Source organism: Chryseobacterium shigense (genome assembly GCF_900156575.1).
GTDB lineage: Bacteria > Bacteroidota > Bacteroidia > Flavobacteriales > Weeksellaceae > Chryseobacterium > Chryseobacterium shigense.
The window spans coordinates 115,344-173,014 of record NZ_FTNY01000002.1 but is presented as its reverse complement, the minus strand read 5'-3'; the positions used below and the strand labels follow the sequence as shown (position 1 = coordinate 173,014).

Here is a 57,671-nt window from a genome sequence, read left to right as displayed (position 1 = left end):
TAAATTAATGCTTCCGGATCAGGAAGCATTTTCTATTTTTGCGGTAATGGAAAAAGCAGCTTTTATCATTAATCCTTTTTCGGCCAAAAAAAATTATCAGCCGTTTCTTGACGAACTCAAAAAAAAGGTTGACAATCCTTTGTATTATATCTCTGAATCTATTCCGGGGACAGATGATTTTATTAAGGAACATTTTGACAAGGTAGATATCTTTGTAGCAATCGGTGGTGACGGAACGATCTCTACCGTAGCCAGAAAACTGATTAATACCGATAAAATTCTGGCCATATTTCCGGCCGGATCAGGTAATGGTTTTTCCAATGAGACTAAATTTAATAAGAATTTAGATGAGCTCCTGGAAAAAATTAAGGCCAGAGCATCCCGAAAGATTGATACTTTTACCGTTAATGGAAGACTGTCGATCAACGTTTCAGGAACCGGATTTGACGGAAAAGTAGTCAAAGAATTTGAAAAAACCAGCCGCGGATTCAAAAATTATATCAAAGTGTCCTTAAAGACATTCTTTAATTATAAACCCATCAAAGTTCAGTTCTCAGACGAAGCGTATCAGCAGTATAACGGAAGATATCTCATGCTGAATATTGCCAATACCCGCCAGTTTGGAAACAACGCGTACATTGCTCCCAACGCAAGTAAAAGCGACGGGTTGGTAGATATGGTTCTGGTGAAAAAATTTCCATTGACCTATTCCGCACTTTTTGCTTTCAGGATGTTTACTAAAAGATTGAAGGATGATGAATATGTGACCTATCTTCCGGTTTCAGAAATTTCTTTTAAAGTAACCACCAAAAACTGGCATCTTGATGGAGAGTTTAATACAATAGAGTCGCCTGTACATGTGAAAGTATTGCCTGCCAGTCTGAATATTTTAGTGTAGACTAAGGTCATTGCGAGGAGCAAAGCTCCGAAGCAATCTCAAAAAGGGAATCATTTTTATTAAAATAACAATTCCCATTCGTTTTTCTCTCGCCTTTCAAATAGACTCTTTATGTTTTCGGGAGAATTCCAAAAGTATCAAACCTCCAGTTTCTTCTCAATTTCAGCAGGATGATCAAGACAATACTGCAACTGCTTTTTATCCAGTTGCTTTTCCCAATTCGCTACAACTACTGTCGCTACAGAATTCCCGATCACATTGGTTAAAGCCCTGCATTCACTCATGAATTTATCGATTCCCAGAATCAGAGTCATTCCCGCAATCGGGATTTCAGGTACAACGGCTAATGTTGCCGCCAATGTCACGAATCCGGCTCCTGTGACTCCTGCAGCACCCTTTGAACTTAACATGGCCACCAAAAGCAGCATCAATTGTTTATCAAGAGACAAATGGATATTCAGAGCCTGAGCGATAAATAAAGAAGCTAAGGTCATATAAATATTGGTTCCATCCAGATTAAATGAATATCCGGTAGGAACTACAAGCCCTACAATCGCTCTTGAACAACCCGCTTTTTCAAGCTTTTCCATAACTCCCGGAAGCGCTGATTCTGACGAGCTTGTTCCTAAAACCAACAAAAGTTCCTCTTTCAGATAAAACATCAGCTTAAAAATACTGAATCCATTATACCACGCTACCGATCCTAAAACGATGACCACAAACAGGATAGAAGTAATATAGAATGTTCCTACCAAAAAGATAAGATTCAAAACAGAATGAAGACCATATTTTCCGATAGTAAACGCCATTGCACCAAATGCGCCGATCGGGGCCAGCTTCATCAGCATATGAACAATTTTAAAAACCGGTGTAGAAAGATCCTGTAGAAAATCCGTTACTTTCTGGCTTTTTTCTTTGGTCAAAACCAGAGCAACACCCATCAGAATCGCAACCAGAAGAACCTGAAGTATATTTTCACCCACTAACGGACTGAATAAGGTTTCAGGGATGATATTCATGATAAAACCTGTCAGCGTAGTGTCGTGAGCTTTTTGCTGGTATTGTGAAACATCGCCGGATAGAGTAGCAGGGTCTACATTTAAGCCATGTCCGGGTTGTAAAAGGTTTCCTACAATCAATCCGATAATCAGAGCAAGAGTAGAAAACGTAAAGAAATAAATCATTGCCTTTATTGCGATACGACCTACCTTTTTAAGATCAGTCATATGAGCAATTCCTAAGGTTAGGGTGATAAATATAACCGGAGCAATGATCATTTTCACCAGTTTAATGAATCCGTCGCCCAGCGGCTTCATTTTTTCACCCAGTTCAGGATAAAACCTTCCTAGTAGTATACCTGCTGTTATTGCAATAATCACCTGAAAATAAAGTTGCTGGTAGATTTTTTTCGTTTTCAATGTTTTTTAATTTTAAAGACCGGAAATTAAGAATTTTTATCTTAAAACATGACGAATGTCAGTTAAATTGATGACTTTAACAAAGAAAATGATAAAAGTAAAATAGGCCGTTAAAGTAGGCTTTATTAGCCTTTGAGGAATAAGATTAATCTTTATTGTTTGTGTGGGTAATATGTAGAAATTTTTCCTATAAAAATTAATTTTAGATTTATTAATAAATAATGCTTCAACTTTGCTGAACAAGACAATTTTGATAGGAAGGAATGTCATGCCGAGCAAAGTCGAAGCATAGAGGTTGGAATTTTATATTTCAATTACTCAACAGCAACGGAATCATCGCCACGGCCATCGGCCACCGCGTGGATATTTCCATTGTCGTCCATCAGAATCAGTTCTGTTTTTCCGATGTATTTTATTTTTTCAATCACATAGTTTTTGCTTTTAAGCACTGTGATCGTACTTTCAGGAAAATTATTTTCGACCGTAATCTTTTCCGGAAGCCACTGATGGTGAAATTTTGGTGCATTGACGGAGATATTCGCATTCAGTTTAAAATCTACCACATTGACGATAGACTGGTAAACAGAAGTTGGAATAGTAGTTCCGCCCGGCGTTCCTACGACCATATAGGGTTTGCCGTTTTTAAGGAGAATGGTTGGAGTCATCGAAGAAAGCATTCTTTTATTAGGCCTGATAGAATTGGCTTCTCCGCCTACAGCTCCAAACATATTGGGAACTCCCGGTTTAATGGAAAAGTCATCCATCTCATTATTGAGAAAGAATCCGGCTCCTGAAACCACGACTTTACTTCCGTAATATCCATTTAAGGTAGTGGTCACAGAAGCGGTATTTCCGTCTTTATCTATGACAGAAATATGAGTCGTCTGTGTGGATTCGTTCGGCTGCGAGATAATTTTTCCTACTTCAGAACTAGGTGTTGCTTTGCTGAAGCTGAAGCTTTTCCATCTGTTTTTTAAATAAGCGTCAGAAGTAAGGTAGGCCGTTTTATCTTCAATGAAATCGGGATCGCCCATGTATTCGGCTCTGTCTGCAAAAGCTCTTCTTTCAGCTTCCGTCATGATCTGTACAGCCTCCGTTGAGTTCTGCTGGTATTTTTCAAGGTTTTCATAACCCGCCATTGTCAGCATTTGGGCAAGTAATACCCCGCCGCTTGATGGAAGAGGCATGGTAACTACGCGGCTTCCTTTATAATCAAATTCCAGAGGTTTTCTTGCGGCAGTTTTATAATTTTTAAGGTCATCCAGCGTAATGATTCCGTTGCCTTTTTTCATCTCAGAAACCATCAGGTTGGCTGTTTTCCCTTCATAAAAACCCTTTTCTCCCTGTTTCTGAATTAATCTGAGTGTTTCAGCCAGCTCTTTCTGTACTAAAATATCACCAGCTTTCCATGGGGTATCTTTTACAAAAGCGATGGAAGAGGTATTGTTTTTAAGGAATTTCTCTTTATGGGTATTCAGCATTTCGGCTTCCATTTTTGTGATCGCAAATCCTTTTTCTGCCAAATCAATCGCTGGCTGAATGATTTTGTCCATCGGAAGTTTACAGTATTTCAGAGTCGCAAAAAAACCGGAAATACTTCCCGGAATACCTACAGCCAGTCTTCCGTATTGAGAAAGATCTGTGTTAGCCTTTCCGTTTTTATCTACATACATATCCCGTGAGGCCTTTTTCGGAGCTGTTTCCCTGTAGTCTAATGTGAATTTTTCACCATTATTTTTAACACCTACCAAAAAACCACCGCCCCCGATGTTTCCAGCCTGAGGATAAACTACGGCGAGAGCGTATTGGGTAGCAACCACAGCATCGTAGGCATTTCCTCCCATTTTCATAATCTGTGTTCCGGCTTCACTGGCAAGCGGATGAGCAGATACGACGACTCCTTTATTCTTTACTTTTACTTCTTTAACAATATTGAAACCTGTAAACTGAGCCCAGTAGACATTACCTGCCAACAGCACTGCCGCAATGAAAAACTTCTTCATAAGATTTTGTTTAACACAAAAATAACTATTTTTTTAATGTAAACAGGGGCAGATTAACCGGGTGGAATGTTCACGTCTGATCTTATGAGTGAAGAATTAAGAGGTAAGGCTACGTATGATTAAGAAGTTTTTATGGAAATGATCATTATCATTGATTTCTTGCAAATGGTGCTTCTTTTCCGGCTGATATAAAGACCTGTTTTTTTAAGCACACCTTTTTTATTATGATAAGCTTGATTTTTTTACTTTTGTACAACTCTAAAAAAAATATCTAAAAATGGAATCCTATACGGAAAGAATATTGATTACGGGTGCTCTGGGACAGATCGGCACCGAGTTAACGAACAGACTTGTTGAAATTCACGGAGCTGACAATGTAGTAGCATCAGGCCTGGACAGATGGCAGAAGGGAATTACGGCTGCCGGACACTATGAAAGAATGGATGTTACCAACACGCAGCTGGTAAGACAGGTTATTAAAGATTACGAGATCACCACCGTGTATCACCTGGCATCTCTTTTGTCAGGGACTTCAGAAAAGCAGCCTGTTTTTGCTTGGAAGCTTAACCTTGAACCTCTTCTTCATTTTTGTGAAATGGCAAAAGAAGGGCTTCTTAAAAAGATCTTCTGGCCGAGTTCAATCGCTGTATTTGGGAAAGGAATTCCGAAACAAAATGTAGCGCAGGATGTTGTTTTAAATCCTACCACGGTATATGGAATCTCTAAAATGGCTGGAGAAAAATGGTGTGAATACTATTTCGATAAATATGGAGTAGATGTAAGAAGTATCAGATATCCCGGACTTATCTCATGGAAGACCCCTGCAGGAGGTGGAACTACAGATTACGCCGTTGAGATTTTTTATGAAGCGATAGAGGAGGGGAAATATACAAGTTTCATTTCTGAAGACACAGGAATGCCGATGCTTTATATGGACGATGCCATTAATGCCACATTGAAATTAATGGAAGCTCCAAAGGAAAGTCTTACCGTACGTTCGTCTTATAATTTGGGAGGAATGTCATTTACTCCTAAAGAACTGGCAGAAGAAATCAAGAAACAAATACCGGAATTCACGATCGATTATAAACCTGATTTCAGACAGGCGATTGCAGATTCATGGCCGGCTTCAATTGACGATTCTGTAGCAAAAAAGGACTGGGGACTTACCTACGATTTCGGAATTTCTGAAATGTCAAAAGACATGATCAAGAATCTTAAAGTGAAACTGAATAAAAACTAATTAATTAAAGTTTAGGTTTAAATACATTTTATTTTAACATTTGATTTTTAATTAATTAAAACCATTATCTAAAATTTAATTTAAATGATTTTACTGACTTTTAACATCGTTAATATTGAAGCTGAAGCTAAAAACAGCCTGCAGATTTCTGATGAAGAGAGACTGAAAGTCACCGAGGGCAATACCAAAGCCATTCTTCGGATTTTAGATATTCACGACATAAAAGCAAGTTTTTTTGTAGAAATTTCTATCGCAGAAAAACTTCAGAATTTAATAAAAGCAATTTCATCCAAAGGGCATGAAATTGCTTTTTATAATTTGAATTCAGATCTTCAGACTATCGAAGAAGTAAAAAAGAATATTCAGGATATTCTTGAAAAGCAAGTGAGGGGAATCAGACAAAAAGATTTCAAACTCGCTCAGGAAAATTTGAAATTGCTTGAGTTCAATTATGTGTCCAATATCGATCATGCAGATATCCTTTTTCCATTCAAAAGATTGAAAAGAGATACGGAGATCAACGAACAGGATGGACTGAGTATTGTGCCTGAAAGTATCTCTCCCTATTTCCAATTACCGTATAATGATTTCATGTTTCAGATCTTACCTATGAAATATTATAAGAATATGGTATTTGAAACATTGAAGAATGATGACTTTGTATTGATCTATCTTAATTCCTGGCAGTTCACCGATTTCAAAAAGTATCCGTTTGATGTGCCTTACTACAGAAGCTTGTTTTCGGGCAAAAAAATGGAGGACAAATTAGAGGCCCTCCTTAGCTGGATCAACGAGAATGACATGGCCACTTCGCGTATGAAAGATTATATTTTTTAGGTTGCAGGTGGTGATATGTTGCCGATCATAGGATTGCGACGCAGTTTGAAACGCTGCCTTTTGATTTGGGATTTAGACGTTATTGATGGTGTCGATGGTGAATTTTGCTTCGCAAGTGAAAGGTGAATTTTTGAGCGTTATGAATAAAGAATAAATATGTCTATATGCCGCAATTTGTTTATTCAATTGCTGAAAGGTTTATCACTATTGAAGAGCAGGAAACATTATTTCCCACTAGCAACTCGCATTTACCTCTTTCATTATCAGACTCTAAAATGATCAAAATCATTCCTTGCCGTGCCACTCGAAATCCGTAATTAGCTCAACTCAAAAAGTGTGATTTCCGGCAATACACCCACTCTTCCCGGGTACCCTAACACTCCAAAACCTCTGTTGACATACAACATCTTTCCTTCGCTTTCATAAAGGTCAGCCCATTTTGGATAACGATACTGTACCGGAGACCATTTGATGTTTTTCAGATCTAGACCGAACTGCATGCCATGAGTGTGTCCTGAAAGAGTCAGGTGGATGTTTCCAGGGTGTTTTTTGACCACATAATCAAAATGGGTAGGGTCATGGCTCATCAGGATTTTCGGAGCAGATTCCGGAACTCCTTTTAAAGCATCATCTATTTTTCCGAATTGAGGGAATGGTTTCAGTCCCCAGTTTTCCACCCCAAGAATGTACAGTTTTTCTCCATTTCTTTCGATTACCCTGTGTTCGTTTCTCAGCATATCAAAGCCGGCCTGTCTCTCATATTCGATCAGTGTTTCGAGGTTTTTCTTTTTAGCATCAGGAGACGTCCATGTTACATAATCACCGTAATCGTGATTTCCCAGAACTGCCAGTTTACCGTCTTTCGCTTTGATTTTTGAAAATAAGGGAATGAAAGGTTTGAATTCGTCTGATACATTATTCACCATGTCCCCGGTGAAAAGTACAAGGTCGGGATTTTGTTCATTAATCAAGTCAATGGCGTGCTGAAGCTTGCTCGGATCTGAAAAACTACCGCTGTGAACATCGGAAATCTGGATCACTTTATACCCTTCAAAGTTTTTCGAAAGGTCTGGGATCTTTACTTTTATTCTTCTTACCGTGTGTCTGTACTTTCCAAACGTAATCCCGTCAATGAAAAGAGCAGAAAGAACACCTCCAAGCCCTAATCCTACAATACTCAGGAATTTTCTCCGCTCAGGAAAAAAGTTTTCTTTCGGTTGGGTAAATCCTATTAAATACCCTCCGGTTCTGAAAATATCATCAATTAATAAAAATAAAACGACGAAAATTTTAGGCAGAATAAAGATCAGGAATAACGAGATCATGATTTGAGCCCTCATGGTACTTCTGTCTGATCGCTGGAAATGAGTTACTTCATAGGCGAAAATTCCGTAAACAGTCAAAGATAGCACCCAGTATCCGAGTCTTACCCAGAAATTATCAGTTAATGTTTTGATAGCCTGGTAGATATATACCTCTAAAAAGAGGAAGATAGCGGCAATGATTAAAAAATTTCTCTGCATGATAGATCTAAAAAAAGCACAAAGAATATGTTTCCCTGTGCTTTATATTTTTTGTTTATTAAATATTTTAAGGAAATCTGTAAACGATAGCATTGATGTTCATTCCGGCACCTACCGAAGTCATCACAATGTTACCTTTATCTTTAAACGTTTGACCCTCCATTTTTCCTTTAATTATTAAATCATACATCGTAGGAATGGTTGCTACAGAGGTATTTCCCAGGTTCTGAATGGTCATAGGAGAGATGGCATGGTCATAATCTTTCACATCATAAAGCTTGTGAAGTCTTTCGATCATAGCATAATCCATTTTTGCATTGGCCTGGTGAATAAGGATCTTGTCAATATCTTCCAGAGAAAGTTGAGCGTCTTCAATAGTTTCCTTGATGGCTGAAGGAACATTTTTAAGCGCATACTCATAGATTTTTCGTCCCTGCATTCTCACATAAAGACGTCTCTGATCTACGTTGGCGTTAATAGAAGGTGCATTTTCAAGATAATTGAGCTCAGGACCGTTGTCACAGATGGTATTGCGGGCAATAATTCCTACATTTTCCTGGTCGGTAGCCTGTACAACGACTGCACCGGCTCCGTCAGCAAAGATCATTCTGTTTCTGTCATGCGGGTCGGTAACACGGCTTAACGTTTCTGCCCCTACCACAAGAATGGTTTTGGCAGCTTTTGCTTTGATCAGGTTGTCTGCAAGGATCATGGCTTCCACCCATCCCGGACATCCGAAGATCATATCATAAGTAATGCATTTTCTGTTTTTAATGCCCAGCTTATTTTTTACTCTCGCAGCCATATTGGGCATGAAATTCACATATCCGTCTACAGTAACTTCTCCAAAGTTGCTTGCGTAAATAATATAATCCAGTTCTTCGCCGTCTACTTTTGCATCCTCAAGGGCCGCTTTGGCAGCTTCAGAACCGATCTGTGAATTGGAAAGATCGTCTTCTATAAATCTTCTGTTTTCTATTTCTGTGATTTCTACAAACTTAGCGATGGTTTCTTCAGCAGGTTTTTCAATCTTAACTCCGTCTTCAGTGTAGAATTCAGAATCCATGAAATAATCTCTACCAATAACTCTGTTAGGAATATAGGATCCGGAACCTATAATGATCGTATTCGGCATTCGTTTAAATGATTTTTTAGAGATGCAAAGTTAATAATTAATATTAATAACGAAGAATTAAAAATATTATTAAATTTGCAAAAATTGTACTTTACAAGCGTATGAAAAACAACTCGTCCTTAAAAGGCTTACTTATTGCAGCTGTGGTGTTTATCGTTGCCTTTGGGGTCTACTTCTTTTTCTTAGCCAAGAAAAACTATTTTGTCGTAGACAATCCTACCCCCAATACCTATTATTTTAAGATCAATAACGGTTCCGAAGGAATTATATCAGCAGGACAATATATTCATGTAGATGTGAAAAAAGGCAAAAATTCTATCAAGGTTTTCGACCAGAATAAAAAAATGCTCTATGATTCTGCCTTTGAAGTGAATAAGATTCGTGGGCTGATTAACATCGCTCATCAGGATTATTATATTAATGATCAATATTATGGATACAATCTTAAAAAAGATTCATTACTTTTGGCCCTGGACAAAATCACTATTGACGGAAAAGATTATTTCGGAGGCGCAAAACGCTTCAACAAGCTTTATACTGAGGATTTTTATTACAATGTAGATGAAGATTACGACAAGGTAATCAAAAACATCCAGCAGGTAGAATCAAGATCAAAGATCTTCAGAAAGCAGGATTTCCTAAATTATTACAAAGAATATTACAAGTTTTAAGTTTTGACAAAAGATATTACCAAAGTTACTCCCTATAATTCCGAGGCTACCAAGAAGAGCCAGGTAGAGGATATGTTCGACAATATTGCACCGAAGTATGACCTTCTGAATCATGTTTTATCTATGAAAATTGATGTTTTATGGAGAAATACATTGGTGAAAATGATGAAAAAAGACAACCCGCAGGAAGTGCTGGATGTGGCTACAGGAACGGGAGATTTAGCCATCACCATTGAAAAAGGAACCGATGCGAAAGTAATTGGTTTAGATTTATCACAACAAATGCTGAATGTTGGCGTTATTAAAATAAAAAAACTTAAATTAGACGGCAAAATTTCCATGCAAAAAGGAGATGCAGAAAATTTACCTTTCGAGGACAATAGATTCGATGCTGTTTCCGTTGCATTTGGAGTGAGGAATTTTGAAAACCTTACCAAAGGTTTGGCAGAATTAAGAAGAGTAGTTAAAGATAACAAGAGTGTTTATATACTGGAGTTTTCAAAGGTTGAGGGGTTCTTAGGTCCATTTTATATGTTTTATTTCAGAAACATATTACCTGCCATCGGCAGACTGGTTTCCAAAGATAATAGGGCGTATACATACCTTCCGGATTCTGTAAATGCTTTTCCTTTTGGGGAAAAGATGAAGCAAATTCTTTTAGATACAGGATTTAAGAAAGTAGAATATAAAAAGCTAAGTTTAGGTATAGCCACAATTTATAAAGCAACAAAGTAACCTATGAATAAATTTCTATTAAGAGCACTGGTTTTAGCCTCAGTTAATATTGCAGTTTTTGCAGATGCACAGTTCAGAACCCGAAACAGAATGGATAAGTTGGAAGACTTTGACGAGCAGAAATTCAGCTGGGGTTTTTATTTGAACGGCAACAGGCTAGACTACCGTATCGTCCTTCATCCAAGATATGGTGCGGAAGGTAATCAGAATCTTGTTAAATCTAGAGAAAGCTACAGCTTCGGAGCGGGATTGATCGCTAAATGGAGACTGAATGACTATCTGGATTTAAGATTGGAGCCAGGCTTGCAATTTGCTCAAAGGCAGTTGACTTTTAATACCCAATCTAATGACCAGTACGCTGCTGGAACACTCACTAATCCACCTTTCCTTCCTATTCCTTTAACGGAAAAAGACAAAGTAAGAGAGATCAAATCTACCCTGGTAGACGTTCCTGTATTGCTGGAACTTCACGGCCAGAGATGGTACAATTCCAGACCTTACATTGCAGCAGGGGTGAATTATATCGTGAACCTTCAGTCCAATTCAGATTCGGAAGATGATAACTTACAGCAGGTTTTCAGATCTACGACCCATAACTTTGCATGGTCGGCTGAATTAGGAATCCAGTTTTACTTCAATAAATTCAAACTGACACCAGCGGTAAGAGGAACATTCTTCATGAACAACGAGAAAGTAGCAGATAATGCCAACACTCCTCCTTACTGGGCCACAGCAATGTCTACTCTTCAAACCAGAGCGGTCATGTTTGTTTTGAAATTTGAATAACAAAATCGCAGAAAAAATACAAAAGGAGATGCATTAGCATCTCCTTTTTTCATACATGATCAAAATATAGAGACTTTTATTTTTGTTACTGTTATTATTTTTTTACTTTTGCTATTAGTTAGAATATAGAAAACCTGAAATGCTTCAAGATTTAGAAAACAATTTTTCAGAATTAGAAAAAAAGATTTTGATTTTACAAAAGAATTATAAAAATCTTACTGAAAGATTATCAGAATTAAATAGTGAGCATGAAGAACTGAAAGCGAAATATGATGAGGAAAGAAGAAGAAATCAGGTATTAGCAGAAGAACAAAAAAATATAAAACTTTATTCAGCAATATCAGGGAATCCTGAACACAACAGATTAATGAAAAACCACATCAACCGATTGGTAAAAGAAATTGATTTCTGTATTGCACAGCTTCAAAACAGTGGATTATAATGGATGTAAGAAGAATAACCATCAACATTGCAGGAAGGGTATATCCGCTGAACGTACCGGCCGCAGAGGAAGAAACTCTGCGTAAAGTAGGAAAGCAGATTGAAAATATGATTAAAGATTTTGAACAGAACTTCGATGTAAGAGACAAGCAAGATGCTTTGGCTATGTGCGCCCTGAAACTGGGAACCAATGCTGAAGTAGTTTCTCTCAACTACGAAAAAAATATAAATTCTACCAACGAAAGATTAGTGAAAATTAATCAGTCGCTGAATGAAATTGGGAAATAGATTTTTTTCCCGAAAAACTGCCTACAATAATTCTAACACATTTAAGGTAAACTCAACGCTAAACAATTACCGAGCAAATGTCCGCTGAATGGCGTGCCGGGTCTCCCGGATTACAGACAGTGGAAATCAGTTCAAATCGTGTTGATTAGGAGTTTACTCTCAATCCCTGAATTGTTGTAGGTTTTTTTATTTAGATAAGTGTAAGACAATTAAAACTCAATATATATTATGACAACAGCCATTATAGTCGGCGTTATTTGCTTAGTTATAGGGGCAGTGATAGGGATACTTTTCTCTAAGAGCTCACTAAACACTAAGGCAAAATTTATTGTAGATGATGCAAAGAAAAATGCCGAAAACCTTATAGAAAAAGCGAATGTTCAAGCTGAATCCATAAAGAAAGAAAAGAACCTACAAGCCAAAGAAAAATTTTTGGAGCTGAAATCTCAGCATGATGCGGATATTCAATCCCGTGAGAGAAAAATGCAGGAGGTAGAGAAAAGAACCAAAGACAAGGAACACAAGCTGAATGATGAACTTAGCAAGACCGGAAAACTTGAAAAAGATCTTGACAAGCAGATTGCAGATTACGCTAAGAAAAATGAAATCTTAGACAGAAAGCAGCAGGAACTTGACGTGGCAACCGCTAAAAAAGTGGAGATTTTAGAAAAAATCGCTAATTACACCGCAGAAGAAGCTAAAGCAGAATTGGTAGAAACCATGAAGGCAGAAGCTAAAACAAGAGCTCAGGCACATGTTCAGAGCATTATGGAAGAAGCTCAGTTGAATGCTAAGAACGAAGCCAGAAAAATTGTTGTTCAGACGATCCAGAGAATCGGTACAGAACAGGCTATTGAAAATTCAGTATCTGTTTTCAACATTGAATCTGACGAAGTAAAAGGAAGAATCATCGGTAGAGAAGGTAGAAATATCCGTGCTTTAGAAGCAATGACAGGAGTGGAGATTATCGTTGATGATACTCCGGAAGCTATTCTTCTTTCATGTTTCGATCCGGTAAGAAGAGAAATTGCCAGACTATCCCTTCACAGATTGGTGACGGACGGAAGAATCCACCCGGCAAGAATCGAAGAAGTCGTAGAAAAAACAAAAAAACAAATCGAAGAAGAAATCATTGAAGTAGGTAAAAGAACGATCATTGATTTAGGAATCCACGGATTACATCCGGAGCTGATCAAGATTGTCGGAAGAATGAAATACCGTTCTTCTTACGGACAAAACCTTTTACAGCACTCAAGAGAAGTGGCCAATATTGCGGCAACCATGGCTGCTGAATTAGGATTAAACGTAAAATTAGCGAAAAGAGCAGGTCTGTTACACGATATCGGTAAAGTTCCTGAGCAGGAGTCTGAACTTCCTCACGCTTTACTGGGAATGCAGTGGGCTGAAAAATACGGTGAAAACGCAGAAGTTGTTAACGCAATCGGAGCTCACCACGACGAAATTGAAATGAAGTCATTATTATCACCGATCATCCAGGTTGCCGATGCCATCTCAGGAGCAAGACCGGGAGCAAGAAGACAGGTCCTTGAATCCTATATCCAGAGACTGAAAGATCTTGAATCTGCAGCATTAAGTTTCGATGGCGTATCCAGCGCTTATGCGATCCAGGCAGGTAGAGAGCTCAGAGTAATGGTAGAAAGCGGAAAAGTAAACGATGAAGTAGCCAATCAGTTGTCTTATGACATCTCTGAGAAAATTCAGAATGAACTTACGTATCCGGGACAGGTTAAAGTAACCGTAATCAGAGAAACGAGAGCGGTGAATATTGCAAGATAATAACCGAATAAAGATATTCTATAAAAACCTTTCAAGAAATTGAAAGGTTTTTTATTTTTATCAAAACTTAAAAATGCAAGAACTGTCTTTGTCTTCAAAACTGAAGTACATCTTTTCAATTCCCGTTATCATTTCAGCCCTGGGCTATTTTGTAGATATTTATGACCTGCTTTTGTTTGGTATCGTAAGAATTCCCAGTTTGAAAGCCTTGGGTCTGAATCCTGATGCCGACGGAACCTTTATTCTGAACTGTCAGATGGTAGGCCTTCTCATTGGAGGAATATTTTGGGGAATCTTTGGAGACAAAAAAGGGAGACTGTCCGTTCTTTTCGGTTCCATTCTGGTCTATTCGCTGGCCAATATAGCCTGTGGGTTTCTGCCATATTTCCCAAAAGAACACCTCGTCTATCAATATGCAGGTTTACGGTTTATTGCCGGAATAGGACTGGCCGGAGAACTGGGAGCAGGAATTACCCTTGTTTCTGAAAGCCTGCCTAAAAGTCTGCGGGCAATAGGAACTTCCGTAGTAGCCGGTTTTGGGCTTATGGGAGCTGTTGTAGCCCAATTAACTGTTGAATTGGCTGGTGGATGGAATATTTCCTACATCATCGGAGGAATTATGGGGGTGATGCTTCTCTTGCTCAGGATAAGCGTATCCGAATCAGGTATTTATAAAAATATAGTCCATAAAAATGTTTCCAAAGGAAATTTTCTCTCCTTTTTTACCAATAAAGAACGTCTGATCAGGTATCTCAAATGCATCGCAGTAGGATTGCCTACGTGGTATTGTATAGGGATTCTGGCTGTTTTAGCCAATCAATTTGCTCCTGAATTGGGAATAAAGGACATCAACCCGGGAAAAGCCATTATGTGGGCATATATAGGTATTTCTGTGGGTGACCTCATGAGTGGTTTTATTTCCCACGCATTGAAATCCCGTAAAATGGCTATTTTTTATATGCTGCTGTTTACCATAGTTGGAGTTGCTATCATGCTTTTCGGAAACACCAATACTGAAACAAAATACTATATGTTCTGTGTCTGGCTCGGGTTAGGAACAGGTTATTGGGCGATGTTTGTGACCCTTGCAGCCGAACAGTTCGGGACCAATATCCGGAATACGGCAACCACTACGGTTCCCAATATGGTACGAGGTCTTGTCCCCGTGATGATTCTGGCCTTTGATCTCTTGAAAAATAATTTTACGGTCATCATCAGTGCAGCCATTGTGGGTATTGTGGTCTTTGGACTTGCTTTTTATTCATCGCTCACCATTTCGGAAACACATGACAAAGATCTTGAATTTACTGAGTAATACAGCGGTTCGATAGGGATTGATATCTTTTTAAGTATAAGTAAATGAATAAATTAACATTTTGTTGTGATTTGAATAATTAGTAATTGTTTACTTTTGAAAGTAAAGGAATCTAATTCTATTGTTTAATTAAAATCAAAACATCATGTCACAGGAAATTTTAAAAAGAGCAAAAAAGTTAAAGAAAGATGACCTTAAAAACATTGTAGGGGGAATCTCGGGAGTAGCCACTCCGGACCTCTCACAATGTGGCTGTAGCTGTACAGGAGCAGTGACGGGCCCGTCATATTGTGTAAAATACAAAAAATGTCTGCAGGTTATAACCTGTTAACGAAAAACATTGAAGCAAAACCTTTCGAGTCATTGAAAGGTTTTTTTAATTAAAACTTAAAAGTTCCGGAAACACTTCACAGCCACTTTCAAAAAAATCTGTTGTCATTCTCCCGGACGTTTGGTTATCTGGCAGTTTAAAAAAGCCGGATAATAAAACTGTTTAAGAAACAGGATGATCTTATATTGCATTATGCTGTAATAAAAGCAATGAAATAGGGCTATTATTAAAATTTTAATTAATTATGTTGCAAATAATTAATATTTGTTTAACTTTGGAAGGTAACTAAACGCTATTGTTTAATCTCAAAACTATAACACATGAACATTATGAAAAATGCTAAAAAACTAAAAAAAGCTGATCTTAAAAACATCTCTGGAGGAGGTTTAAATACTTCCGGGACGATCGAAAATCCGAATTTGTCTCTTTGCGGATGTAGCTGCTCAGGTTCCGTTACAGGACCATGGTACTGTGCACAGTACATTGCTTGTCCACAAGTGTATACTTGCAATCAGTCAGCAGTTTAAGAAGTATTTCAGTCAGAAAAATAAACATTTCCACATTTAATACGCAAGAGCCTTTTGGACCTTCCAAAAGGTTTTTGCATTTAACCGATGATATAAATAAGGCTTCCTACACTAATGGTGATCCATAAAATAACAGCAACAGCCAGAGGTTTAATACCTATAGTTTTTAAAGTCTGAACCGAAAGAGTAGAGCCGATAAAAAATAAAGTAAGATTAAGTCCGGATTTTGCCAAAGCAGTCACAGAAGTGCTCAGATCATCAAAAACAGGAACATAAGTATTCACAAGAATAGCGAGAATAAACCATCCTATAAACCACGGAATCTTAATCTTCGATTCCTTACTTTTAAAAATAAACATTGTGATCACAGAAACCGGAATGATCCATAAAGCACGGGCCAGTTTTACTGTTGTCGCAATCTTGAGTGCTTCATTTCCGTATTTTCCGGCAGCACCTACCACAGAACTCGTATCATGAATACCTACCGCACACCAAAGCCCAAACTGCTCCTGGGACAAATGCAAAATATGCCCGATCGCGGGATAAATAAACAACGCAATGGAATTTAAGGTAAAAATAATAGCTAGTCCCAATGAAATTTCCTTTGTACTCGGTTTAATAATAGGAGAGATGGCGGCTATAGCACTTCCCCCACAAATGGCTGTTCCTGCAGAGATCAGATAAGATAGTTTATTTTCAAGTTTAAAAACTTTCCCTAAAATCGTACCCAGAACCATCACGGTCAGTATACTGGCAACCGTTAAAAAGAAGCCTGTTTTGCCTGCTGCAAGTGCTTCGTTCAGTTTAAGTCCGAAACCCAGTCCTACAATTGAAATCTGCAGCAGCAAGTGGATATATTGATGAAGGTGTTTTTCAAAAGGATTGCCTATCAAAACAGCCAGGCCAAAACCCAGGACCAGGGCAACCGGAGAAGAAATCAATGGAGTCAGACATACCAGCGCCAGGATTATAAAAATAGTTTTCCGGATCGTTTCATTTTGGAGCAAGCTTGTCATATAATTAATTTTAGACTCCAAAATTGCGAAATATAGTATTACAAAGTATATCGTATTTTATTATAATGAATAACTTTTGGTTATGATATTTCAAGTTCGAGATACGGGTTGCGGATCTTATCGTTGGATTGTTTGGGGTTCTAAAGTTGTAGAGAAGATAAGTTTGGAAGAGGATGTCCAGATGTCGATTATTTGTATGTAGTAATGAAGTTAATAGTCGTTGTCCTATTATTGATAAGAGTTATCCTGAATCTGATGTAGTCTCCTCAAATTCACTATTCACTTGCAAAGCAAAATTCACTATTCCCCTCAATCGCATCTAAATTCCTCTCAAAAGATACAATCTCAAATTGCGGCACAATCACCTGCAACTTAATCTCTAACTCCTCACAAACCTCAGAAAAAGCTTAATCATCTCTGATTGTTCTCCCTTTGGAAGAATAAAATGAAAATCTCTTTCAATACTGAAGTTTTTGATATCTACGATGGTAAGCGTATTATTTTTTAATTCATTCAAAATGGTACTGATCGACAAAAAAGCCATACAATCTGAATGTAGAAGATAATTCTTAATGCTTTCGCTGCTTCCCAGCTGCATCACCGTATTCAGTTCTGCAATATGGACCCCTTTTTCCTTTAAACGGTTTTGGATAAATTCCAGAGTACCCGATCCCTGCTCACGAAAGATCATGTTTAGGCTGTAAAGATCTTTTAAACTTAATGTTTTATGAGCTAATGGATGATCCGCCTTTGCTGTGAGAACGATTTCATCAGCTTTAAATATTTTATAATCAAAAAATGACGATTGTGATTCTCCTTCTATAATACCCAGATCGATCTTTCCTTCCTTCAGCAATTCTGAAATAATTTCTGTATTGTGGGTGATCAGTTCGATCTTAATATCTTTATAATAAGTATTGAATGTAGCAAGTATTTCAGGCAAAACATACTGGGCAACGCTTGTACTGGCTCCAATGATGAGTTTTCCTTTATGCTGTTCGTTGATCTGGCTGATCTCAAATTCCAGATCCCGGTAGAGATGACGGATCTTTTCTGCATATTCATATAAGACCCGTCCGCTTTGGGTAAGCTGAACAGAAGTGCCTTTTCGGTCAAAAAGCTTTGTACCCATCTGAATTTCAATTTCTTTGATATGTTTGGTTACTGCCGGCTGTGAAATATGCAGTTCCTCAGAAGCTTTGGTAAAGCTCAGTCTCGATGCGGCCGTATGGAAAACTTTTAATCTGTAGTCAAACATGGAAATCACTTATGATGAACAAACTTAGTGAAATTATCCGGGACTTGGATACCAGTGGCGTGGTGGAGTTTCAGTGTTTTAGAGTTTGAATGTAGTAGTGTTTTAGACTAGTCAGCAGATCAGTTTTCCAGGATTTGGGTAAAAATGGTCTGATATAGAATCTTTAATTTTGATCGTAAGAGAACACTCTGACAATTTTACACTTATATTCTAAAACTCGATAACCCTCAGATACTCAAAGATCCGAAATAGAACTGTCCCGGTCACTTTCAAATCTTCTGTTTTTCGCCTCACCTATCTTTTGTTTTGTGTAAATACTGGTATGGCCGGAAAGTAAATACGACACTACGCAGGCAATCGCGATATACACCCCGGATTCAGCACCGAATAATTCTATTCCCATCAGCATACAGGCCAGCGGAGTATTGGTGGCTCCCGCAAAAACAGCGACAAAACCCATTCCCGCGAGCAGTCCGAATGGCAATGGAATAAAGAAGGATAACGCACTCCCGAGAGTTGCTCCGATAAAAAATAAAGGAGTTACTTCACCCCCTTTGAATCCTGCGGAAAGGGTAATGATGGTAAAAATCATTTTTAAAGCAAAATCATACAAGGGAAGCGGTTTCTCAAAAGATTCTACAATCACCGGAATTCCCAATCCGATATACCTTGTAGTGCCCATCGCAAAAACAGCCAGAGCAACAATAATTCCACCCACTACAGGACGGAATGGAGGATATTTGATTTTAGATTTAAAAACAGAACCTGTCCAATGAATACTCCTACTGAAACCTGCCGCACAGATCCCGAAAGCAATTCCGGCCAGAATACTGTATAAAACCGGCAGAAATTCTATTTTAGGAACAAAATCGATAGAGTAATGGGTGTGTTTCACCTTCCAAAGGCTGGTGACCAAATCTGCAAAAATTGCCGAGGCAAATGCCGGAAAAATAGCATTATACCGTATTCTCCCGATCAGGAAAACCTCCAGTCCGAAAACAGCACCCGCCAGAGGCGTCCCGAAGATTGATCCAAAACCTGCTGCAATGGCGGCGATAAGCAGAATTTTCCTTTCATTCTTGTCAAGCTGAAAAGGTTTGCTGAACTGATCTGCAATAGCGCCAGCCATCTGAAGTGCCGTTCCTTCACGCCCGGCAGAGCCTCCAAAGAAATGCGTAATCATAGTGCCCAGATAAACAAAAGGCGCCATTTTCAGGGGAATAATCTCTTTCGGATCATCGATACTGTCGATCAGTAAATTGTTTCCCGCCTCTACATCTTTCCCGTAATAATGATACAAAAGACCAATAAGAAACCCGGCAACAGGAAGAAATGCAATCAGCCAGATATGACTTTCCCTGAACTGAGTGGCCCACTCCAGAGATTCCAGAAATCCGGCAGAAGCTGTTCCCGCCAAACCACCAATGATCATACTGATGCACAACCATTTTAAAATATAGGGCAGAGCGGGGTATTTTCTAAAGAATATCCTAGTATGAAAAAATGCTTTTCTGTGAAGTGTCCATTGTTTTTTTGACATAATAATCCTGATCAGTTATTGGTTAATAATCTCTTAATCAGGCGTCATCAGCTTCTGTAAAGCGGTTGGGTAAGGAAGAGCACCATTTCCTTTGTATTGCAAATATAATTATTCTTTGTGAATTCTAAAAACGAAAAAGCATTTCTGTTTTATAAAAACGGTTTCATTTCATCCTCAATCTGCGTTCTTAAGTCCATCAGACGTTTTGCGTACCGTTCCTGTTGTTTTTCCTCTTCAGTCTCAGGAACCCATACAGGGACCGGTAGTTTTTTGCCATTTTCATCTACGGCTACAAAAACAATGATACAGTGCGTCTTTTTGTCGAAAGTAGGCTGTTTCAGATTTCTTGAAAAGACATTGATCGAAATATGCATACTCGATTTTCCGGTATAGATCACCTGCGCATCTACTCTTACAACTTCCCCGATCTTGATCGGTTCATAGAAACGGATCCCGCCCACATACACCGTGACAGAATAATTTCCGCTCCACGTGGTGGCACATGCATAACCAGCCTGGTCGATCCATTTCATGACGCTTCCTCCATGTACATTTCCTCCATAATTCACATCTGAAGGCTCTGAAATAAATTGAAAAGTAATAGGCTTATTCTGCATCTTTATAAAATTTTAATAAAGTTATTTAATAATTTCCAGAATTTTGGATTAAATCCTACTTTTGAAAGACCAAACTTCAATGAAGAAGGAAATTTAACCAATAACAGATTTAAAAAATAACAATGAAGAAAGTATTCTATCTTAATACATGTGATACCTGCAGAAAAATTTTAGCTCAATTTGATCTGAAAGATTGGGAACTTCGTGAGATTAAAAAAGAACCCGTTACCAGGGAGGAGCTGGAAGCGATGTATACAAAAACAAAGTCATACGAAGCTTTGTTCAGTAAGAAATCAACGCAGATCAAACTTAGAGGTCTGGATGTGAAAACTCTTCAGGAGAAAGATTTCAAAGACCTTTTACTGGATCATTACACTTTTCTGAAACGTCCGGTTTTTATTACCGACAATGAAATATTTGTAGGCAATGATAAAAATAATGTGGAGGCTTTAAGAGCATTCTTTGGAGTCAATGAATGAAATACCTGATTTCCATACTGCTTTTTACTTCAGTCAGTCTATTGGGGCAGACGGTTTATAGAACTCCTTCAGGGGCAAAATATCATGCGGCATCATGCAGGATGGTGAAAAATGTTTCTTCCGGTCTTGAGGTAAGTCAAGCGGTAAAAATAGGACTTCAACCCTGCAAAATATGTAATCCTCCCAAAGCATCACGATATGGAATTGTTTCCAGCCCTAAAAAGGTAAGCGGTGTCGATAAAGGGAACCAATGCCTTGGAAGAACAAAAGCAGGAACAAGATGTAAGCACTATACCCGTATTGGAAATGACTATTGTTTTCAGCATGTGCCCAAATCATAAGTTCTTGTGATCAATATTTTGTGATTTATTTTAATGGATTCATTATTAAATACTTATATTTATAATAACCAAAAAATAATATCATGAAAAAAGACTTTTTAAAAACAAAGAATCTTAGCAGATCAGCATTAAAAGAAATTAGCGGAGGAGTTAAAATTCCGGTTGTGAATTGCTTAACGCTTTGCGGGCCCGGCGGTGGAGTTATTTCTAACAGACCGGGAATAGGAGATGCCTGCAATCCGGACAGAACGATCTGCTGTATATGTTACTAACCACAAAAAATAGGCTGTAAAAAATTACAGCCTATTGTATTTGAATATCTTTTTGAACGATTATACGAAAGGAGCTTTCACTACTTTTGCAGGAATGTTCTTGTTTCTTACCTGAATAAAGATTTCAGAGCCCAGTTTGAAGTGAGGTTGGTCTACATAAGCCAGACCTAGACCGATCTTTTTCATTGGAGACTGTGTTCCTGAAGTTACTTTTCCAATCACATTTCCTTCTGCATCCACTACCGGATAATCATGTCTTGGCACTCCTTTATCCTGAAGTTCAAAACCTACCAGCTTTCTTGTGATGCCTTCCTCTTTTTGCTTCGCGAATATCTCTTTAGAAACAAAATCTTTATCAAATTTCGTGATCCATCCCAATCCAGCTTCAATAGGAGACGTTGTATCATCAATATCGTTTCCGTAGAGACAGAATCCTTTTTCCAGTCTTAAAGTATCTCTTGCAGCAAGCCCGGCAGGAACAATTCCCTCTGCTTCACCCGCATTGATGATCGCATCCCAAAGCTGTTCAGCATTTTCATTGTTGAAGTAGATTTCGAAACCACCGCTTCCGGTGTAGCCTGTGTTTGAAATGATGATGTTGCTTACGCCTGCAACACTTCCCACTGCAAAATGATAGTAAGGAATCTCAGAAAGGTTGGTTTCTGTCAGCTTTTGAAGAATCTCCGTAGCCTTAGGTCCCTGAATTGCCAATAATGACATCTCATCAGACGCATTCGTCATTTGAGCTCCGAAAGTGTTATATTTTGAAATATGATTCCAGTCTTTTTCGATATTGGATGCATTCACCACAACGAAATATTTATCATCTTCCATTTTGTAGACAATAAGATCATCCACGATTCCCCCGTTCTCATTAGGAAGGCAAGAATATTGAGCTTTTCCGTTTTCCAGAGCATCTACATTGTTTGTTGTAACAAACTGTAAAAGCTCTTTAGATCCCGGTCCTTCAATAAAAAACTGTCCCATGTGTGACACATCAAACAATCCTGCTTTCTCTCTTACTGCAAAATGCTCTTCCGTTACACCAGAATACTGTACAGGCATTTCAAAACCTGCAAAAGGTACGATTTTAGCGCCCAAAGAAACGTGTTTATCGTATAAGGCTGTTTTCTTCATATTTAATTTTTATTTCTTTATTTTAAAGCTGTTGAAAGTTTCGTTAAATAGGTTCATATAATTTCCGTTCCAGAACTTTTGGCCACAGTTGATGGAGACAAGATACAGATCTTTATCTCTCTGAAATGCTCTGGTGATCCAGAACAGTTTTTCTTTTTCATCAAAATACTCGTAGAAATATTCTGTGTAGCCTTTTTTACCTTTGCTCTCCTTTATTTTATTCTCAGGTTCCTGAGACTGGTAAAGAGCAAGGATGAATTTTTTCATGTCTGCTTTCGGAAGGTCCAGACCATGATATTCTGAAATGGTAATGGCTCCGATCTCGTTAGCAGGGAAAATATTGACAATCTCACTGTCGTTGGTAGATCTCCAGCCTTCCGGCACTTCGATAGAGTAGCCGGGACTGTCATATACTTTTGCTTTTTGGGCAAAAAATAAACTTGCCGATAAAAAAGCGGCTCCAAGCAGTATTTTTTTCATCAATTAAAATGGTGTTTATATTCTTCAAGGATAATTTTGAACCACTCCGTAAAATTTCCCGGATTTTCAGCCATTTCCTGATCAAGATCCTTCATGGAAATGAATCTTACTTCTTCCACTTCTTCCTTATTCAGATTGAAATCAGCTTCATGGTGTCCTACAAATACGTGGTCGAGTTCGTGCTCCCAAAGACCGCCTCCTACATCTGCTTTATAGATAAAACTGAATTTTTCCGAAAGTTCAGATTGAATTCCAAGTTCTTCATGAAGCCTGCGTTGAGCACCTTCAAGATAAGTTTCACCTTCTTTTGGGTGAGAACATACGGCATTGGTCCATTGATTGGGAGAATGGTATTTTCCTGCTGCTCTTTTCTGAAGAAGCATCTCACCTTTGCTATTGAACAAAAATACGGAAAATGCACGGTGCAGAAGACCGTTGATATGAGCCTGCTGCTTTTCCATAAGGCCCAAAACGTCATCTTCAGGATTTACTAAAACTACAAATTCTTCCATTTCTACAAATGTAAGCCTAATAAATGTATTTTGAAAATTTTTAGATAAACATCATAGGTTATAGGATCAAGGTACAAAAACAAATACAGTCGTTGATAGCAGAAAAAAAACTTGTAGGTATAGTATTGGACTATGATATTTGATTAAAAACCAATAAAATCGTACGAAGTTGATCTTTAGGGGCTCCGCAGCTTACTTTTTCCGGTCTTACACTTCCTTACTTATTTGCATCACTGAAACTTTTTCCTTTCTTACGGCAGATGAAGTTACCCCAAAATATTTTTTCAGAGATTTGTTTAAATGGCTGCTGTCCGTAAAACCTAGACTCCAGGCAATTTCCTGAAAAGATGATTTCGTATATTTTATCCGGTTGACTGCGATCTGAAGCTTTGTTTTCTGAATATATTCTTTTAATGGCTCCTCGGTATTTCTTTTAAAGTATTCACTGAAATATTTTTTGGAAATGTTGAATTTCTCTGAGAGGTAGGCAACAGATAATTTGTTCTCATCAATAATATTCTGATTAATATGTTGAATGATGTCTTCTATTTTATCGTCACTCTTCTTGCATACCTCATGTGGTGCAATTAATTTTGAACTTATTATCGTCAATATGGATGCGACTGTATTGGCTATGATAGTTTCAGAATAAGCTGATCTCTGTTCTTTCTCAATAAGGATGATTTCGAATAACTTTTTGACAAGGTTTTTATCTTTTTCGTCACTGAAGTAGAGGCCTGCGTTGAAATCATAAAAACCAATAATATAATTAAGTTTACTATACCATTGTAAATAATCTATCGACGTATTTTTAAGATTTTTGAAATAATGTTCTGTGAATCTTACAAAAAGAAAGGTAGTGGGTTCTGAAATTTCATACGCATGACATTTGGAATACGGCAAAAGGAAGAAATCATTTTTTCCATAAGCCTGGGTTCGGTACTCTATACTTTGAATTCCTTTTCCCTGCAGGATAAATACCAGCTCGAAAAAACTGTTTTTACGAAATCGGTCTTGCCATTCGGAGAGTTCCGTGATTTCTATCTCAATAAGCTCTTGTATATGATCCATGCTTTTGTCAGGCTTGATCCTGCAAAATTAGATCTTTTATTTTTACTTACTGATCCCGTTTTTATCCTCTTTTAAAGACATTGTTCCTTTTACCTTTGTCAAAAAAAAAGAAATGGATTACCAGGAGATTTCAAAAAAGACAGTAGGGTATTTGTATCAGGCACATGCCAGCATCAGAAATTCAGAAATAGACAATAAACTTATAGCATTGGCTGAATTAAGAATATCCCAGTTAAACGGATGTTCCTATTGCTGTAGTTTTCACGCTAATGAATTAAGAGAAATGGGAATAGAAACCTCCTTAATTGATAAAATTCCTGGTTATCAACATTCTGTGTCATTTGACCATCAGCAGGTTTTGGTATTAAGATGGGCAGATGCTGTGACAGGTCTTACTGCAGATATGGAACTTGTACTTAAAGAACTAAAAAAGGAATTTTCGGAAAAAGAAATCGTGGAGCTTACCTCCAGTATCTCCTTAATGAATGCTTTGAACCGTTTAAGGATCAGTTTGGGAGATCAATTTTAAAACATCGCCTTAAACCTTTCATTTTTTGTTCAACATATAACATTAGAATGAGCATTTAAAACGGAATAAAATTAACCAGATCTGCATTAATGACAAAATATTGTTGATTTTATTCGCTAAACAGTATTTTTTACAGCGTATTTTTAATATAAACTAAATTTGATATGGAGGTTCAATCTAAAAATTGTAACTTTGCCATTCAAATTTTAATGATGGAGTTAGAATATAAAGAGCATATAAGTCCGATTCTTAAGGACGGGGTAAAAAATTACTTAATAGACATCGACGGTACCATTACAGAGGACGTTCCGAACGAAGAACCAGAAAGAATGGTTACCTGTGAGCCTTACCCGGATGCACTTGAAACAGTCAACAAATGGTATGACGAAGGGCATCAGATCTGTTTTTTCACATCAAGAACAGAAAACCTGAAACAGATTACCATCGACTGGCTGGACAAGCACGGCTTCAAATACCACAGCGTACTCTGCGGAAAACCTAGAGGAGGTAACTATCACTGGATAGACAACCACTTGGTAAGAGCGACAAGATACAAAGGCAGATTTACAGACCTTGTAGAAAAGCAGGTAACCATTGAAGTTTTCAAAGAAGATTAAGAAAACATATACGAAGATTTAAAAATTAAACAAGGAAAGTGTACGCACTGAAAATTATTTAATTTTTAAATCTTTTCACTTTTTAATATCAATTGTATTTATGAAAGTTTTAGCAAATGACGGTCTGGATCAATCTGGAATTGATGCCCTGACTGAGAAAGGGTTTGAAGTGATCACTGCAAAAGTTCCGCAGGAGTTTTTGGTAGATTACATTAATGAACATAAAATCCGCACCCTGTTGGTGAGAAGTGCCACGCAGGTAAGAAAAGATATTATAGACGGATGCCCTTCGCTTGGGATTATTGGACGTGGTGGTGTAGGAATGGATAATATTGACGTAGACTATGCAAGAGAAAAAGGAATTCATGTAATCAATACCCCTTCTGCTTCTTCAGAATCAGTTGCTGAACTTGTTTTTGCCCATTTATTTTCAGGAGCAAGATTTCTTCAGGATTCCAATAGAAAAATGCCGTTGGTAGGAGATACAGAATTTGCAGGGCTTAAAAAAGCCTATACTGCAGGTATCGAACTAAGAGGAAAAACCATTGGTATCGTTGGAATGGGAAGAATAGGACAGGAGGTTGCCAGAATTGCTCTCGGACTGGGAATGAGAGTCGTTGCAGCAGATAATAATGTCGGAAAGGCAAGCATCAAAGTGAAATTCTATAATAACCAGTTTATCAATGTAGATATTGAAACTGAACCGCTTCAGGAAGTATTGAAACATTCAGATTTTATTACCCTGCACGTTCCGGCTCAGAAAGATGGATATATGATCGGGAAAAATGAGTTTGACATTATGAAAGACGGTGTTGCCGTAGTGAATTGTTCAAGAGGTGGCGTTATTGACGAGTCAGCTTTGATAGAAGCCCTGGATTCAGGCAAAGTGAAATTTGCAGGATTAGATGTTTTCATCAATGAGCCTACTCCTTCCAAAGCCATATTGAACCATTCGAAGATCTCTCTGACTCCTCACACAGGAGCATCTACTTTAGAAGCTCAGGACAGAATCGGACTTTCTCTGGCAGAACAGATTTCAAGTATTTTACAGATTCAGTAATCGCTGAAACGAATCAAAATAATGAAGCACCTCAATTTGAGGTGCTTTTGTGTTATATGTTATTTTTGCTTTTTAGAAGATCTCTGATTTCAGTCAGCAACTGTTGATCTGCAGTAGGTCCCGCTGGCGCAGCCTCATCTTTTTTAATGATTTTGTTGGCTCCTTTAATGATCCAGAACAATACCAAAGCGATACACAAAAAGCTGATCACAGCAGAAAGGAAATTACCATAAGTAACCCCATTCCAGGAAAGTTTTGAAATATTTTCTGCACCCGCAGCCTTCAATGCAGGATTCAGTAAAAGCGGCGTGATGACGTCTTCTACCAAAGAGGAAACAATTTTTCCAAAAGCCCCTCCGATAATGACACCGACAGCCAGATCAAGTACATTACCCTTAAAAGCAAAGGCTTTAAATTCGTTAACAAATCCCATAATTTATATTTTTTTTATTAGTATACACACAAAAATATAATTAAAAAATGTAAAAAACGTTACTTTTTAGAGTTTTTTTATTCCATAATTATTGAATTATAGACTGTAGTTAATAGTTTTTTTAAGGAGGCTTAATATTTTTAATTAAATATTTATCATAGTAATAATTTACGTGCATTTCTGTAACTAAGAATACACCGTCAAAGAAATCTTTCGTAATTTGGTTAAAAGTTTCACACCATCTTATGAAAATATTTACCGCAGAACAAATACGCCGCTGGGACAGCTTTACAATTTCGCATGAACCTGTTTCCTCCATACAGCTTATGGAAAGGGCTTCCGAGACTTTGGCAGGCTGGATTTCCGAAAATTGTAAAAACCATAAAAAAATTGCTCTATTCTGTGGTACCGGAAACAATGGCGGTGATGGACTTGCCGTAGCGCGAATTCTTTATACCAAAGGTTTCGATGTAGATATTTTTATAAAAAACATCAGAGGCAAGTTTTCAGATCAGGCTTCCGTAAATTTAAAAAGACTCAGAGATTTTTCTGGAATTTCTATAAGGGAATTCAAAGAAGCAGAACTATATAATTTTGATGCCAAAACCATTGTAATTGATGCCCTCTTTGGTACCGGGCTGTCACGTCCTTTAGAAGGTATTCACAGAGAATTGGTAGAGTTTTTGAATGAGCAGGATTGTATTAAAATTGCGGTCGATATTCCTTCAGGTCTGCCGGCAGACAATATATTTGAAGATCATCCGGTTATTTTTCAAGCTCATTACACCCTAAGTTTTCAATCCTGGAAAAAGAGTTTTCTTCATCCGGAAACAGGCCAGTATGCAGGAACTGTAATTATTCTCGATATAGGATTGCATCCCGCGTACCTGGAATCGGAGACCACTGAATATTTTACAATTGACGAAAAGCTTATCGATGGTATTTTTAAACCTCGAAAAGATTTTTCGCATAAAGGGACTTACGGAAAAGCCACCATTGCCGGAGGAAGTTATGGCAAGATTGGAGCAGCCGTATTGGCTACAAAATCAGCCTTAAAAGTGGGGGCAGGCCTTACTTTTACACTGGCGCCAGCTTGTGGATATGAAATTCTGCAGATCTCATGTCCCGAAGCCATGTTTATAGAAAGCGGAACAAGATTTATAGAAAATTTCAAAACGGAGGCCCCTACAGTATATGGTATTGGACCTGGTTTGGGAACTCATGAAGATACAGAAAACGGCCTGCTGGATTTCTTAAAAGAATACACTCACCCTCTGATTTTAGATGCCGATGCATTGAATATTCTTTCAAAAGATAAAAAAAATATAGAGCTGATTCCTGAACACTCTGTCATAACGCCGCATCCCAAGGAATTTGAAAGGCTATTCGGAAGTACGGAAAATTCTTTTGAAAGATTGGCACTTGCCCTTAAAAAAGCTAAAGAATGTAACCTCTATATCGTTTTAAAAGACCATCACACCCAGGTGGTTACCCCGGAAGGAAAGGTATTTTATAATATTACCGGAAATGCAGGGCTTGCTAAAGGCGGGAGCGGAGATATTCTTACCGGCATTCTGACTTCACTGCTGGCACAGGGGTATACTCAGGAAGAAGCTTGTGTTTTAGGCGTTTGGCTTCATGGCCGGGCAGCTGATTTAGCTGCTGAGAAATACTCTAAAGAATCGATGCTTCCTACGGATGTCATCAATGAATTTGGAGCTGTTTTCGAGGAATTGACTAAGAGAACCGGAATGAAATTATGATCAAATAAAAAAGATAGATTAAACGGTCCGATCCATAAAAATAAAAAGGGCAAATTCGCTTCACTGCAAATTTGCCCTTTTATTTTATCATCTGTTATTATTCAGGTTTTTCGTTTTCTGCCTGCGTAATCTTGAATTTTTTAGAAATAATCATGATCACCACCCCTGCGATCATAAACGGAATAGAAAGTACCTGGCCCGTATTCAGTCCTCCGATACGGATAAACTCATCGCCCTGAGGCTCTTTCAGGAATTCAACAAAGAACCTTACTGCCCAAAGGATAATAAAGAATAATCCAAACAGCCATCCCTGCTGATATTTTTTGTTTGTTTTTCTGTATAATATCCATAACAATACGAACAATAGAAAATAGCCCGCAGCCTCAAGAAGCTGACCCGGATAGCGGGGAACTGTAGGCCCATATTCACTGCTCTGCTGTGGGAAAAGAATGGCAAACGGAGAATTGGGATCCACTGCTTTTCCTACAATCTCTGAATTGAAAAAATTACCAATTCTCACAAATGCACCGCCTAAAGCAACCACAATCCCGATTCTGTCATAGACCCAGAATGGATTTTTCTTAATGATCTTGAACGAGTAATATAAGGTAGTGAAAATAAGTGCTATTGTGGCTCCATGACTGGCCAGCCCGGAGAATCCTGTAAATTTCAACCCGTTTTTAGTGCTTATCGGTAAAAAGACGCTCCAGAAATCTTCCTTAAACAATTCCGGCTGATAGAAAATAACATGCCCTAATCTGGCTCCTAAAATAGTTCCGATCAGAGTCCATGTGAAGAGAGGTTCCAGATATCTCTGGTTTACATTATCGATCTTGAAGATTCTTAACATTAAAACATAGCCAAAACCAAAAGCGAAAACAAACATTAAGCTGTAAAAATGCAGGGTCACCGGACCTAGCTGGATCCCTTTTGAAGGATCCCAGATTTTGAAAGGTGTTTCTAGAGCTATATGGTCAGATTCTGTGATAGGTTTGGCTGACTTTACAGCATATTTGAAAGCGGTGATGTTGTCCTGCGTTACCGGGCTGTCAATCAGCCTAAAGTTTTTATCGAAAAACTGATATCTGAAAGTCTTGTATTTTGCTATAATTAAAGCACTTGAATCAAAGTGGGCCGGTTCAAGATTTGAGTCATTCAGGATGACCAGTACATTGCTGTCTGTTGTCTTTTCCGGAAAAGCACTAAGAGGAATGATCTCTGTGGTAGAATAAATCTTTACCGGAATACCGGTTCCGTTTACCTTCAGAGTTCCGTCAGATACATCTCCCGGGTATTCCTGAGCCAACGCAAACTGCGTAATCAATGCAAATACGACGAGATAAATTCTGAAAAATAAGTTGCTCATTTCTATTGATTTAATAGTTTATTACTGGTTTGATTTTTTGGGTGGAACAGGATCATAGCCGCTGCCTCCCCAAGGATGGCATTTTGAAATTCTTTTCATTCCCATCCACAATCCTTTGAAAATACCATGCACCTGAAGTGCTTCCACCATATAATGAGAGCAGGTGGGTTCGTAACGGCAGTTTTTAGGAAGTAGGGGCGAAATAAACCACTGGTAGAATTTTATTAAAATTACCAAAGGAAAACTAATGATTTTATTGAATGTAAGTTTCAAAACAATGCAAAAATAGGGTAAAAAAATTAAAATTAGTTTAATTTTGTTAGAAGTTTCAGGAGCCAAAACCTGAATCCGTTTATCAAAAAAAAATAAATTATCTTGAGCCAAAATACGCCGTTAGCCGAAAAATTAAGACCCAAAACCCTGGATGAAGTTCTTGGGCAGGAACATCTTACCGGCGAAAAAGGAACGATCAGGAAGATGATCGAAAATAATGCACTGAACTCACTGATCCTTTGGGGACCTCCGGGGACAGGAAAAACAACGTTGGCAGAAATTATTTCTGAAAAATCCGGCCGGAAGTTTTATAAGCTCTCAGCAGTTTCGTCAGGCGTTAAAGATGTGCGTGATGTCATCGAGGATGCTAAAAAACAGAATTTATTTTCCGGCAAATCTCCCATTTTATTTATTGACGAAATTCACCGCTTCAATAAATCCCAGCAAGATTCATTGCTTCATGCGGTTGAGAAGGGCTGGATCGTTTTAATAGGAGCTACCACAGAAAACCCGAGTTTTGAGGTGGTATCTGCTCTTTTATCCCGAAGTCAGGTGTATATCTTGAAAGCACTCAGCTATGAAAAGCTTGAAGAATTGATTGATATTGCTTTCCAGCGATACAATAAAGACGAAGGAACTCATTTTAAAATTGCAGAAAAGGAAGCGTTGATCCAATATTCAGGAGGAGATGCAAGAAAGCTGATCAATTCCGTTGAATTGGTGCTTAACCAGTACATGAATTCGAACAAGGAAGAGATCAGCAACGCAGACGTTCTTGATATTTTGCAGGAAACAATGGCGCTTTATGATAAGAATGGTGAGCAGCATTACGATATTATTTCTGCCTTCATCAAATCTATGCGGGGCGGCGATCCGAATGGTGCGGTTTACTGGCTGGCAAGGATGATTGCAGGAGGGGAGGACATCAAGTTCATTGCCCGGAGAATGCTTATTTTGGCGGCAGAAGATATAGGCCTTGCCAATCCTAATGCTTTGGTGATCGCCAATAACTGTTTTCAGGCCATCAATGTGATTGGTAATCCGGAATCAAGAATTATTTTAAGTGAAACTGCAGTTTATCTGGCGGTTTCGCCTAAGAGCAATTCAACCTATATGGCAATTAATGACGCACTGGCTCTTGTAAAGCAGACCGGAAACCTTCCCGTACCATTGCATTTAAGAAATGCACCTACCAAACTGATGAAAGATCTTGATTATGGTAAAGAGTATAAATATGCGCATTCATACGAAGGAAACTTTGTAGATCAGGATTTTCTTCCTGAAGAAATTAAGCATGCGAAACTTTATCAACCTGGCCATAATGCTACGGAAAAAAAAATTTACGAAGAGCTTAAGAAAAAATGGAATAACAGATATTAAATAGAAAAGGATACTTTTTAAAGTATCCTTTTATTATAATGTAATGATGTATGCAAGTTATTTTAGGTTGCTTGAACTCAGGAATACGGTTTTTTTTCCGTTATAATCCTTCACTTCAACGTTACCCATCATATCCCCGTAGATTTTCATATCAGTGTCTGGAAACTCGTAGCCTTCAATAATTACAGGAGTGTTTTCAGGAAGCCCATATTGTGCGTTCAGCTGGGCAAGAGATATTCTATCCAAACCTTCGTAACCGCTTTTGATTTTAAATTCCGTAAGGCCTTTTTCAGCAATAAAACCATATTTTTTTAAACCTTGAGGCAGTCCTGCAGCACTTTTATAAGTGTTTGAACTTTGAACAATAGCTTTTCTTGCATTGAACATGCCTACCGTGCCGACAATATCATTGGCCACAGCAAACTTTACAGAAGGATTCTTCTGGGCAGACAATACTGCAGAGGATAATATTAAAAAAGAATAGAGTATTTTTTTCATAACCGAATATGTAACTGTTAAAAACTGGATAAATATAATTAATTTTTATAAAATGTGAATGAATTTTTATGATATTTTAAATATTGCTTAGAAATAAAAGGTTTTGTTGAAGTTTTTTAATTTTATAATAAGAGGGCTTTCTACGGAATCATGCTTCCTTAGTTTTCCTTTTCTTCTTCCTTTTTGTCAACCATATTTTTAATAATATTCTTCAGCCTCTGGAATGTGAATGAGCTGAGTAATAAAATCACCCCAAGAATAATAAATGCAGTGATTCTTGAAATGTTATCCATCTGCCACACATCATAGCTGTAAAGTTTAAGCACCATCAGCCCGATCAGGGCAAAACCTATTCTGCTGTACTCTGGAATGTTCCTTTTTAAACTTACATAAATAAAAAGGCTTGCCAAAACAGTCCATATAATAGGAAGATAAAGAATGGTAAAGTGTTCTTTTATTTTATATAGATGGGAAATATCTTGTACTGAACTTACGATGTAGGTGTTATAGAATCCGCAGCTTACTCCGATAATGAGTGCCAGAGAAATCACCCAGTAAGAGGTATTTGTTTTGTAAAAATCCCTGATAGCACCCGTGTTCCATAAAATATAGGCAAAAGGAATCCACTGCAGCAGGTGGATCATGTAAAAACCGGAAGTGAGTTGTTTCTGTAAAACCGCTGTTACAACCTCTGATGCAGCAAATGAAGCATTGCAAGCAATCAGGATAAGAAACAGATAAATAAGACCGGTTTGGATCGTTCTATCGATAGCCAGTTTTTTCCTCAGCAAGATTAATGTAAATGTATAACAGATGCTAAACAGAAGGCCAATGCTCATGATGGCTGACCAAGGCATATCCGACATATGATAGGTGATTTCCAGCAGTAGCGCAATATATATAACACTGTAACTCACGATAGCAAAAACGTTTTCGAAGAAACGATCCTGCTTATTATCAGTTTCATTGATTTTTTTTAATGAAAAAAGATTAAAAATAGTAGTAGAAACAGTCACAAGGCTTGTTAAAAAGACAGGATTAAAAATAATACCCATATTCTCTTTATTAAAGTATTCTGTCCAGGTCATCATTTGTGCCATAATAACCAGCGGAAACAAAACGTAAAAACAGGTTTTGAAAATGGTGTGACCGCTTTTTTTCCATAGATAAAGAAGAAGTGATGCTTCCACAGCCCAAACGCTCGTGATGAGATGGGTTTTGAATTGAAGCGCTACCGCAATAGTCACGAGGCTGATGGTCAATGCTGCAAAAATAGAATAACTGAAACCAAAACTTTTCTTCCCATATTCCCTTAACAAAAGTAAACCGTTACCTGCTGCAAAAACAAGCGGGAAGACAATAACTGGTTCGTAACTTAAGGTCTTAAAAGTATAAATGAGCCCGATAATACTTGAAAAATTAATTAAAACAAGCATTAAAGTATCCGAAGTTGAAAGAGTGTTCCTTTTGATATAATCCTGAAGCGCGAAAATGTAAAAAATCACATAACTGATGATATAAAAGATGATGCTCAGCAATTCCGGCTTTTCAGAAGTCCAGTAGAAAAGATAAATACTTGTGAAAAGATAAGCGGTCCATCCCACACTTTTCCAGTGCTTCAGGAAGGAAGTGGCAAGCATACCCATATTTAACAGCGTCAGGTAAGTGAACAGGAAAAGAAAGTTACTTTGTCCCGTACTGATCATCAAGGGAGCAAGGAACCCTCCAATCATGGCAAAAATAATTAGAATCTCACTTTTGTAGTAATGCGCAAGCGCGATAGAAACAATAGTGATCAAAGTCGTAATGACAAAAGCTGTATTCTGGGTAAATAAATGGTATTCCTGAAATCCGATTGTAGTAGTGAAATATAAAACTGAAATTCCGCCCCCCGTAATGATAGACGCAAAAACCGCATAGTTTTTCCGTAGAAAATGTCCCAGCATCATAATTCCCGCTCCGGCAACAAAACCAATGCCGGCTCTGGAGGTTTCTCCTATCCAGTTTTTATCGATAGCGTACTTGACAAAATAGCCTATTCCGAGAACAAGCGTAAAAATACCAATGATCGTAAGAATATTTTGCTTCAAAAACTCAAATACAGGTTCAAGCCGATCTTTTTGAGGAGATGAAGGCTTGATTTCCTCATGAACTTCTTGATGTTGTATTTCTTGACCCGTTTGGATTTCCTCAGCCTGTTCCTGACTATGCTGCGGAACTTGGATTTCTCTGTCTTGCTGGGGCTGATTTATTTTGAACGTAAGATCAGACACTTCCTTCTCCAGTCTTTTGATCTTGCTATTGAGATTATTGAAGATAAAAAAGATGATCGCTATGATAAATATGACCAATAGAATTTCACTCATTCTCTAGTTTTCATCAAATATAAAATAAATGTTTGTAACACCCGTACTACAAAAAATTAATCCACCACATATTCTGTGATGGATTAATCGTGTAGAGTGATTAATTGTATGTGTTAGTTGGATACTTTGTAAATATAGAAAGACCCGATACTGGCTCCTAATAATCCTACGTCAAGAGCTGAAGATCCTGTAAGTCCAAACGAGATTTTGTCTCCAGCCTGGAATGTGTACAAAGAAGCAAGGGTGCTTTCTGAAATCGTTAAACTTAATACAAGCGGAACAGTCAGACCACTGAATACGCGGTTGTCAATAAGAGTTGCCACCCCCGCTCTGGTTCTCAGAATTCCGATTCCCGGTGTATTGGTCAGGATGGCAGCCTGAAGACCTGATCCGTAACGGAAAGAAAACCCTACCTGGTAAACTCCGTTGGAAGGTATCGTAAATGTATTGTCGGTATCGGAAAATAATGCAGCAGATCCCACTGATCTCTCGGCAGCTAAAAAGTTGACCGCTCTGAAGCCTGTAGGGAAAAGGCCTAAACTCAAAAGACTGATTCCTGTTGTTTTCTTGGCAGCATAAACCGAAGTATTGGTGCCTGATGCAGCGGTAGCAGCATCAATAATTACCTGTGGGTCTACTTTGGCAACTTGAAATGTGCCGTCATTTACTGCCATGATTGTATATCCTGGTAAGGCGGTGGTCATCGGAGTATCACGGATCTTTAAAGTTCCATTCACATCTAATGTAGCAGATGGTGTTGAGGTGTTGATCCCAACTTGTGAAAATGCGCTAACTGCTGATAAAGCTAGAATTAAGCTGTAGATTTTAGTTTTCATGGGTAAGTTTTTTAATTAGTTTTCGGGATTTATAATGCAAAAATCATGCCTGCTTTATGGTTCTTTTAATCATTTACTGTTAATGTTGTGAATAATTTAAACGTATGTTTATTTTTTATTATATATTATTTCGTAATACGGTTATGTCTTTCTATTATGTAATTTAATAGTACAAGTAAAAGTAATTAATTTATTTTAATATCTCCCAATTTTATGAATAATTAATATGCAAAAATTACCCTATGAACTATCATAAAGGTGACATATTATGAGATGATTATGCTCTGATATCCTATAAAAAGGAATGTTTTATGAGGGTTCCTTCAAAAAAAAACACTGCCTTTTCAGGGCAGTGTCATGGTATTGAGATGGGTGTTTTTTTAACTTTCAAGAAGGAATTCTTTATAGTTTCCAAGGAAATCTACTTCCGCATTCATCGATTGAAGTTCCAAAATGGCATTGCCGTGAAGGATTTCTTCCCATTTTCCTACGACATTGATAAAAAAGAAATAATTTCCAAGGCCTGTTTTCAGTGTTCTGGATTCAATTTTGCTGAGGTTCATTTTTCGCCATGCAAAAACAGAAAGAACCTGATGAAGGCCTCCGGCATGATCTTCCGGAAGATTAATGATAATACCGGACTTCTCTCCTAAAATTTTAAGGTGGTCATGATGGAAAGGGGTTTGATTTTTAGAGATGACTATAAAGCGGGTGTGGTTTTGTTCAAAATCCTGGATATTTCTGTTGACGATCTTGAGTCCGTATAAATTGGCCGCAAACTGATTGGCAACCGCTGCAATTTTCAGATCCTTATTTTCAGAAACATATTTTGCCGCTGCCGCCGTAGATGAGAAATCCTGTCTCCCCACTTCTTTATACGTTGTATCCAGAAAATGGAAGCTTTGTGCTAAAGCCTGTGGATGCGAATATATTTTTTCTATGTCCTTAATGTCATTCTCCGGGTGAATCATCAGGTGGTGGGCAATAGGCATTACTCCCTCTGCTTCTATTTTGATGGAAGGTGTTTTGTATAAATAATCTAAGGTCATAGAAACTGTTCCTTCGATAGAGTTTTCTAAAGGAACGACTGCTTTTTCAGCTTCTCCGGTATCAACAGCATTGAAGCAGTCTAAAATATTAGCCTGCGGTACAAGTTCCTCCCCGGGGAAAAGTTGCGTGGCTGCCAGCTGGGTGAAGCTTGCATGGGGCCCTAAAAATGCGATCTTCATAGGTTTTATATATAAGTGTAGATAATGTTTGGAATTATTTGAAGTGCAAAGATGCAAATTAGTTTAAAAACCAACATGTTTAATTATTTAATTCCTGCCTTTTACAGATTGTCTTTCGCCTTATTATTTAGAGTTTGTTCTTTAAAACCCCTTCATTGTTCCAGTGGTCTTCAATCAGTTTCATCAGGAAGTCAGGACATTTGATGATTTTATTGGTTTTTGCATCCAGAAAGAATAGGGTAGTAGCCGCTTCTGTAATCTTGACTCCTTCTTCATTGAAAATTTCATATTCAAATTCAATTCTTACCCCGGGAATTTTTTTTACATAGGTGTGAATTTCTAATTTTTGGTCATATAAGGCCGGGCGGATGTACTTAATTTTATATTCCGAAACCGGAAGCCAAATTCCTTGGTTTTCAATTTCATCGTATGACATTCCTATGTTTCTGAAGAGTTCTACTCTGCCAATTTCCAAGTACTCTGCATAGTTCCCATAGTACACATATTTCATGGGGTCTGTTTCGCCGTAACGTACTCTTAATGAGTGAGTTGTGTGTATCATTTTTAGTCTGTATTTATGCATACAAATATATTTTTAAATAATCAATACCTGCAATATTTTTTTTTGAAAAGAAAAAATTGGACCTTTGTATTCCTTCTACAAAAAGTACTAACAAAGATTTAATCGGGGCATAAATATGGATGAAAATTTAATGATGATATGGCAGAAGTGCCTTCAGTTCATGCGGGATAATTTGAACGCAGCTGAGGACAATTCTGATCTTAAGAAGCTTGAAAAATCCTTCGACATGCTATTCGATAAGGTGCAGCCGCTTTCATTGGTTGCCAATAACCTTACGCTTATAGTGCCGAGCGATTTTTACAAGGAATATATTGAGGATAATTACCTGTCCCTGCTTTCTGCTGCCCTGAAGAAAAATCTTGGAAAAGGAGTGAAATTATGGTACTCAGTAATGGAAAACAGGCCTACCGGAGAGGAAAAGCCAGTGACAATGAATATGAAGGGGAAGAGCGTTCCTACACCAAAAATGCAGGAAACAATGCCGCAGGGATTCTCTGCCAATATCGTCAACCCTTTTGTAGTTCCGGGAATAAGAAAAGTAAATATAGATTCCAACCTGAAGTCTGATTATTCTTTTGATAATTATATCGAGGGCGAAAGCAATAAATTCGCGGCTACTGTAGCGAGATCCATAGCTAAAAGACCAGGAGCAACGGCTTTCAATCCATTATTCCTTCACGGAGGATACGGCGTTGGAAAGACTCACCTGGGACAGGCGGTAGGGCTTGAAGTGAAAAGTCAGTTTCCGGATAAAGTTGTTCTTTATCTGTCTTCTGAAAAATTTATCCAGCAGTTTATTTCTGCTGCGAAAGCACACAAACAAACAGAGTTTGCCAACTTTTACCAAATGGTAGATGTTCTGATTATCGATGATATTCAGTTCTTATCAGGTAAATCGGCTACACAGGATAGTTTCTTCCATATCTTTGATCATCTTCACCAGAATGGAAAACAGATCATCCTGACATCAGATAAGGCGCCTGCAGATATCATGGATATTCAGGAAAGGATTGTTTCCCGTTTCAAATGGGGGCTTTCTGCTGAGATCAAATCTCCGGATCTTTCTACAAGAAGACAGATCATCGTAGATAAACTTAGCAGAGACGGAATCGTTCTTCCTGGCGATATGCTGGATTTCCTGGCTGCTGAAGCTAAAACCAACGTAAGAGAGCTTATTGGAGTGATCAACTCTGTAATTGCTTATTCTACCGTTTATAAAACAGACTTAAGCCTTGAGCTACTGAAAGATACCATCAATAAGATTGCAGCCAACCAGAAGAAAGTCATCAATATTCCTTACATTCAGGAAGTGGTGTGCGATTATTTCGGAATCAAAAAAGAACAGCTTCTTTCTAAAACAAGAAAAAGAGAAATTGCTCTCCCAAGACAATTGGCGATGTATTTTTCAAAAGAGCTAACGAATGCCACCTTCACCAAGATCGGCGAGGAAATGGGCGGAAAAGACCACTCAACGGTAATGTACGCTTGTGACACCATTAAGGATGTCTCGAAAATTGATAAAGAAGTCAAGAAGTACGTTAAAGATCTTGCGGAAAGAATCAAAAAATAGAAAATAATTAATCTGAACAGATTTGAAATGAAGAATAGTTTTATTCTTCATTTTTTATTTAGTTTTGTTACTCATGAAAGTTGCCAAAATCTTTTACTAATTAAGTCATTTAACCTTTCAATTAAAAAATACAATGAAAATATTGATGGTCTGTCTCGGGAATATTTGCAGAAGTCCTTTAGCAGAAGGAATTATGAAGACAAAACTCCCCGAATTTTTTTTGGTAGACTCAGCAGGAACTATTTCCATGCATGAAGGTAAACATCCGGACAAAAGATCCATAAAAACAGCGGCCCATCATCATATTGATATTTCTGATCAGACATCAAGGCAGATTACCAAAGCTGATTTTGAAACCTTTGATAAAATCTATTGTATGGATCTTAGTGTGTACAAAGATGTGATTTCTAAAGCCGGAAATGAAGAACAGCGGCGTAAAGTATCTTTGTTTATGGAGGCTGCCGGGGATGTTGAAAATACAGAAGTTCCGGATCCCTATTGGGGAGAGATGAAAGATTTTGAAGAGGTTTTTCAGCTGTTAGACAGAGGTTGTGAAGCTATTAAGAAACAAATCTTGATTAAATAAATAGGCTCAGGTAAGCGGTATTTTTACACGGAAAAAGAAATTCTTACCTTTGTCAAAATAAACCACGAATGGAAAATTTCAGCCATCACATTTTCCATTGAATTCACCCATCATTTCAAACAACCCTCTTTACAAGAAAGAACTAAAAAACAATAAAATGCTTTTTTTACTCCCAGCTTATTTATCCGAAAATACGTCTATCACTCATTTTTCACCTGTTTTGAAAGAGTACATTATGCAGACGGATTACTTCTTTGTAGAAAATGAAAAGACGGCCAGAAAGGTCGTTAAATTCTTTGCTCCCGAAAAGAAACAATCTGATCTGAAACTGTTTTTACTGGACAAATACACGGAAAATGCGGACATCAAAGAAGCTCAGAGTCTGATGTTAAAAGGACAGGATTTCGGATTGCTTTCTGAAGCCGGTCTTCCATGCATTGCAGATCCCGGAAACCTGATCGTGAAATGGTGTCACGAAAAAAACATCAGGGTAATTCCTGTTTCAGGTCCTTCGTCTATTATTCTGGCTCTCATCTCCAGTGGATTCAATGGACAGGAATTTACATTCCATGGGTACCTTCCAATAGATAAAGGAGAGCGGAAAAAACAGATTCAGCGTCTGGAAAGTATGGTACAGCAAACCGGGTATTCTCAGATCTTTATGGAAACCCCGTACAGAAATAATCCTCTTTTTGAAGACCTGACGAAGTTTTTATCTCCAAATACAAAGCTTTGCATTGCAGCCAACATCAACGACCCTGAACATGAATTGATCCAGACAAAAACCATCAATGACTGGAAAAAAGCAAAACCGGAACTTCATAAAATTCCTGCTGTATTTGTACTTGGAAAATAGACAGAACAGAATAGTCATCTGATTCAAAAAAAAGATTTCCAACTCCTTTAAACATTTAACAGCCCTTAACATCCCCTTTGCACCATTATTGATCTACATGGTTTATAACACCAAAAAAATAAATTATGTCAGACAAGAAATTAGCAGGACTTTGGATCGATACGGAAAAAGCAGTGGTTGTGAAAAATCATGATGCGCAGAATGCTTTTAAATTTTTTCTTTGCAGTCCTGTGAAAGCAGAAATACAGCATGGAAATTCAAGTGAAAATGCTGCCAATAATGCGGAACGGACCAATAAGGTAAAATTCTTTAAAGAAATAGAACACCTTCTGACAAATTCTCAGGAAGTCTATATTACAGGACCTGGAACAATTCAGGAAGAGTTGAAAAAATATCTTCATGATACGGCTCAGTTTAAAAATCTAACCATCACGTTAGATACCGCACAAAAGATGTCGGACGAGCAGGTGCTCGAAACCGTCAAAGAATATTTCAATGCTTAAATTATAGATAATGCAGTAAAAATCCGGGTATCATTGATATCCGGATTTTTACATTTATAAAAGATCAGTTTTTTTGGCTTCTCCCTGATTTCCATTGTCTCCATAGGAAAATGATAACAGGAATAATAAGAAGGAACGGCCATAGAGAGATGATTCCCAAAAGGAAACTCATAAAACTGTTCCATCCCTCCGTTACAGAGTCTGCCAGACGACTTCCGAAACCCATCTTTGAGGTGGCAGAACTTCTCACTTTTTCTTTATATAAACTCAGGTTGAGTGTACTGTAATTCACACGGTCATCGATGAAGCGGAGCCTGCCTTCTGCCACATCAATTTCATCTTCCAATTCCCGGATGGTTTCCTGAATCTGAATCATATCCTTTGTAGTACTCGCACTCCTCAGCATATCCCGGTACTTCTCCAGATAGATCTTTTTATTGGCTAGCTTTATAGAAACATTAGTATATTCTTCGGTAACGTCATCAGAGGAAATGTTCTTCGACAAAACAGATCCCACTCCTTCAGAAAATGAATTGATCAGTGCATCAAAATTCTTATGAGGGACGCGGATCACCAGATCCAGATTCTCTTCCATATCCGTATTTTGAAATTGCTCATTCTGAATATAGGCTTCATTTTTCCTGAGAATATCTGCCACCTGATTCTGGGCTTTTTTGATCTCTACCACCTGAATTCTCATATTCCCGTTTTTAATGACCTTTTTGGCAATAGTATCCAGTTTTTTGGAGGCTACGGAAGATTGTGCTGATTTATTTTCGTCGGGTAGCAATTTTTCAGAAATCGAATTTGGCGGTGCGACCTGATGAACTTCATTTGGCGCTGGGGGAGCCTCCACTTCATATTCAGCGACAGCTGCTGCTTTATCAGCTGATACTGCAGGAGAGGAATTGGCAACGTCCAGTTCAGATTTCTTGCACCCGCTTATCAAAACGAGTAAACATAACGGTAAAAATAATTTTCTCATGAATATTTTTTAATGAACCTTATCAAAAATTATGCTTAAGGCTTTTTTTTATTCAAAATTAATATCATTTTATCGAAATGATTGAGATTTAATTATTTTAAATCCATTTGAAAATAATCTGAAAATAATCTGAAATCTAAATTATTTTCTATTTTTAAAGAATGAAAAAAAGTCTTTTAGTATTCGCATTTTCTCCATTGTTGATGTTAGCTCAGGAAGTTCCGAAACTGACCGATGAAATGGCTCTTAAATTATTGGAAAAACCGCTTCATTGCATCAATCAGGAATATCCAAACAAAACCGCACATATCATTAACAACGCTGGCGAGGTTACTTTGACCCCAAAAGACCTTCACCCAAGCTTCTATGGCTGCTTCGACTGGCATAGTTCGGTGCATGGACACTGGATGCTGGTGAGACTGCTGAAGACAAAGCCTGATTTAGTGAACGCAAAAGACCTTGAAAAAATTCTTGATCATTCGTTAAACAAAGAAAATCTACAGGTTGAAGCCGACTATTTCACAAAATATCAATTAACGACTACCTTTGAAAGAACCTATGGCTGGGCGTGGTTGCTTAAACTTGACGAAGAGCTGACCACATGGGATCATCCTAAAGCTAGGATCTGGCACCAGAATCTAAAACCTTTAACAGATAAGATCTTACAATCATGGAAAGCTTATCTTCCAAAGCAAACCTATCCCAACAGAACGGGAGTGCATCCCAATACAGCCTTTGGTTTGGCATTTGCGATCGATTGGGCTAAAGCCAATCATGATGAGGAATTCGAGAATCAGCTTAAAGAAAAAGCGAAATATTTTTATGGAAAAGATCAGAAAACACCAGCTTACCTGGAGCCGGACGGATCAGATTTTTTCTCGCCAAGTCTGGAAATTGCAGACCTCATGAGACGGGTACTGCCCCAGAAAGAATTTGTCCAGTGGCTGAATACCTTTTATGAGAAAAGAAGCTTAGAGAATATTGAAAAAATACCGGTTGTAAGTGACCTTAGTGATTATCAAACCATTCATCTTGTAGGCCTCTCTTTTTCCAAGGCATGGTGCATGAAAGGAATCTCAAAAGCGCTTCCGGACGGACATCCTTTGAAAAAGGATTTTAAGAAAACGGCTGATGTATTTTTAGCCAACGGGCTTCCTTTATTATTTCAGGGAAATTATGGCGGAGATCACTGGCTGGCGAGTTTTGCCGTTTATTCACTGGAAGATTAAAAGGTTGTAAGCACAGATAATATTGGTTACATTTGTGTTATGTCAGCCTTAGAAAAATTTGGTGTCGAAATTTTTACCCAGCATAATATTTTCGAGAGAATTTCTGCGGATAAACCTTTTCGTCCGGAAAATCCTGCTTTTATTTTTATTAAATCAGGAACCATAAAGCTCCGTCAGCACTTCAGAGATCTGGAGCTTTCCGCCAATATGTTTATGGTCACCGATCCGCAAACGATTTATGAAATGGTTTCCGTAAGCCCCGATTTTCAGTCCAGAATGGTCTCTTACAAAAGAGATTTTATTTCTGCATTATCACTAAAATTCAATAGATTAATTACCTATAGGTATTTTCGTCAGCAGATGAACAAAGGGGTTCCTTTTCCCGAAAGCGAAATGGAAGTCGTATGGAAGAGCGTTAATTTTCTAAAATATATTCTGGATTCCGAGACCGAGATGCTGTATAAAAAGGAAATGATAGAACATCTTTTTTCTGTTTTCTGCTATCAGATGGCAGGAATCATCTCCAAGGAAGATAATAATTCTATGAATCAGATGTCCAGGCAGGAAGAGATCGTATTTGTATTCCTTACAGATCTGGCAGAGCATCATCTCACAGAGAGAACCGTTGAGTTTTATGCCGAACGGCAGTCGATTACAACAAGACATCTTTCCTCAGTCGTAAAATCCATTACCGGAAAGTCTGCCAGTCAGATCATCGCCCTCATCGTGATGAACGAGGCAAAGGTACTTTTGAACTCCTCTAATAAACCGGTTTCGGAGATTTCGTCAATCCTTGGTTTCAGTGATCAATATGCGTTTTCCCACTTTTTTAAAAAGCATCTTGAAGTAAGCCCCAGACAGTACAGGCATCAGTTTGAAAATTAAAATCTTACATTTGAACATCTTTTTCCAAAATTCAAACATTTGATTGAATTCGTTGCTGCCGTAACTTTGCCTTTGTAAAACAAGGTAAAATGACAAATAATGTAAAAACAGCACTATCACTCGTGATAGCTCTATTCCCTGCGCTGTTTTTTTCTCAACAGATCAAACAGATGACTGCAGGTGAGGCCGCCGATATGGCGGTGAAAAACCACCAGCAGTTAAAAGTGACTGCTCAGAATATTGACATTGCAAAACAAAGTACAACTATTGCCAAACTTCAGAAGCTTCCTAATATTACAGCTTCTACCAGTCAGTTCTATTTGGGTGACGCTGTAGCAATCGACAACGATTTTTCGAACTCAACCAATATTCCGATGCCTCACTACGGAAGCTCCTATGCTGTACAGGCCACGCAACTGATCTTCAAAGGAGGTCTGGTGAACAAATCCATTGAAATGGCGGGTCTTCGCGAGCAGCTTTCGGAATTGGATTTAGAAAAAAACAAGCTTGATGTAAAATTTCTTGTGATCTCCAATTATCTGGATGTCTATAAAATGGGCAATCAGGAAACTGTTTTCCAGAATAATAAAAAGCTGGCGCAGGAACGTCTGAAAAATATTCAAAAGTTCTATCAGCAAGGAATGGTTACCCGTAATGAGGTGATCCGTGGAGAGCTGGCGATTAAAAATCTGGATCAGGGAATTCTGACCCTGACGAATAATAAAAAAATTCTTAATTATAATTTAAACATTGCTTTAGGACTGCCTTCTGAAACAGAGATTGTTCCTGTTGAAAGTTTAACGGATAAAGAATCGGTTATTGGCATGGATTATTATATAGAGCTTGCTCACGACAGTAATCCTCAACTAAAATCTGCTAAGAAAAACATAGATGTTGCCGATAAAAATATTGAAATCATCAAAACAGATCAGATGCCAACGTTGTCCGGATTTGGAGGATATACTTTACAACGTCCGGTCATGACAAGAAATCCTGTTCTGGATATGTATTCGGGAGGATGGCAGGCTGGTATTTCATTGAGCTACAGTATTGATAATTTATACAAGACAAAAGAAAAGGTAAAGCTTGGTGAATTACAGAAAACACAGGCAGGTGATGCCGTGACTCTGGTTCAGCAGAATGTAGATATGGCAGTAAATGCAGCGTATGTAAAATATCAGGAGTCTATCCAGCAGGCAGACATTCTGAATGATTCAAAAAGACTGGCAGAAGAGAACTACAAAATCACGGAAGCCAAATATCTGAATCAATTAGCGGTACAGGCTGAAATGATTGATGCACAAAACCAGAAACTACAATCAGAGTTGGATTTTGCTAACGCTGAGATCAATGTATTGTATCAATATTACAACCTGCTGAAGGCTGCAGGAACGCTTTAATTTTAAAACTGAAAATCAAGACAATGGAAAACAAGGAACAAACCACTCAAAATAACCAGGCCGCTCCCGCGCATTCAGGAGCAGCTGTTAAAAAGAAACAGAATAAAAAAAATAAAATCCGAGCCATCATTTCCAATACGGTCGTATTTCTGGTCATAGGATTTGGTCTTTTCTGGCTGGTACGCGAATATTTTCACATCGGAGATAAGACCTACACGGAAGCAGCTCAGGTAGAGGAGTTCATCAACCCGATCAATACAAGGGTTTCGGCTTATATTAAAGATATAAAATTCATTGAGCATCAAAAGGTTAAAAAAGGAGATACCCTTGTGATTTTAGATCAAAATGAAATATTAACCCAGCTGGGTCAGGCGGAAGCTGCTTATCAGAATGCAATGGCACAAAGATCGGCCACAAGCTCATCTGTAAATACCGTTTCCAACAACGTGAGCGTGATGGAATCCAATATCGCAGGAGCAAAAGCAAGACTATGGAATGCTGAGCAGAATTTAAACCGATATAAAAACCTTCTGGCCGCAGAAGCAGTCACCAGACAGCAATATGACCAGATCAAAACAGAATATGACGCACAGAAAGCTTCATATGAGACCTTAGTCAATCAGAAACAGTCTGCCAACCTTTCTACTACTGAGGTGAAAAGTAAATTAGGAATCAATGATGCAGAAATAAAAAGAACAAAATCAGCCCTGGATATGGCCAGGATTAACCTTTCTTACACCGTGATCACAGCACCCTATGACGGAATAATGGGACGTAGAACCATTTCTGAAGGACAATTGATTCAGCCGGGTCAACAGGTGGCAACCATCGTTCTGAACGGTCAGAAGTGGGTGACCGCTAATTTCCTGGAAAGCCAGATGCCTCATGTGAAAATTGGTGAAAAGATGACAATGAGCGCTGATGCGTTGGGAGGAAAGAAATTTGAAGGGGTGGTTACTGCTGTTTCTGCAGCTACAGGATCAAGATATTCAAGTGTTCCTACGGATAACTCTACAGGTAACTTTATTAAAGTACAGCAAAGAATTCCAGTAAGAATAGAATTCACGGCTTCCAATAAAAAAGAAGACCTGGAAAAACTAAGTGCGGGAATGAATATGAATGTGAATATTAACTAAGACTAAAAGACATCAGATTTCAGATTTCAGACATTGGATGCTGAATGACGATTTGAAGACGGAGTTGTTATCTGGCATCTGGCATCTAGTATCTAGTATCTGAAATCTAATATCTGAAATCTTATCTAAAATCTAGTATCTCAACAACATGTACAACAAAGGACTATATAGTGACTGGGTGCCCAAACCCATACAGATGCTGCTCATTGTGCTGCTATTGGCAGTGGTGATGCCGCTTGGAGGGGTCTATACCGGAAACATCAGTTATCTGGTGAGTGGGACAGGAGCCATGACAGAATATTTTATGTGGGCCAACTATGCGACCACAATAGGAATGGGGGCCTGTATGCCCATCGTTCTCAGAATGAAGATGCGCTTCAAAGTACGGGATAAAATGACGGTACTTCTTGCGCTTCTTGGTTTGTTGAGCTATATCAATGGAACCACGATGCAACCTATGGTCTTCGTATTTACAGCCCTGTTTATCGGGTTTCTAAAGATGATGGTAACGATAGAGCTGTTTCTTCCGTTAATGATGATGATCGGGAACAGAGGAATGTTTTACGGCCTCTTTTACACCTTTGTTTTGGTGATGAATCAGGTAGCGGCTTATTATGCAGTGGTTGTTTCTATTCATTATAACTGGCAGCAATTTTACCTGATTGCGGCAGTGTTATGTTTCATTCTGGCCCTGATACACTGGATTTTTATGCATGACAAATACTTTGCTTTAAAAGTTCCGCTGCATTATATCGACTGGATGAGCATTATGTTTTTCGTTTCTACGTTTATGTTTTCTGCCTATGTTTTTTCTTTCGGGAAGCAGCAGGATTGGTGGAATTCAAAGAATATTATGAATGCGAGTATCGCTGCTTTTGTAAGCTTTGCCTTGCTGGTAGTTCGTCAGTTCACCTTAAAAAGACCTTATTTGTCATTTAAGATATTTACAAAAAATAATGTACAGCATGGACTGTTTATGCTTTTATGGCTGGGAATGTTTTTAGGAACAACTTCACTTCAGAATACCTTTGCCGTAGGAGTTCTTGGGTATGATCAGCTGACCAATGCAGGGTTGAATCTGCTTATGGTCCCTGGAATTATTCTGGCAGGAGGGATTGCCGTAATTTGGTTTAAAAAAGAAATACCATTGAAAATTTACATCTTCTCGGGGTTTTCGGCGATGATGGGATATGCATTGATTATGTACTTTTCAATGGTTTTAGAATTCAATTATGAGAACTGGTACCTTCCCTTGTTTTTAAAAGGATACGGAATGTGCTCCTTGTTCATTTCAGTGTGGTTTTATACCCTGGATAAACTTGAGATGGATGATATGCTGGCGGCAATCGGACTGGTTTTGGTATGGCGGACTTTTCTTGCTGTAGGATTCTTTTCAGCCTTGTATTCATGGTTTCAGTACCGTTTTCAGATTACGGCAGTAGGGGATCTGGCCGTGTATATTGATGGAATGACGGTTAGTCCTCAAACGTTATCGGCCAATATGAAAACACTTCAGCTCAATGCCATTATTATATCCGGCAAAAAGATTTTTGGCTATATTATTTTGGTGGGGTTTGGCGTCCTGATGTATGTAATGACCCACCATTTTGGAAGAGAAAGATTCCAGTATCTGAGATTCATCAGAGTTCTGGGAGGTAAATCTGTGATTGCCAGAAGAAGACTTCGGGAAAGAAAAAAATTAGCAGAAGAAATAAAAGACGCAGCCGGGCCTGCGATGTAACGATACCTTGTTTTTCATGAGTAAGATCCTTGGCTTTGCGAAGTCCGGGATCTTACGTTTTTATAGCTACAGATAAATAGGCCTTTTTAATCTGAGCTCGGGTTAAGCAAAGTGGGTTATGAGTTTTAAAGGATGAGTTATTAGTTAAGAGGTGCGGAATTTGGGACTTGGAAACATAGGTGATCACCTGTAAAGCTTGAGGAAGATATAAGCTTTTTTAACGCAAAGCTTCATTTTATTAACGTTCAGCTTTGAGGAAAGCAAAGAGTCTGACTGCGTCACTGATGAAGCTATTGGCATAAAACATCTACTTAATCGAATCGATCAGAGATCGATTCCGTCTTTGCAACCTTTAAACTATGCATAATTACTGTAAACCTATGCATTAAAAAAAATGCTTATCTCACGCGCAAGTTTTGAAATTGATAGATTGTATAGATGTAAAAGGCAGTCGCTCGTTTGAACTACGAAACCCTCATTCAGAAACGTTATTAGGGGCTAAAATGTATTCTTTAAACATTCTGAATCATTACAAAAACAAATGTCTTATTCCGGATTCAGGTCTTTTTTAATGAAATATGAATAATTTCATATCTTGTTGTTTTTATTTAGACGCAATAAAAATTAAATTTGACGGATTATAAAACTGAAGTAAAAAGAATGAAAAAGCAGTATGCATTCATAGGTCTGTTGGCTTCCGGGATTGTATTTTCCCAGACAGCGAATGATTCTATAGCCTCTAAAGGTATTGATGATGTAGTGATCGTGGCCTCCAGAAAACCAACAAAGATTTCCGATATTCCTGGAACGGTCTGGGTAGTTCAGAAGGAAAAAATCCAGGAACAGGCGAAAAGTGGAGTTCCTATCAAAGAAATGCTTTCTATTCTTATTCCGAGTATGGACATCGGTCCACAGGGAAGAACCAATTATGGACAGAATATGAGAGGCCGTTCTGCTTTGGTGATGATAGATGGAGTTTCATTGAACAGTATTCGCAGCATCAGCCGTCAGCTGGACGCTATCGATCCTTTTAATATCGAAAGAATCGAGGTGCTCTCCGGTGCCAGTTCTATTTATGGTGGAAATGCTACTGGTGGAATCATTAATATTATTACCAAGATACCTTCTAAAAAGGGGATCAGTGGAGAAACTGAACTTGGGGTTAGAACCGGATTCATGGGAAAAGACGACCATGATTTCCGTGCTGCGCAGGCTATTGCTGCAAAAGGGGAACAATTTTTCGGAAGATTGGGCGTTGCCTACCAGCAAAATGGAGGAGTCTATGGAGCTGATGAACAGCAGGTTTTAACGGATATTACCCAAACGGACCTTCAGTACAATCAATCCATTGATGTTTTGGCTACGGGAGGGTATAAATTTAATAATAAGCATAAGATCACCGCTTCATTGCAGTATTACAATTCTAAGTTTAATGGTGACAGAAGTCTTTATTTAGGCCAGAATTTAAGTGCTTTTACGACAAAAAATGCAGGACTTCTGAAAATGCGTGACGGTTTCTCATCCGATAAAAATATAGGAACAGAACGCTTTATGGGAACCGTTGCTTATAACGGAAATAATATTCTGGGTGGTCAGGATTTGTATGTACAATTTGCTACCAGAGGAGAGAAACTCGGATTTTATCCTTTTCCCGGGAATGTTGCTTTACCGGGCGGAAGTATGGCTTATATGTCTTCTTCACAGCAGGATACCTATTATTCAGGGTTGAAAGCTCTATTGTCAAAATCATGGAGAAGCCTGAATGTGACGTACGGAGTTGATGTTGATCTTGAGAAATTTGAAGGAAACCAGTCAGTGTACGATATTTCTAAAACGATGTCGAGTGGAGGTTTGGTCAACGAAACAAAATACAGTCTCGGAAGATATCCTACCAATCACTCTCAAAGTTATGCAGGCTATGTTCAGGCTAAATATGACCTCTTGCCCAAACTTCAGGTAAATGCAGGAATCCGTTACCAGAATATCAATGTAAAAGTGGATGATTTTGTAGGTTCGGTACAGCAGACTCAGGTTGCTATGGGGTATGGAAATTCCGCATCTGCTATTCCTGGCGGAGAAAGCTTTTACAATGTGACATTGGCCAATGCCGGTTTACTGTATAAATTCAATGAACAGCATCAGGCATGGGGAACATTCTCTCAGGGGGTAAGTTTAGCTGATCCTTCAAAATACTATGGGATCGGTGTTTATAAACTGACCGGAACCCACTGGGATGTCACTTCAAGTATTAATGTTAAAGAACAGCCGCTTCAGGCGATCAAAACCAACCAGTTTGAAGTGGGCTACCGTATCAACAAAGGTGGACTGAGAGGCCAGATTGCGGGTTTCCTGAGCACTTCGGATAAAACGATCACCGTTGACAGAAAAACCTTCCAGATCCTTGTGAATGATCTTAAGTTGAGAAATATGGGAATTGAAGCTGAGATTTCTTACTCCATGAGCAATGGCGTGTATTTTGGAGCCAGCGGACTGCTGATCAAATCAGAAGTTGACAATAAAGGGGAATGGCAGAAGCAGGAGATCTATAATGCGTCTCCCTCAAAATTGGTAACCTATATCGGATATAATGTAAAAAGCTGGTCATTCAGATTCCAGTCTTTACAGAATTTCAAGCTGACAGATGATCTTAAAAATGAGATTGACGGTTACAATACTTCAGATTTAATGGTGGGATACCGTTTCGACTGGGGTAAATTCAATCTTGGTGTTCAGAATATTTTCAACACAGATTATCAAACCATCTGGAGCAAGCGTTCTCAGGTTTTATACTCTACCTACGGACTTCCGGAATTATTCAGCTATAAAGGAAGAGGAAGAACATTTAATCTGTCTTATACCTTTGATTTTTAGAAATGTAAACTAAAGCCTTCAGCTTCGTTTAAATTCATATCATCATAACAGATCCGGCTTCTAAGCATCAACAGAGGCCGGATTTTAACTTTAAAAATTTAGTTATGGCAACCCATCAAACCGGCCGCATTGTCGCGGAACTGACGAGAAAGGAATATATCACCGATCATTATATCAGAGTATATTTGTATTCTCCTGAAGCTCATTTATTTAAAAACACTACGATCGGTGATAATAATAAGATTGCCGTTCCCCCTTTGGGCTTGGATGAGGTCCATTTTCCCACTCTGGATGAAAACCGTCAATGGGTATATCCTCCAAAAGAAATAGCTCCTGCCGTAAGAACCTATACCCACAGGGGAATTGATCTTGAAAAGAATGAGCTGATCATAGATTTTGTAGACCACGGTGATGGCGGTCCTGCATCAAAATGGGCCAGAGAATCCGGAGCAGGTTCCAAATTAGGGATCATGATGCGTACGCAGGCCAAAGAAATGTATCCCGAAGTTGAATGGTATCTGTTTGCTGGTGATGCCACAGCAATTCCGGTATTGGGTGCCATGCTCGAAGCCCTTCCGGAAACAGCAAAAGGAGTCTGCATCATCGAGGTTCACGGAAAACAGGACGAACAGGTTCTTCAAACTAAAGCTGATATTGAATTAAGGTGGCTTCATAATGCAACACCCCATATCAGCAGTGAAATGGCAGATACTGTAAAAAGTATTGCTATCCCCGACACCACTAAATTCGGATATGTGGCAGCTGAGTTTTCAAGCGTCAAAGAAATCCGCACCTACCTCAGAAAAGAAAAAAACTGGACTGCTCAGGAGCTCAATGCCTACTCTTACTGGAAAGCGGGCGTAGCGGAAAATGAATCGGAAAAGGATAGACATCAGGAGAAAGATTCGATGGGGTAGGTTGCAGATAGGGGATTTTAGATAAAAGGGATTATGGATTTCGCAGTTTAAAACTGGAGTCTTAGATTTGGACTTTTATACGATATGGATGTCAATGGTGAATTTTGCTTCGCAAGTGAATGTTGTATCAATAGCCAAGACGCAGATGAAGGATTCCAGAAGTGAGACATCAGGTATAGTTGTCAGATATGGGACGTTTATTGATTGATTTAATCACTACAAACCAACAGCTGACAACTAAAAACGCTGTCACTCAAACTCCGTATATCGAACCCTGAAACTTGCAATCAGCACCCGAAACCCTTATCTTTGCCACTTTTAAAGACAGCAATGAAAGATTTAATGGGTAAAGCAATCTGGGATTATTTTCACAACGAAAATCCTGAAGATCTGCAGACGGAAACTTCAATATCAGAACTGGATGAGCTTCCGGTAGACTATCTTTTCAGAGATTTTGAAGATATGAATGATATTGAGCAAAAAGCACTTGAACTTGCTCAGGGAAGAGTGCTGGACATTGGTGCTGGCGCGGGTTCCCATGCTTTGTACCTTCAGAATGAAAGAAATCTTGATGTTTTGGCACTGGATATTTCACCAAAATCTACTGAGGTCTGTAAGCTGAGAGGAATCAAAAAAGCAGTATGTGAAAATATGCTGGATTTTTCTGCAGATCCCTTTGATACGATTCTGCTTCTGATGAACGGAACGGGAGTTTTTGAAAGCCTTGAAAAAATTGACCCCTATCTCAACAAACTGCATGCTTTAGTGAATGACGGCGGACAAATTCTTATCGACAGTACAGATATTCTGTACATGTTTGACCGTGATGAAGACGGAGGCGTTTATATTCCGGCAGGTGGCTATTATGGCGAATTGGATTACATCGTTCATTATAAAGGAGAATCTGAAGATCCTATCAAATGGCTTTATCTTGATTTTACCACGTTGAAAAATGCGGCAGAAAATAATGGATTTACCATAGAAAAAGTAATGCAGGATGAAGATTCTTACCTGGCAAAACTGACCAAGAAGTAAAGATTCTTTCGTCATTGCGGGCGTATCGAATCAATCTTAATATTCTTAATCACTAAACTCTTTCTTAATGGGTACTCTTTTTAAACCATTAAGATTAAAATGAAGTTTTTAAGATCATTAAGTTTAAGCTTTAGTTGAGAGATTGCTTCCCAGCACTTGCAATGACAGAAACAAAATAAAAAAGACACATGAAAAATCATGTGTCTTTTGCTTTATCTTACAATATAGATTATCCTATCTCAATACCATTTTCTACATTGCTGTCATCCGGTGTTACGAAAGACAGTTTTCCGTCTGGTTTTGTTGTTAATAAGAACATTCCCTGAGATTCAATTCCTCTGATTTTTCTCGGAGCAAGGTTCAGTAAGATCATCACCTGTTTTCCAATCAGTTCTTCCGGTGTGAAGCTTTCTGCAACCCCTGAAACCACAGTTCTGATATCAACCCCGGTATCTACTTTAAACTTCAGTAATTTATCCGCTTTTTCAACTTTTTCAGCTTCTAAAATGGTGGCAGTTCTAAGGTCTATTTTCGTAAAATCATCAAAAGAAATTTCTTCTTTCATAGGGTTAGCGTTAGGGTTTGTTTTTTTATTGTTTTGTTTCGTTTGTTCAAGCTTTTCAATCTGAGCTTCGATCACGCTATCTTCAATTTTATTGAATAATAATGGTGCATTTTCTATTTCATGACCAACTTCAATATGGATTTCAGTATTTTGTATTTCGCTCCAATTCTTCTTCTCAATATTAAAATATCCGAATAATTTTTCAGCGGAGAATGGCATAAAAGGTTCGCATAGCTGAGCTACAACTGCTGCAATTTGTGCTCCCACAAATAATGCCTGACCAGCTTTATTACGGTCCTCTTTTATTGTTTTCCAAGGTTCTGCATTTTGTAGATATAGATTTCCATAATCTACTAATGCCATAAACGCATTCAATGCATTTCTGAATTCATATTTTTCCAAATAGTTATTAACGTCTTCAACCGCCGTTTTAATAGCATTTTTACTTTCGTCGTCTAAAGTCCCATTGGGAACTTTTCCTTCGAAATTGTTGGTTGTGAAAGAGATAACTCTATTAATGAAATTTCCAAATTTGTTTACTAATTCAGAATTATTTTTAGTCTGGAAATCTTTCCATGTAAAATTATTATCTTTTGTTTCCGGAGCCGATGAAAGAAGCGCATATCTTAAAACATCCTGTTGTCCCGGGAATTCTTCCACATATTCGTGCGCCCAAACCGCCCAGTTTCTTGACGTTGAGATCTTATCATTTTCAAGGTTTAAGAATTCAAAGGCAGGAACATTTTTCGGCATGATATAGTCTCCGTGAGCCTTCATCATCGCAGGGAAAATAATACAGTGGAATACAATATTATCCTTTCCGATGAAATGAACAAGGTCGCTGCTTTCACTCTGCCAGTAATCTTTCCAGTCTTTTCCGTTTTTCTCTGCCCATTCCTGAGTGAAAGAAATATAGCCAATTGGAGCATCAAACCAAACATAAAGTACTTTCCCCTCTGCATTCGGAAGCGGAACAGGAACTCCCCAGTTCAGGTCTCTCGTCATAGCACGTGGCTTAAGACCGTCATTTAACCATGATTTAACCTGTCCGTATACATTAGGTTTCCAGTCATCCTTATGACCTTCTATGATCCACTCGTTTAAGAAATCTTCATATTCATTTAAAGGAAGGTACCAGTTTTTGGTATCTTTCAGGATCGGAACGTTTCCGCTTAACATCGATTTTGGATTGATCAGCTCTGAAGGTGACAGAGTAGATCCGCACTTTTCACACTGGTCTCCATAAGCATTTTCATTGCCACAGTTCGGACAAGTCCCAACAATGTATCGGTCTGCCAGGAATTCTCCGGCTTGCTCATCAAAATACTGCTCTGAAACTTCTTCCGTGAATTTCCCTTTTTCATAAAGAACTTTAAAGAAATCCTGACTTGTTTCATAATGCTTTTTAGAAGTCGTTCTTGAATATTCATCAAATGAAATTCCAAGGTCCGAAAAAGATTTTTTAATGATCTCGTGGTACTTATCTACGATATCCTGTGGAGTTACTCCCTCTTTTTTTGCTCTGATGGTAATAGGGATTCCGTGCTCATCCGACCCGCAGATAAACGCTACATCTTTTCCTAATCTTCTTTGAAATCTTGCGTAGACATCCGCAGGAATATATACACCTGCCAAATGTCCTATATGAACCGGTCCGTTTGCATAAGGCAAAGCTGCCGTAATCATCTTTCTGTTTGACATTTTATAGTAAATTTTTAACGGCAAAGATAAGGATTATCTGCCGAAAATGCTGTAAGCTTCCTGTTTAATAAATTTTTTGATCTCCGGAAACCCTTTAATATTATATTTAGTTAAACAAATGTTTAACTTATTGTTAAGTTTTACGGATGCTATGTTTTGCATATAGTAATACAATCTTCTGTAAAACAGGGTTTTAATATTTTACAGACAAGCAATTTACGGAAAATTATCTTAATTTTTGATAATATTATGATAATTATATTTTTTTTATAAATTGCAATGCTGACCAGACAGCTTTACTTAAAAAACGAAACTAAAAAAACGATATTGTGAAAAATTTTACAACGGTATTAAAAATTGCACCTGCTTTTCTATTGGCAGGCTCAATGATACATGCACAGACCCAAGACTCTACAACCAAAGAGAAAAAAATCGAGGAGGTTGTATTGATTGGATATGGGAAGCAGAAGAAATCTGATTTAACAGGTTCCATCACTGCTTTGTCTACTGCAGACTTTAACAAAGGGGCTGTAACTACGGCCGAAGGTCTTATCAACGGTAGATCTGCCGGTTTAACGATCACCCAATCAGGTACACCAGGAAGTGAAGCTACAATCAGAATCAGGGGAGGATCATCTCTGAATGCCAGTAATGATCCATTGCTGGTTGTAGATGGTTTACCGCTCGACGGAGTTTCATTGTCTACCATTAATCCAAATGATATTGAGTCTTTTTCTATTCTGAAAGATGCAGCATCTACTGCTATTTATGGTTCAAGAGGTTCTAATGGGGTTATCCTGATTACAACTAAGAAGGGAAGTAAAAAACTTCGTGTCTCATTGAATGCCTTTACGACAGTTAATACATTGGCTAAAAAAATTAAGGTGTATTCAGGAGATGAATTCAGAAGTATTGTTAATCAGTATGCCCCTGGAAAAGCTAATTTGCTGGGCACAGCTAATACAGACTGGCAAGACGAAATTTTCAGAACTTCGGTGACTTCAGATATTAATGCTTCAGTTTCAGGAAGTCTGTTTGGGAAAGTTCCTGCACGTTTTTCCGTAGACAATATGGATAATTCAGGATTACTGATTACGTCCAGATTCAGAAGAACTACAGCTAACGTTGCATTAAGTCCCAGCTTCTTTGATGATCATCTTAAATTCAATATTACAGGGACTTATTCTTATAATTTTCAAAATAAAGGGAATGAGGATGCTATAAAAAATGCAATTTCTTATGATCCGACACAATCTGTATTAGATGCCAATTCTCCTTATGGAGGATATAGAGAATGGATTGCTGCTGCTACCAACAGACCGGTAGGGGTGTCTAACCCTGTCAGCATGCTTAGAAATAAAAGTGATGTTCAGAATTTCAAACGATTTTTCGGAAACATCAATATGGACTATAAATTTCATTTCCTTCCAGATTTAAGATTGATCGTCAATGCAGGTCTTGACAGTAAAGAACTGGACGGGCATGTTACCACCAATCCATATTCAAGAAATGGCTATTATTCCGTTAAAAATGTATTCGGATTCTATGGAGAAGATTCCTATTCTGATGAAAGTATCCTGAACAAGAATGCAAACGTTCAGTTAAACTATACCAAAACTTTCGGGAAATTCAATCTGGAGGCTATGGGAGGTTATGAGTATCAGAACTATCATAAAGTAAGTTCTGCATCAGGGAATACCTTATTATACAGCCTTGATCCTGAAAATAACTTTTATAATCCTGATTCCAAGCCAGATGTAAACTTACAGGCTTTCTTTGGAAGATTAAACCTGGGGTTTGCTAGTAAGTACTTGCTTACCATAAATTACAGAAGAGACGGATCTTCCCGTTTCAGTAAGGATAACAGATGGGGTGACTTTGGAGGCGTTGCTGCAGCATGGAAAATTTCGGAAGAAAATTTCTTAAATGGAAACAATACCATTTCAGATTTAAAGCTTAGAGCCAGTGTTGGTAAAACCGGGCAGCAGGATATTGGAGTGTACAGATATGATTATTTTAAAACGTATAATGTTTCCTCAACGCTTTACTATCAGTTTGGAAACACATTTTATGAAATTGCCAAAGCA

The 57,671-nt window shown here is 38.2% G+C and carries 56 protein-coding genes and 1 riboswitch (2 of these 57 cut by a window edge); of the genes, 34 read left to right on the top strand and 22 right to left on the bottom strand.

All coding sequences use genetic code 11. The features are described from left to right. Both BW964_RS06270 and BW964_RS06265 read left to right on the top strand, forming a co-directional pair. Nucleotides 1–3 carry the 3' portion of an RsiV family protein gene (locus BW964_RS06270; RefSeq protein ID WP_076506685.1) on the top strand. It extends 825 nt beyond the left edge of the window, so 3 of the gene's 828 nt are visible here — the last part of the coding sequence; its start codon lies off the left edge, out of view; its stop codon occupies nucleotides 1–3. A 43-nt stretch (nucleotides 4–46) separates the two neighbouring features. Continuing rightward, nucleotides 47–898: a diacylglycerol/lipid kinase family protein gene (locus BW964_RS06265; RefSeq protein ID WP_076506684.1), complete on the top strand. Its 852-nt coding sequence runs from the start codon at nucleotides 47–49 to the stop codon at nucleotides 896–898. 137 nt (nucleotides 899–1,035) lie between these two features. On the opposite strand, the gene BW964_RS06260 is transcribed toward BW964_RS06265, so the two are convergent. Together BW964_RS06260 and ggt are read right to left on the bottom strand one after the other, a co-directional pair. Continuing rightward, nucleotides 1,036–2,316, bottom strand: a complete 1,281-nt coding sequence (locus BW964_RS06260) for a dicarboxylate/amino acid:cation symporter (RefSeq protein WP_076505733.1) — start codon at nucleotides 2,314–2,316, stop codon at nucleotides 1,036–1,038. 314 nt (nucleotides 2,317–2,630) lie between these two features. Next, nucleotides 2,631–4,319, bottom strand: a complete 1,689-nt coding sequence (gene ggt / locus BW964_RS06250; protein ID WP_076505729.1) for a gamma-glutamyltransferase — start codon at nucleotides 4,317–4,319, stop codon at nucleotides 2,631–2,633. Nucleotides 4,320–4,596: 277 nt separating this feature from the next. Between ggt and BW964_RS06245 the strand changes: the two genes are divergently transcribed. Together BW964_RS06245 and BW964_RS06240 are read left to right on the top strand one after the other, a co-directional pair. Next, on the top strand, nucleotides 4,597–5,562 hold the full coding sequence (locus BW964_RS06245; protein ID WP_076505727.1) for an NAD-dependent epimerase/dehydratase family protein: 966 nt from the start codon (nucleotides 4,597–4,599) through the stop codon (nucleotides 5,560–5,562). Nucleotides 5,563–5,646: 84 nt separating this feature from the next. Then, complete coding sequence (locus BW964_RS06240; RefSeq protein WP_076505726.1) at nucleotides 5,647–6,399, top strand: polysaccharide deacetylase family protein; 753 nt, start codon at nucleotides 5,647–5,649, stop codon at nucleotides 6,397–6,399. 317 nt (nucleotides 6,400–6,716) lie between these two features. On the opposite strand, the gene BW964_RS06235 is transcribed toward BW964_RS06240, so the two are convergent. Then, entirely contained in the window at nucleotides 6,717–7,922 is a 1,206-nt protein-coding gene (locus BW964_RS06235; protein ID WP_076505724.1) for a metallophosphoesterase, read from the bottom strand. 67 nt (nucleotides 7,923–7,989) lie between these two features. Then, nucleotides 7,990–9,057, bottom strand: coding sequence for a 3-oxoacyl-ACP synthase III family protein (locus BW964_RS06230; protein WP_076505723.1), 1,068 nt, complete (start codon nucleotides 9,055–9,057; stop codon nucleotides 7,990–7,992). Nucleotides 9,058–9,158: 101 nt separating this feature from the next. Here BW964_RS06230 and BW964_RS06225 point away from each other — a divergent pair, with 101 nt between their 5' ends. From BW964_RS06225 to BW964_RS06185, 9 genes are all read left to right on the top strand, one after another. Continuing rightward, nucleotides 9,159–9,728 carry a hypothetical protein gene (locus tag BW964_RS06225; protein ID WP_076505721.1) on the top strand — a complete coding sequence of 190 codons (570 nt, stop codon included), beginning with the start codon at nucleotides 9,159–9,161 and terminating at the stop codon, nucleotides 9,726–9,728. 3 nt (nucleotides 9,729–9,731) lie between these two features. Beyond that, a complete protein-coding gene (gene ubiE / locus BW964_RS06220; protein ID WP_034743381.1) occupies nucleotides 9,732–10,463 on the top strand; it encodes a bifunctional demethylmenaquinone methyltransferase/2-methoxy-6-polyprenyl-1,4-benzoquinol methylase UbiE in 732 nt (243 codons plus the stop codon). A 3-nt stretch (nucleotides 10,464–10,466) separates the two neighbouring features. Next, nucleotides 10,467–11,249 carry a type IX secretion/gliding motility protein PorT/SprT gene (gene porT, locus BW964_RS06215; RefSeq protein WP_073334968.1) on the top strand — a complete coding sequence of 261 codons (783 nt, stop codon included), beginning with the start codon at nucleotides 10,467–10,469 and terminating at the stop codon, nucleotides 11,247–11,249. Between the two features lie 139 nt (nucleotides 11,250–11,388). Continuing rightward, a complete protein-coding gene (locus BW964_RS06210; protein WP_076505719.1) occupies nucleotides 11,389–11,691 on the top strand; it encodes a hypothetical protein in 303 nt (100 codons plus the stop codon). Continuing rightward, nucleotides 11,691–11,978 carry a cell division protein ZapA gene (locus BW964_RS06205; RefSeq protein ID WP_034743389.1) on the top strand — a complete coding sequence of 96 codons (288 nt, stop codon included), beginning with the start codon at nucleotides 11,691–11,693 and terminating at the stop codon, nucleotides 11,976–11,978. The genes BW964_RS06210 and BW964_RS06205 overlap by 1 nt, the downstream gene beginning before the upstream one ends. 228 nt (nucleotides 11,979–12,206) lie before the next feature. Continuing rightward, entirely contained in the window at nucleotides 12,207–13,775 is a 1,569-nt protein-coding gene (gene rny, locus BW964_RS06200; protein WP_076505718.1) for a ribonuclease Y, read from the top strand. Between the two features lie 73 nt (nucleotides 13,776–13,848). Next, on the top strand, nucleotides 13,849–15,090 hold the full coding sequence (locus BW964_RS06195; protein WP_076505716.1) for an MFS transporter: 1,242 nt from the start codon (nucleotides 13,849–13,851) through the stop codon (nucleotides 15,088–15,090). 145 nt (nucleotides 15,091–15,235) lie between these two features. Continuing rightward, on the top strand, nucleotides 15,236–15,421 hold the full coding sequence (locus BW964_RS06190) for a hypothetical protein (protein ID WP_076505715.1): 186 nt from the start codon (nucleotides 15,236–15,238) through the stop codon (nucleotides 15,419–15,421). 320 nt (nucleotides 15,422–15,741) lie between these two features. Next, nucleotides 15,742–15,948: a hypothetical protein gene (locus BW964_RS06185; RefSeq protein ID WP_073334963.1), complete on the top strand. Its 207-nt coding sequence runs from the start codon at nucleotides 15,742–15,744 to the stop codon at nucleotides 15,946–15,948. Between the two features lie 80 nt (nucleotides 15,949–16,028). On the opposite strand, the gene BW964_RS06180 is transcribed toward BW964_RS06185, so the two are convergent. The 4 genes from BW964_RS06180 to BW964_RS06165 all read right to left on the bottom strand — a co-directional run bounded on the left by BW964_RS06180 (nucleotide 16,029) and on the right by BW964_RS06165 (nucleotide 20,379). Next, a complete protein-coding gene (locus tag BW964_RS06180) occupies nucleotides 16,029–16,964 on the bottom strand; it encodes a YeiH family protein (protein ID WP_104669435.1) in 936 nt (311 codons plus the stop codon). A gap of 379 nt (nucleotides 16,965–17,343) precedes the next feature. Continuing rightward, nucleotides 17,344–18,222 (bottom strand): LysR family transcriptional regulator, encoded by an 879-nt coding sequence (locus BW964_RS06175; RefSeq protein ID WP_076505711.1) that lies wholly within the window; start codon nucleotides 18,220–18,222, stop codon nucleotides 17,344–17,346. A 235-nt stretch (nucleotides 18,223–18,457) separates the two neighbouring features. Then, entirely contained in the window at nucleotides 18,458–19,762 is a 1,305-nt protein-coding gene (locus BW964_RS06170) for a voltage-gated chloride channel family protein (RefSeq protein ID WP_185117110.1), read from the bottom strand. Between the two features lie 31 nt (nucleotides 19,763–19,793). Continuing rightward, a riboswitch (Fluoride riboswitch) is annotated at nucleotides 19,794–19,861 on the bottom strand. A gap of 50 nt (nucleotides 19,862–19,911) precedes the next feature. Beyond that, on the bottom strand, nucleotides 19,912–20,379 hold the full coding sequence (locus tag BW964_RS06165) for an acyl-CoA thioesterase (protein ID WP_073334960.1): 468 nt from the start codon (nucleotides 20,377–20,379) through the stop codon (nucleotides 19,912–19,914). Nucleotides 20,380–20,501: 122 nt separating this feature from the next. Between BW964_RS06165 and BW964_RS06160 the strand changes: the two genes are divergently transcribed. From BW964_RS06160 to BW964_RS06150, 3 genes are all read left to right on the top strand, one after another. Continuing rightward, nucleotides 20,502–20,858, top strand: coding sequence for an arsenate reductase family protein (locus BW964_RS06160; protein ID WP_076505709.1), 357 nt, complete (start codon nucleotides 20,502–20,504; stop codon nucleotides 20,856–20,858). Further along, the gene (locus BW964_RS06155) at nucleotides 20,855–21,199 is read left to right on the top strand and encodes a hypothetical protein (RefSeq protein WP_076505708.1); all 345 of its coding nucleotides are present in this window, start codon (nucleotides 20,855–20,857) and stop codon (nucleotides 21,197–21,199) included. Before BW964_RS06160 ends, BW964_RS06155 begins: the two co-directional genes overlap by 4 nt. A gap of 83 nt (nucleotides 21,200–21,282) precedes the next feature. After that, nucleotides 21,283–21,471 (top strand): hypothetical protein, encoded by a 189-nt coding sequence (locus tag BW964_RS06150; protein ID WP_076505706.1) that lies wholly within the window; start codon nucleotides 21,283–21,285, stop codon nucleotides 21,469–21,471. 60 nt (nucleotides 21,472–21,531) lie between these two features. Here the strand turns inward: BW964_RS06150 and gcvT are convergent, their stop codons facing one another. From gcvT to BW964_RS06130, 4 genes are all read right to left on the bottom strand, one after another. After that, nucleotides 21,532–22,608, bottom strand: a complete 1,077-nt coding sequence (gcvT, locus tag BW964_RS06145) for a glycine cleavage system aminomethyltransferase GcvT (RefSeq protein ID WP_076505705.1) — start codon at nucleotides 22,606–22,608, stop codon at nucleotides 21,532–21,534. Between the two features lie 9 nt (nucleotides 22,609–22,617). Continuing rightward, on the bottom strand, nucleotides 22,618–23,088 hold the full coding sequence (locus BW964_RS06140; protein ID WP_228431986.1) for a hypothetical protein: 471 nt from the start codon (nucleotides 23,086–23,088) through the stop codon (nucleotides 22,618–22,620). Further along, nucleotides 23,088–23,600 carry an isopentenyl-diphosphate Delta-isomerase gene (gene idi / locus BW964_RS06135; protein ID WP_076505701.1) on the bottom strand — a complete coding sequence of 171 codons (513 nt, stop codon included), beginning with the start codon at nucleotides 23,598–23,600 and terminating at the stop codon, nucleotides 23,088–23,090. Before idi ends, BW964_RS06140 begins: the two co-directional genes overlap by 1 nt. 207 nt (nucleotides 23,601–23,807) lie before the next feature. Further along, a complete protein-coding gene (locus BW964_RS06130) occupies nucleotides 23,808–24,671 on the bottom strand; it encodes an AraC family transcriptional regulator (RefSeq protein WP_076505699.1) in 864 nt (287 codons plus the stop codon). Nucleotides 24,672–24,783: 112 nt separating this feature from the next. Here BW964_RS06130 and BW964_RS06125 point away from each other — a divergent pair, with 112 nt between their 5' ends. From BW964_RS06125 to BW964_RS06115, 3 genes are all read left to right on the top strand, one after another. Further along, the gene (locus BW964_RS06125; RefSeq protein WP_076505697.1) at nucleotides 24,784–25,200 is read left to right on the top strand and encodes a carboxymuconolactone decarboxylase family protein; all 417 of its coding nucleotides are present in this window, start codon (nucleotides 24,784–24,786) and stop codon (nucleotides 25,198–25,200) included. A gap of 212 nt (nucleotides 25,201–25,412) precedes the next feature. Then, nucleotides 25,413–25,817 (top strand): LNS2 domain-containing protein, encoded by a 405-nt coding sequence (locus tag BW964_RS06120; RefSeq protein WP_073335081.1) that lies wholly within the window; start codon nucleotides 25,413–25,415, stop codon nucleotides 25,815–25,817. Between the two features lie 100 nt (nucleotides 25,818–25,917). Next, nucleotides 25,918–26,877 (top strand): D-2-hydroxyacid dehydrogenase, encoded by a 960-nt coding sequence (locus tag BW964_RS06115; RefSeq protein WP_076505695.1) that lies wholly within the window; start codon nucleotides 25,918–25,920, stop codon nucleotides 26,875–26,877. A 52-nt stretch (nucleotides 26,878–26,929) separates the two neighbouring features. On the opposite strand, the gene mscL is transcribed toward BW964_RS06115, so the two are convergent. Then, complete coding sequence (gene mscL / locus BW964_RS06110; RefSeq protein WP_034726301.1) at nucleotides 26,930–27,310, bottom strand: large conductance mechanosensitive channel protein MscL; 381 nt, start codon at nucleotides 27,308–27,310, stop codon at nucleotides 26,930–26,932. Nucleotides 27,311–27,555: 245 nt separating this feature from the next. Between mscL and BW964_RS06105 the strand changes: the two genes are divergently transcribed. Then, nucleotides 27,556–29,073, top strand: a complete 1,518-nt coding sequence (locus BW964_RS06105; RefSeq protein WP_076505693.1) for a bifunctional ADP-dependent NAD(P)H-hydrate dehydratase/NAD(P)H-hydrate epimerase — start codon at nucleotides 27,556–27,558, stop codon at nucleotides 29,071–29,073. 97 nt (nucleotides 29,074–29,170) lie between these two features. Here the strand turns inward: BW964_RS06105 and lgt are convergent, their stop codons facing one another. Together lgt and yidD are read right to left on the bottom strand one after the other, a co-directional pair. Beyond that, a complete protein-coding gene (gene lgt / locus BW964_RS06100; protein ID WP_394333898.1) occupies nucleotides 29,171–30,043 on the bottom strand; it encodes a prolipoprotein diacylglyceryl transferase in 873 nt (290 codons plus the stop codon). 417 nt (nucleotides 30,044–30,460) lie between these two features. Next, a complete protein-coding gene (gene yidD, locus BW964_RS06095) occupies nucleotides 30,461–30,712 on the bottom strand; it encodes a membrane protein insertion efficiency factor YidD (protein ID WP_076506679.1) in 252 nt (83 codons plus the stop codon). Nucleotides 30,713–30,814: 102 nt separating this feature from the next. Between yidD and BW964_RS06090 the strand changes: the two genes are divergently transcribed. After that, nucleotides 30,815–32,092, top strand: coding sequence for a replication-associated recombination protein A (locus BW964_RS06090; protein ID WP_076505691.1), 1,278 nt, complete (start codon nucleotides 30,815–30,817; stop codon nucleotides 32,090–32,092). A 57-nt stretch (nucleotides 32,093–32,149) separates the two neighbouring features. On the opposite strand, the gene BW964_RS06085 is transcribed toward BW964_RS06090, so the two are convergent. The 5 genes from BW964_RS06085 to BW964_RS06065 form a co-directional block, all read right to left on the bottom strand. Then, on the bottom strand, nucleotides 32,150–32,590 hold the full coding sequence (locus BW964_RS06085; protein ID WP_076505689.1) for a hypothetical protein: 441 nt from the start codon (nucleotides 32,588–32,590) through the stop codon (nucleotides 32,150–32,152). A gap of 158 nt (nucleotides 32,591–32,748) precedes the next feature. Beyond that, nucleotides 32,749–34,956, bottom strand: coding sequence for a DUF2339 domain-containing protein (locus BW964_RS06080; RefSeq protein ID WP_076505687.1), 2,208 nt, complete (start codon nucleotides 34,954–34,956; stop codon nucleotides 32,749–32,751). 113 nt (nucleotides 34,957–35,069) lie between these two features. Beyond that, a complete protein-coding gene (locus tag BW964_RS06075) occupies nucleotides 35,070–35,792 on the bottom strand; it encodes a hypothetical protein (RefSeq protein ID WP_076505686.1) in 723 nt (240 codons plus the stop codon). A gap of 380 nt (nucleotides 35,793–36,172) precedes the next feature. Beyond that, nucleotides 36,173–37,021, bottom strand: coding sequence for a prephenate dehydratase (gene pheA, locus BW964_RS06070; protein ID WP_076505684.1), 849 nt, complete (start codon nucleotides 37,019–37,021; stop codon nucleotides 36,173–36,175). A gap of 127 nt (nucleotides 37,022–37,148) precedes the next feature. Then, nucleotides 37,149–37,583, bottom strand: a complete 435-nt coding sequence (locus tag BW964_RS06065; RefSeq protein WP_076505682.1) for an acyl-CoA thioesterase — start codon at nucleotides 37,581–37,583, stop codon at nucleotides 37,149–37,151. Nucleotides 37,584–37,719: 136 nt separating this feature from the next. Between BW964_RS06065 and dnaA the strand changes: the two genes are divergently transcribed. The 4 genes from dnaA to BW964_RS06045 all read left to right on the top strand — a co-directional run bounded on the left by dnaA (nucleotide 37,720) and on the right by BW964_RS06045 (nucleotide 41,119). Next, nucleotides 37,720–39,174: a chromosomal replication initiator protein DnaA gene (gene dnaA / locus BW964_RS06060; protein ID WP_073334943.1), complete on the top strand. Its 1,455-nt coding sequence runs from the start codon at nucleotides 37,720–37,722 to the stop codon at nucleotides 39,172–39,174. A gap of 133 nt (nucleotides 39,175–39,307) precedes the next feature. Then, a complete protein-coding gene (locus BW964_RS06055; RefSeq protein WP_076505681.1) occupies nucleotides 39,308–39,760 on the top strand; it encodes a low molecular weight protein-tyrosine-phosphatase in 453 nt (150 codons plus the stop codon). A 157-nt stretch (nucleotides 39,761–39,917) separates the two neighbouring features. After that, nucleotides 39,918–40,616, top strand: coding sequence for an SAM-dependent methyltransferase (locus BW964_RS06050; protein WP_076506678.1), 699 nt, complete (start codon nucleotides 39,918–39,920; stop codon nucleotides 40,614–40,616). A 125-nt stretch (nucleotides 40,617–40,741) separates the two neighbouring features. Further along, nucleotides 40,742–41,119 carry a hypothetical protein gene (locus BW964_RS06045; RefSeq protein ID WP_076505679.1) on the top strand — a complete coding sequence of 126 codons (378 nt, stop codon included), beginning with the start codon at nucleotides 40,742–40,744 and terminating at the stop codon, nucleotides 41,117–41,119. A gap of 64 nt (nucleotides 41,120–41,183) precedes the next feature. Here BW964_RS06045 and BW964_RS06040 read toward each other — a convergent pair whose 3' ends face one another. Beyond that, nucleotides 41,184–42,104 carry a DUF4349 domain-containing protein gene (locus BW964_RS06040; protein ID WP_076505678.1) on the bottom strand — a complete coding sequence of 307 codons (921 nt, stop codon included), beginning with the start codon at nucleotides 42,102–42,104 and terminating at the stop codon, nucleotides 41,184–41,186. A gap of 161 nt (nucleotides 42,105–42,265) precedes the next feature. Between BW964_RS06040 and BW964_RS06035 the strand changes: the two genes are divergently transcribed. The 8 genes from BW964_RS06035 (at nucleotide 42,266) to BW964_RS06000 (ending at nucleotide 53,318) form a co-directional block, all read left to right on the top strand. Next, nucleotides 42,266–43,333, top strand: coding sequence for a DUF2891 domain-containing protein (locus tag BW964_RS06035; RefSeq protein WP_076505676.1), 1,068 nt, complete (start codon nucleotides 42,266–42,268; stop codon nucleotides 43,331–43,333). 39 nt (nucleotides 43,334–43,372) lie between these two features. After that, nucleotides 43,373–44,218, top strand: a complete 846-nt coding sequence (locus BW964_RS06030) for a helix-turn-helix domain-containing protein (protein ID WP_076505674.1) — start codon at nucleotides 43,373–43,375, stop codon at nucleotides 44,216–44,218. An 89-nt stretch (nucleotides 44,219–44,307) separates the two neighbouring features. After that, nucleotides 44,308–45,618: a TolC family protein gene (locus BW964_RS06025; RefSeq protein ID WP_076505673.1), complete on the top strand. Its 1,311-nt coding sequence runs from the start codon at nucleotides 44,308–44,310 to the stop codon at nucleotides 45,616–45,618. 23 nt (nucleotides 45,619–45,641) lie between these two features. After that, nucleotides 45,642–46,754, top strand: a complete 1,113-nt coding sequence (locus BW964_RS06020) for an HlyD family secretion protein (RefSeq protein WP_076505671.1) — start codon at nucleotides 45,642–45,644, stop codon at nucleotides 46,752–46,754. A 148-nt stretch (nucleotides 46,755–46,902) separates the two neighbouring features. Next, nucleotides 46,903–48,495, top strand: a complete 1,593-nt coding sequence (locus BW964_RS06015; protein WP_076505669.1) for an MFS transporter — start codon at nucleotides 46,903–46,905, stop codon at nucleotides 48,493–48,495. 660 nt (nucleotides 48,496–49,155) lie between these two features. Next, complete coding sequence (locus BW964_RS06010; protein WP_076505667.1) at nucleotides 49,156–51,366, top strand: TonB-dependent receptor; 2,211 nt, start codon at nucleotides 49,156–49,158, stop codon at nucleotides 51,364–51,366. Nucleotides 51,367–51,470: 104 nt separating this feature from the next. Next, nucleotides 51,471–52,283, top strand: a complete 813-nt coding sequence (locus tag BW964_RS06005) for a siderophore-interacting protein (RefSeq protein ID WP_076505666.1) — start codon at nucleotides 51,471–51,473, stop codon at nucleotides 52,281–52,283. A gap of 330 nt (nucleotides 52,284–52,613) precedes the next feature. Continuing rightward, entirely contained in the window at nucleotides 52,614–53,318 is a 705-nt protein-coding gene (locus BW964_RS06000; protein ID WP_076505664.1) for a class I SAM-dependent methyltransferase, read from the top strand. Between the two features lie 229 nt (nucleotides 53,319–53,547). On the opposite strand, the gene metG is transcribed toward BW964_RS06000, so the two are convergent. Continuing rightward, on the bottom strand, nucleotides 53,548–55,584 hold the full coding sequence (gene metG, locus BW964_RS05995; RefSeq protein WP_076505662.1) for a methionine--tRNA ligase: 2,037 nt from the start codon (nucleotides 55,582–55,584) through the stop codon (nucleotides 53,548–53,550). Between the two features lie 329 nt (nucleotides 55,585–55,913). Between metG and BW964_RS05990 the strand changes: the two genes are divergently transcribed. Next, nucleotides 55,914–57,671 carry the 5' portion of a SusC/RagA family TonB-linked outer membrane protein gene (locus tag BW964_RS05990; protein ID WP_076505660.1) on the top strand. 957 nt of this gene lie beyond the right edge of the window, so 1,758 of the gene's 2,715 nt are visible here — the first part of the coding sequence; it begins with the start codon at nucleotides 55,914–55,916; the stop codon falls past the right edge of the window.

Excerpts from the sequence above, each read along its gene's own strand:
- mscL (WP_034726301.1), bottom strand. The coding sequence starts at position 27,310 with ATGGGATTTGTTAACGAATTTAAAGCCTTTGCTTTTAAGGGTAATGTA.
- BW964_RS06035 (WP_076505676.1), top strand. The coding sequence starts at position 42,266 with ATGAAAAAAAGTCTTTTAGTATTCGCATTTTCTCCATTGTTGATGTTA.
- BW964_RS06190 (WP_076505715.1), top strand. The coding sequence starts at position 15,236 with ATGTCACAGGAAATTTTAAAAAGAGCAAAAAAGTTAAAGAAAGATGAC.
- BW964_RS06160 (WP_076505709.1), top strand. The coding sequence starts at position 20,502 with ATGAAGAAAGTATTCTATCTTAATACATGTGATACCTGCAGAAAAATT.
- BW964_RS06065 (WP_076505682.1), bottom strand. The coding sequence starts at position 37,583 with ATGATACACACAACTCACTCATTAAGAGTACGTTACGGCGAAACAGAC.
- BW964_RS06235 (WP_076505724.1), bottom strand. The coding sequence starts at position 7,922 with ATGCAGAGAAATTTTTTAATCATTGCCGCTATCTTCCTCTTTTTAGAG.
- BW964_RS06075 (WP_076505686.1), bottom strand. The coding sequence starts at position 35,792 with ATGAAAACTAAAATCTACAGCTTAATTCTAGCTTTATCAGCAGTTAGC.
- BW964_RS06170 (WP_185117110.1), bottom strand. The coding sequence starts at position 19,762 with ATGTCAAAAAAACAATGGACACTTCACAGAAAAGCATTTTTTCATACT.
- idi (WP_076505701.1), bottom strand. The coding sequence starts at position 23,600 with ATGGAAGAATTTGTAGTTTTAGTAAATCCTGAAGATGACGTTTTGGGC.
- BW964_RS06150 (WP_076505706.1), top strand. The coding sequence starts at position 21,283 with ATGAAAAAAGACTTTTTAAAAACAAAGAATCTTAGCAGATCAGCATTA.
- BW964_RS06010 (WP_076505667.1), top strand. The coding sequence starts at position 49,156 with ATGAAAAAGCAGTATGCATTCATAGGTCTGTTGGCTTCCGGGATTGTA.
- BW964_RS06165 (WP_073334960.1), bottom strand. The coding sequence starts at position 20,379 with ATGCAGAATAAGCCTATTACTTTTCAATTTATTTCAGAGCCTTCAGAT.
- rny (WP_076505718.1), top strand. The coding sequence starts at position 12,207 with ATGACAACAGCCATTATAGTCGGCGTTATTTGCTTAGTTATAGGGGCA.
- BW964_RS06115 (WP_076505695.1), top strand. The coding sequence starts at position 25,918 with ATGAAAGTTTTAGCAAATGACGGTCTGGATCAATCTGGAATTGATGCC.
- BW964_RS06005 (WP_076505666.1), top strand. The coding sequence starts at position 51,471 with ATGGCAACCCATCAAACCGGCCGCATTGTCGCGGAACTGACGAGAAAG.
- BW964_RS06040 (WP_076505678.1), bottom strand. The coding sequence starts at position 42,104 with ATGAGAAAATTATTTTTACCGTTATGTTTACTCGTTTTGATAAGCGGG.
- BW964_RS06045 (WP_076505679.1), top strand. The coding sequence starts at position 40,742 with ATGTCAGACAAGAAATTAGCAGGACTTTGGATCGATACGGAAAAAGCA.
- BW964_RS06125 (WP_076505697.1), top strand. The coding sequence starts at position 24,784 with ATGGATTACCAGGAGATTTCAAAAAAGACAGTAGGGTATTTGTATCAG.
- pheA (WP_076505684.1), bottom strand. The coding sequence starts at position 37,021 with ATGAAGATCGCATTTTTAGGGCCCCATGCAAGCTTCACCCAGCTGGCA.
- BW964_RS06120 (WP_073335081.1), top strand. The coding sequence starts at position 25,413 with ATGGAGTTAGAATATAAAGAGCATATAAGTCCGATTCTTAAGGACGGG.
- BW964_RS06140 (WP_228431986.1), bottom strand. The coding sequence starts at position 23,088 with ATGAAAAAAATACTGCTTGGAGCCGCTTTTTTATCGGCAAGTTTATTT.
- BW964_RS06180 (WP_104669435.1), bottom strand. The coding sequence starts at position 16,964 with ATGACAAGCTTGCTCCAAAATGAAACGATCCGGAAAACTATTTTTATA.
- BW964_RS06105 (WP_076505693.1), top strand. The coding sequence starts at position 27,556 with ATGAAAATATTTACCGCAGAACAAATACGCCGCTGGGACAGCTTTACA.
- gcvT (WP_076505705.1), bottom strand. The coding sequence starts at position 22,608 with ATGAAGAAAACAGCCTTATACGATAAACACGTTTCTTTGGGCGCTAAA.
- BW964_RS06020 (WP_076505671.1), top strand. The coding sequence starts at position 45,642 with ATGGAAAACAAGGAACAAACCACTCAAAATAACCAGGCCGCTCCCGCG.
- BW964_RS06015 (WP_076505669.1), top strand. The coding sequence starts at position 46,903 with ATGTACAACAAAGGACTATATAGTGACTGGGTGCCCAAACCCATACAG.
- BW964_RS06175 (WP_076505711.1), bottom strand. The coding sequence starts at position 18,222 with ATGTTTGACTACAGATTAAAAGTTTTCCATACGGCCGCATCGAGACTG.
- BW964_RS06055 (WP_076505681.1), top strand. The coding sequence starts at position 39,308 with ATGAAAATATTGATGGTCTGTCTCGGGAATATTTGCAGAAGTCCTTTA.
- BW964_RS06000 (WP_076505664.1), top strand. The coding sequence starts at position 52,614 with ATGAAAGATTTAATGGGTAAAGCAATCTGGGATTATTTTCACAACGAA.
- metG (WP_076505662.1), bottom strand. The coding sequence starts at position 55,584 with ATGTCAAACAGAAAGATGATTACGGCAGCTTTGCCTTATGCAAACGGA.
- BW964_RS06195 (WP_076505716.1), top strand. The coding sequence starts at position 13,849 with ATGCAAGAACTGTCTTTGTCTTCAAAACTGAAGTACATCTTTTCAATT.
- BW964_RS06245 (WP_076505727.1), top strand. The coding sequence starts at position 4,597 with ATGGAATCCTATACGGAAAGAATATTGATTACGGGTGCTCTGGGACAG.
- dnaA (WP_073334943.1), top strand. The coding sequence starts at position 37,720 with ATGGATGAAAATTTAATGATGATATGGCAGAAGTGCCTTCAGTTCATG.
- BW964_RS06050 (WP_076506678.1), top strand. The coding sequence starts at position 39,918 with ATGCTTTTTTTACTCCCAGCTTATTTATCCGAAAATACGTCTATCACT.
- BW964_RS06240 (WP_076505726.1), top strand. The coding sequence starts at position 5,647 with ATGATTTTACTGACTTTTAACATCGTTAATATTGAAGCTGAAGCTAAA.
- BW964_RS06185 (WP_073334963.1), top strand. The coding sequence starts at position 15,742 with ATGAACATTATGAAAAATGCTAAAAAACTAAAAAAAGCTGATCTTAAA.
- BW964_RS06205 (WP_034743389.1), top strand. The coding sequence starts at position 11,691 with ATGGATGTAAGAAGAATAACCATCAACATTGCAGGAAGGGTATATCCG.
- BW964_RS06265 (WP_076506684.1), top strand. The coding sequence starts at position 47 with ATGGAAAAAGCAGCTTTTATCATTAATCCTTTTTCGGCCAAAAAAAAT.
- BW964_RS06080 (WP_076505687.1), bottom strand. The coding sequence starts at position 34,956 with ATGAGTGAAATTCTATTGGTCATATTTATCATAGCGATCATCTTTTTT.
- BW964_RS06230 (WP_076505723.1), bottom strand. The coding sequence starts at position 9,057 with ATGCCGAATACGATCATTATAGGTTCCGGATCCTATATTCCTAACAGA.
- BW964_RS06130 (WP_076505699.1), bottom strand. The coding sequence starts at position 24,671 with ATGGATCATATACAAGAGCTTATTGAGATAGAAATCACGGAACTCTCC.
- BW964_RS06085 (WP_076505689.1), bottom strand. The coding sequence starts at position 32,590 with ATGAAAAAAATACTCTATTCTTTTTTAATATTATCCTCTGCAGTATTG.
- BW964_RS06225 (WP_076505721.1), top strand. The coding sequence starts at position 9,159 with ATGAAAAACAACTCGTCCTTAAAAGGCTTACTTATTGCAGCTGTGGTG.
- BW964_RS06025 (WP_076505673.1), top strand. The coding sequence starts at position 44,308 with ATGACAAATAATGTAAAAACAGCACTATCACTCGTGATAGCTCTATTC.
- BW964_RS06155 (WP_076505708.1), top strand. The coding sequence starts at position 20,855 with ATGAAATACCTGATTTCCATACTGCTTTTTACTTCAGTCAGTCTATTG.
- ggt (WP_076505729.1), bottom strand. The coding sequence starts at position 4,319 with ATGAAGAAGTTTTTCATTGCGGCAGTGCTGTTGGCAGGTAATGTCTAC.
- BW964_RS06210 (WP_076505719.1), top strand. The coding sequence starts at position 11,389 with ATGCTTCAAGATTTAGAAAACAATTTTTCAGAATTAGAAAAAAAGATT.
- BW964_RS06030 (WP_076505674.1), top strand. The coding sequence starts at position 43,373 with ATGTCAGCCTTAGAAAAATTTGGTGTCGAAATTTTTACCCAGCATAAT.
- porT (WP_073334968.1), top strand. The coding sequence starts at position 10,467 with ATGAATAAATTTCTATTAAGAGCACTGGTTTTAGCCTCAGTTAATATT.